The organism is Chryseobacterium sp. 22532 (assembly GCF_052044665.1).
GTDB lineage: Bacteria > Bacteroidota > Bacteroidia > Flavobacteriales > Weeksellaceae > Chryseobacterium > Chryseobacterium lathyri.
This window is the reverse complement of sequence record NZ_JBQENJ010000002.1, coordinates 115,343-173,013: the sequence shown is the minus strand read 5'-3', so window position 1 is coordinate 173,013 and position 57,671 is coordinate 115,343. Positions and strand designations below refer to the sequence as shown.

Genomic DNA, 57,671 nt, shown 5'->3' with positions numbered 1-57,671 from the left:
ATCCATAAATGTCCCACAGAATAGGTTCTGGCTTTACCTGCCACAACCACTCTTTCATTTTTGTTTTCACAATAGAGCTGGCCGCCTCTTTCCGATAGCTGGCGGGCGAAAAGCTTATCTTTTCCTAATCTTGATGACCAGAAAGGAATAAGCGAGCAGTGTGCAGAGCCGGTTACGGGGTCTTCAAGAATAGACGACTGCGGCGTAAAATATCTTGAAACAAAATCACTGTCAGTACCTGCTGCTGTTACAATAACGCCTCCCGGGTCCAGATTGATAAGGTCAAAAACAGATCTTTCAATTTTGATTTTTTTTATGTCTTCCTCAGATTCGTATACCAGAACATAGTCTCTTGATTTGAAGACTTCCTTAGGCTGGATATTGAGAGATTGGGTGATAATATCCGGAAGAGCAGATTCTTTAGGCATTCTTGACGGGAAATCCATATAATAAAATCCATCTTTTACTTCGACTGTTAATTCACCGCTTTTAGTTTGAAAAACCATTCTGTTACTCTGATGGTTTAAGATGGAAACTAAGCAATGAGCCGTGGCAAGAGTGGCATGCCCGCACAGGTCCATTTCTATTTCAGGGGTAAACCATCTCAGGTGAATGGTATTGCCGTTATCAATAAAGAAAGCTGTTTCTGCCACAGCATTTTCACTGGCTATTTTTAAAAGTATCTCATCAGGTAACCAGTTTTTTAATGGGACAACACAGGCAGGGTTCCCATGGAAGATCTCTTCTGTAAAAGCATCTATTTGATATAATTCTAACTTCATGATAGACAAAATTTAGGTCTATAACAAAGATAATTTATTTCATGAACCTGAACCCAATTGAGTTTATATAAAACATGAAGCTCAACATCGATGGTATTTAACCTTCTAAAAATTTCAATGCAAAATTTTGCTTTTTTGATTTGAATATTTTGAGGTGTCTTGCAAAAATTGTAAGTTATCGAACTCATTATTTGATCAACATCCTATGTTTAAAATTTATAATATTGAAGATTTTAAGTCTGAGAAATCTATAGATAATGAATTCATGTTTGAAAGATTTGAGGATCTTAATCGCCCTCCTGATCTACAATGGCCTCATAAGCATAGTTTTTATGAGATACTGTGGCTTACTTCAGGCAGTGCTGTCAATAGGGTTGATTATCACCAAACAGAAATTGGGCCCAATACTTTATTTTTTATTTCACCTGGCCAGCTTCATCAGATGTCAACGACAAAAAATGTGAAGGGTTACAGTATTACTTTTACCGAAGAGTTTTTGTTGCTGACCTCAAATAATAAGGATAAACTTCTTTCCCTCAGTTTTCTTCATAACAGTAGTATACAGCCATTCGTTAAATTAACAGATGATAGGGTGAATGAGATAAAACGCCTCATAGAAATGTTGGAATATGAAATAGGATTATCTGAAAAATCAGCAATGATTATCAGTCATTTACTTTTTGTTTTACTCAACAGGATTCAGCGTATTATTATCAATACCCACGATTATATTTATGACAATGTAAATAGTCTAAGGTTTCGAAAGTTCCGGGAATTGGTTGACTGCCATTATCTGAATGAAAAAAAAATTGAGTTTTATGCCCAGCAGCTCGGTTTAACCCCGCATCGTCTGAATGAAGTTACCAAGCATATAACTGGAAAGACCGCTGGTGATATTATTCGGGAACGTGTATTAATGGAGACCAAAAGATTGTTAGTTCATACTGACTGGAACATTTGCAAAATATCGGAACATCTTGGTTTTGCGGATTTATCATACTTTTCAAGGCAATTCAGAAAAAAAGAAAAATTAACTCCGCTTGACTATAGAAATAAAATGTCAGAAAAGTTCCAGAATATTTAGAACTTTTCCCTATTGCAATTAACTGCCTCCCAAATTTGGTTATAAAAGGGATGATGGATGATAGAGATCTTGTTTTATAGTAGTTGGGTAATGGCTAATACAAGACCAATAATGCTTAAAATGTATAAGAAGAAGCGAAAGCTAAATGATAAGCATCTGGCTCAGAATGATGATTAGTATTTTCCCAGGAATCCGCCTCCGGAGATTTTGATTTCAGAGCGGGATAAACAGCTGTAGCTATACAGCATGTTAATATGCATAAAGAAAAATATAAAAAACCACTTTTTGACATGATTAGAATTAACTTGTTGAAAGCAAATTAATTATATATCAAAATGACATGTTCCCCCATTTTGGTTTGCCCCCTATTTTTAATGAATATTTCCTCCTTTTGTTTAAAATAGTCTTTATAACTGCGATTCTCCAATGCCGTTTTTAATTTGTGAAATACCACTTCTTTAATTAAAATAAACTTGATATTACAGACCAATGTGATTGATTTAACATATTGTAAACCAGCAAAATACACAATGCAGTATAAATGCAGTATAGATTTTTTTAAATAATAGGTGTACTCTTGTAGTAGAAATTTCAAAGCATAATTCCCTCATATTTATAAAATTTATTAAACAATAAGTTAATAACAAAAACATTAAACAAATGAAAAAAACATTTTTTACACTTTTGACAACTGTAACATTGTCAACCATGTCATTTGCTCAAGTAGGCATCAATACAACAAACCCTGATCCTTCAGCTATATTGGATGTGGAATCTACTGCTAGTAAAAAGGGAGGAGTGCTGATTCCCAAAGCCTCCTTGGGAAGTGAGACAGACGGAACTACCATTGTCTCTCCTGCCACAGGGCTTATGGTGTACAGCAATGGAGGCACTATCACAACAGGCGATGGTTTCTATGTAAATTATGGTACTCCTGCTTCCCCATTATGGAGAACTTACCAGCAATGGTCACCTGCACAATATGTACTTCATAATACTTACAATACTGTGGCTACCGCTCCTGTAAGAAGGACCGGGCTTGGACCTACTACGACTATTAATAATGTGCCTTTGGGATTATCATTGACTGTTGACATCCCTCCGCACAGTGCTTGCCGGGTGATTGTTACTTATTCTGTTCCAGTAGGGACATATAATGTGGTGCCAACTAATGCCAGTGGTTTTGGGTATTATGGCGTACGGTTTTTGAGAAATGGAGCTGAAGATCCTGCAGGTTCTCGGAAATATACAATTCTTCCTGCTGGTGGCGGTGCTTCTTCAGGCATGGTAAGTTCAGGAGCTACCTATATCGCGATAGAAACAAATGCTACTAGTACCGTTAAAACGATTACTTATGATTTGAATGGTTATATAGAACTAGGAGGAGGAGGTAGCTTCACTTCTACAAATATTGTTTTCAATATGTGGGACAATATTGGTAATCCCAACTTTAACTGGGGTTATGGAACAATGACAGCCCAGGTATTTGCAAAGGCACAATAGGTAATATCATAAATAAACCATACTGCTTATCACTATTTTTCCTGACAAAAGTTCAAAATATTGGTATGCAATTTTTAAAGGGTCAGCCTACGAAACGGAAATTTTAGTACGACAAGTTTTTTAACTATCAAATAAATAGCTTGGCAGATTTTATCCTTAACCTGACTTTTTTTTACTTTTCGTGAGCTGATTCTAATATGACCCATTTCATTACAGATTGCTAAAAAACTTTACCTTTCTGGAGATATAGAATTTAACAAATGTATTATGGGATATTAATAAGTTTATTTTTTCAATTTAAAAATAAAAAATCAACAAATTGTAAATCAATGTATTGTTTATTGCAGTATAAATGCAGTATAAGCTTTTTACATTATTGCTGTAATTTTGCTATACAAATTTTAAGTCTGATTCCCTGGTATTTTAAAATTTATTAAAAACAAGTTAACAAAAACACTAACACAAATGATGGAAAAAAATGATTACTTCTAGCAATTCTTTTTTAGCAGATTATCTTTTAACATAAATAGGAATAAATACTATTTCATCAACATTAGCCCCGGATGTGAATGGAAATAGGCGATTTCGAAATGTTCCTGAAAATAATAATCACTCTTTTATAGATTGTTATGTATGAGGCTTTTTATCCTCAGGGAGGTAACATAAGGATTACTCTGTTATGCCCAATCCTAAGCCGATATTTATTGATTATCAACTCATACAAGCAGAAGAATGGCGATAGATCCCCACTTCACTACTTTCAGTGTAGTGGAACTACAGATAAACCAAGAGGTGAAAGCTGCGGTACTTTCTCAAATCAAAGAATAAAAAAAATTAAAGAGGGGTAATTTATGAATAAACTCCATACTGTTAGCTACAGATATAAAGAACAAAAGCAGGATATATTGAACAAAATATCCTTTATATAATAGGTAATCTAAGCAGAACTCAGGAAAATATAGATGCAATGCGGGAATGTATATCATATTTTCGTCTTAAGCTTACATTCAATCTATTTCAGTTTTGATGTTTCCCGCTGCAGTAATATACAGTACCCTTTAACAAAAAATATAAAAAATGAACACAAAAAATTTATTTTCAATCGCATTGTCGGTAGTAAGTGTGGCTTTTTTTGCACAAACAGGCAATGTAGGAATTAATACAACAACTCCAGGTACAACCCTTGATGTGAATGGAGCTATTACCAACCGTGAAACAGCTATAAGTGTTGCAGGTAATACGGCTAATATCCCGGCTAATACAAGCCAGGCACAGCTTACAGGAAGTGCTACCGCAACAGTTTCGATTTCCGTTCCGGCTGCTCCCAATGCCGGTCAAAGGCTGGTAATTTTTAATAACACTACTGGTGGGTTTGGTGCAGCACTAAACGGGGTTACCATACCGAATGGAAAAGCACTGGAATTTGTATACAGTAATGCAGGGTGGAGAGCTACCGACGGAGGAACTGTAGGCGCAGCTCCTGTCAATATTTATACCGCAAATGGTGCACTTAGCAGTAACAGAATTGTAACACAGGGAGCCAATACCCTGGCATTTACAGCCAATCAGCCTAATGCATTCTCTGTAGCCGGAAGTACTTTTTCGGTAGACGCAGCCAATAGTAGAGTTGGATTGGGCACTTCAGCACCAACTGAAAAGCTTGATGTAAGAGGAAATGGAAAATTTGAGTCTAATTTCGCTCAAATTATGGCCAATTCTACAGGTACTAATCCAGCAAGTATTGATTTGACTAGATATAATGGCAATACTAATATTCCTGTTGGGCAACTTGCAGGATATCTCAATTTCAATGGTTATGTTAATAATAGTAGTTGGACATTAGGAGCTATTGTGGTAGCAAAAGCAGATTCTCCAACGACTTTGGGCTCGCAAATGGATTTCTACACCAGCGGAAATGTGACCGGTCCTAAAATGTCATTAGACAACTTGGGAAAGCTTGGTATAGGAACCAATGCTCCAACCAATACATTGGATGTAAACGGCAATGCTCGGTTTCGCTCGTTACCGACACAAACTACGCTCGGAAGTTCTAATATATTGCTTTCTAATGGAACTGGGGTTGTTTCACAGATTACCAGTAACGACTTTATTAACACCTTAAAAACTCCCAATAATGTTTTCAATGCTGAGCAATTTGCCAGTAGTGCAACTTTGCCTGGAAATGGGGTTGCTAACAGAGTTATACTGGGAACAGTCAATATCAATTCTGCAGGGGCAGGTACCTGGAACTCTACTAATAGTAGCTATACAGTTGCTAAAACAGGAATATATCATATTGTAGCCGGAGTACAACTGGAAAATGCTCCCGGCGCTCCAAATTATGGACTTTATATTCATGCAGGTAATGGTGTTTGGACTTTCAGTGGGGCTCCCCAGGCAGGAAATATTTTTATATTATCCGGGACCTATGTAAAGTTGCTTAATGCAGGAGAGGTTATTTATTGTGAGACCAAAGCAGGTATTGGCACACCTAACTATAATCATAGCAATGCATTTATGCATATTATATATACTGCATTGTAAATGTTATCATGAAGATATATTATTACTGTTAAATTTATAAGCAATAGTGGGAAGTACATAGTCCTGACAAATTGAAAATGGCTATGTAATTGTATTGATGTATCGTGTTTTCTATCAGGCAGGCATGAAGTATACTTAACAGAAAAGGCGATTTTACAATCGCCTTTTAAAATAACCGTTCAACCTTAATTGCTTATTTTATTGATTTGATAATAAATAGGAATCAAAATGAATTTAATACTAATTAAAATGTCAGAAAAGTACCAAAATATGTAAGATTTTTCCTTTATCATATTTGAGAATTTTATCAAATTTGTGGCAGGTAAGATAGCAGGTCAAAGATTCATGCGGGTGGTGCATAGACTTTAATAATTCACAAATGGCATTCTGGCAAAACCACCAATACAAAATCCAAATCTGAACAATAATCTGTAATACATATCTATGGCTAATTTTTTTTACGACCACTTTGAAAATACAAGCTGAATTAAAAACGTTAAATCTCTATACACTATTTTAAATATTATCTTTTAAATTCAGGAAAGAACTAAGTTGGGATACAATGGCATCTAATTTTGCTGAAAGGGCTTCAGGGCTGCAACAAAGGACGTTATGATCACTCAGGCCCAAAATCAGCATTCATATGTCTGATATAAATTAGATTCTTTCCCAAGCCTTTCGCATATCGAGCTTCGGTTCCGATTCCAATAGTTTTTGTTAAAGAAGCCTGGATGGCCTCAATTTCTTTAGGAAGCTTTTTATAATTCGAAAAACCAACAGCGATATAAGCTTTCACTATTTTAAATTGTAGTGCTGTAAAAATAACAGTTTACGATGAAGTAACTGTGAATAAAATGACATTTTCCGAATCATTTGAATATTACCTTAATTTTTCTTCTAGTACCTATGACCCTTTTTAAAAATATTTTTATTGTTCTGCTACTTTTGCTGATCTGTAATTTCAAATCTCAAATTACTACTGCGAAAATTGATAGTTTGCAAACCACCGTATTTAGCAAACTTTTAAAGAATGGGGAGTTGTACAAGATCGTCTTGCTGGAAACGAAACTGCGAAAAGAATGTCAGCAGTTAAATTATGAAAACGGCGAGATACGGGGATGTCTTAATTTAGCGAATGTGCTGATTCTGATGAAGAAAGATAAGGAAAGCCTTCAAATGCTTGAGATGGCTGAGAAAGAGTTGAAAGGTAAGAAAGAATATGCTCTCGAAGCATATATGTACTTTGTGTATGGTAAAAACTACAATTCTCTGGGCTTGCATGAGCAGGCAATTAAATGCTTTGATACTGCTTTTGTACTCGCTCATAAGATTAAAGATCAAAAGGAAAAAGAAAAAAGGCTCTACAGTATTTATGATTGGAAAAGAAATAGTTTTGAATATTTAGGATTAATGGACTCTGTTTACAGCAATGAACGGAAATGTATGAAATCTCCAACGCCTATGCTATTCATTACCATAGCCGAGAGGCATTTTAAGCTAAATAATATAGACTCTGCTGAATTTTACATTAATAAAGCAAATGAGCTTCTCACTACCCGGCAAATTCCTATTGAGGGTAAGGCCAATGTACTCAGGGCTTTTGGAAAGCTGAATATTGAAAAGAAGAATTACAATAAAGCTTTAAACTATTTATTCAGTTCTTTAAATATTACTTCAAAAGCTCAACTAGGTAAAGGCACACTGGAATCTTACAAATTGATTGCTGAGGCGTACAACGGCCTGAATTTTCCCGAACAAGAGAGTGAATATCTCGCAAAATACTCTGCTCTAAATGATAGCTTACAGCGAGAGGAAAATGTCGGAATTAACATGGTCATTAAACGAATGCATAAGGAGCAGGCAGATAAGGAAAAAAGATACAGTTCTGTTTTATTGTATGTCATACTCAGTATTGTTTTCTTAGGCAGTATTATAGTATATTTTGTTTTTAAATTTTCCAGAAGCCGGGAAAGGATTAAAGATGCCATGATCAATGAGAAAGTAAAAGAATCAGAAAACCTTAAACGGAAATTAACTACTACATATGAAGAACTGATCATGCTCGCTAAACGATCAGACCCCTCCTTTATGATTAAGTTTAGAGATTCACATTCTGATTTTTATGATTGCCTTATTTCAAAATACCCGGATCTTAATCCAAATGATCTGAGATTATGTGCATTTCTTAAGCTGGACTTATCCAACAAACAGATTTCTGATTACGATCATATATCAATTAGAACTGCTGAATCGAAAAAATACAGACTCCGGAAGAAGCTAAAACTTTCCAGAGATATTGATCTGTATAAATGGATTCAGAATTTTTAATTTTTTATCAATTATACAGTCAGAAAATCAGTGTTTTATGGTATGCGGTATAAATGCAGTAAGGATTTTTTGGATCTAATCGAATAAATTTGTCTTCCAGAGTTTTAGGTGCAAATAAAATCGGAAAAGTTACAATTAAAAGATTCTAAAAACACAACCAACGCTTTGCTCTATTTAGATTTTTCAGTCATTTTCCCTCACAAAGTCCGGAGTTTCTGATAGAGCGAAGATTTGAGACAGATTCTCAAGTTTCCGGCATATAATTTCTCTAACATACAAAAATCTTTGTGTATGAAAAAGACATTTAACTACCTTAGTTTATTGCCTAGTTGATACTGTTTCCTCTATTCAAAAACTAGATGTAAGCGGCTATGGTAATTTAAGTCTGGAAGTGCACATATTGATAGAAGCACGATGTAATCCGGTTGGGAAGCAATACAAAACAGCACCGGATCTAGAATTTTTATTGCCTATATACCCTTATAATATGTTTATGAATTTTAAAAATATCCACATTGGGCAGATGATAGAACAAAAAATTAAAGAAAACGGAATAGAAATATCCCGGGTTTGTAATTTTTTGAATATTATGGATGCTGATTTACAGCAAATATATAAATCTGCAAATATTGATTGTGATATGTTACTAAGGTTTTCTAAGTTAACTGAATACGATTTTTTTCGTACCTACTCTCAGCATCTGATTTTGTATTCCCCTCCTAAGGGACTGAATATTAAACAGGGTAAGACCCATCTGCCGGTTTTTAGAAAAGCAATTTATTCGAAGGAATTGATTGACTTTATTCTGGAGCAAATTTCATCAGGCAGAAAGACAAAATCACAGATCATTGAGGAATATAGAATTCCTAAAACAACATTATATAAATGGATAAAAAAATTTCAAAAATGAAACAGTATCCCAATTATAATAAGATTTATGAGGATCTTATTGAACAAAAATATCCAGACAGAGAAGTAAGCTGTAAAGCTCTCTTAAAAAAGGATGTTTTATCTTCGTTAGATGTAATTAAATTAAACAATTTGCTTTTCAGCAACGGATTGCATCATTTTAATCAAAAGCTACGCTCTTATGATGAATCTGCCATTTTGGAAATTCTTCAATATCAGAAAATTAATAAGCTTAGTAATACCACTGTAGCATCCCATTTTAAATTAAGCAGGAATACTCTTACAAAATGGAAGAGACTATACAATAAATTGTAATCTAAAACAGACTTGCTGCTCTGCTTACCAATATATTCTTTATTAAAAACTTCGGCTCATGAGATCCGGTTATTATCGTTTTTATCCGGATATTTTGCTGGGTAATATATTGCTGCATGATTCTTTGTATAAAATCTTTTTTATATGTAATCCCTGTATACCAATAAACGACTAATTTATAGAATATCAGCTTATCTGGTTTTAACAGGGCCGTTTACATAGTATGTGAGATGTATGATTTTTAGCTTATATTTTTAAATGAGATGGTGAATTTTTATTTGTAGCGAACAGCAATTGTAGCAGGCCCAGGAATAATTTCTCCTGTAATCAAAATACAATTTAAGATACTCGCATTATAATACAAAACAAGTAAAAAATTTCGAATATTTCTATGACAAAACCAAAAGGATTTCAGTATTCTTCTTATTCTAAAAAATGGCGTTCATCAAGTTCTTTTCCATTTTTTAAACATATAATTTTGTTGTTACTATTAGTTACTTGTTTACATGCCAAGGGACAAAAAAATGACAAAAAAGCGATCGGTAAAATAGATTCTCTAATTGTTGTTGCTGATGATTTATACATGAATGGAAAGGATAGAGAACTTATTTTAATCGTAGAGAAAAAAATAATACCAGAATCAAAAAAAAATAATTATGAAAGAGGCTTATGCTATGGTCATTTTTATATTGCTTCCTGTTTATCATTTGCCGGAAAACACCTTAAAAGTAACATATATATTAAAAAATCACAATCCTATACTTCATATCTAAAAAGTGATTTCATGCAAAGTTCCCGTAATTATGGATTAATAGGAGATAATTTAACAGATCTCGGGCTTTATACTGCAGCAGCTCAAAACTACCATAAAGCTGTTAGCGAAATTGAAAAAATTAAGACCAAAAATTATAATGATCTTTTAACTCAAAGCACAACATATAATACCATGGCGAATTTGTATAATATACAGAATTTCCAGGATTCTGCATATTCCTATTTGCTAAAAGAAAGAAAGATATTAAGAAGAATTCCTCTGCATATTGCATATAGGGAAGTGGGAAGCTCTTATAGCTCACTGGGAAACTATTATTTTTTTAAAAAAAATTTAGATTCAGCAGAGTATTATCTTCAAAAGTCACTATCAATTCTAAACAATAAAGAACATCCGTACGAAATTGAAGCTTTAATTGGAATGGGAGATCTTTACGTGTATAGGAAAAGGAATGATAAAGCTATTCAATACTACCAGGAAGCATTGAGTAAAGCAAGTAATGATAATTTGCGTTCGCTTGGAATAATATATAAAAAACTGGGGGATTTCTATTTTAAATGCAATGACATCGAAAAAGCCAGGAAATATTCAATTTTAGGACTGCGGTTTGAGGATAGTATCAATGTAAATATGGATCGTGATCGCAATTTCATTGTCAATGAAATCTTGGAGGGAGAAAAAGAAATTTACGAAAATGAAAATAGGAAAGTTAATTATGAAATAGAGCTGCTGGTAGGTGTAATTATTTTATTATTGATAATTATTTATGCTTTTCAGAAATCAAAGAAGCAAAACGACTTGAAGCTGGACATCAAAGAACTTGAGATAGCTAAAAAGGCAGCTTATACTAATGAACTGGAGCAGAAATTAAAAATATCCTTACATGAAGTTATAGAAGCTGCAAAAAAAAACAGTCCTGTTTTTTTTGAAAAATTTCAATCTTTACATCCGGATTTCAGTATAAAGTTGTTAGAGATCAATGGTAGCCTTACCACCAATGAATTGATACTTTTGGCATATGTTTACCTTAATTTTTCATCTAAGGAAATAGCATCATATACTTTTAGATCATACCGAACAGTGCAAAGCAGAAAATATATGTTGCGGAAGAAGCTTAATCTGGAGACCAATCAAGATCTCTATTTATGGTTAAAAAGAAAGACATAAAGATATACTTATGTAGTACGTAAGCATTAAGTATTTCTGCTTTTTTCAAAATATAGCACATTTAATATCCTGATTATAAGCCATTTATACAATTAATCCTTTTTACGTATCTGTTTTTTTTTATGAGATTTCCAGTTTATTTTCCTTTGTAACAGAAATTCTTATAAAATGAAAAAAATATTATTACCTATGGCTGCGATATTTTTTGGCACCATAATGCATGGACAAGTTGGTATTAACACTTCAACTCCAAAAGCGACTTTTGACATTATGGCAAAAAATTCGAGCGGAACTTCCACTTTAGCAGACGGATTGCTAATACCGCGTGTAGACAGGCAAAGGGCGGTGAATATGACTTCAGTTGAGCCCTCTACTCTTATTTATGTAAATAGTATTGCCACTGGCAGCGCTACAGGACAGGGATCAAATATAGATAGTATAGGGTTCTACTATTTTGATGAGACAACAAGTAAATGGAGCAAACTTATTACGCCTGTCGGGGATCCTACTCCCGATGCGTTTGTGGATGATAGCGCCAATGCAATGGTTAAGCTTGGAGCAACCTCTTCGGGTTCAGCCAGAGCGGCAGGATCCGAATTTGTTATAAAGGATGCCGGAAATGTTGGCGTGGGTACTTCAACACCAGCCCAAAAGCTGGAAGTAAATGGAAATGTAAAATTCAATGCGGTACCTAATGCTTCATCTGTAGATAATACTGATAGAATAATGGTATTACAAAGTGACGGTACCGGTAAAAAAGTTCCTTTAACTAGCCTTCAACCGCCTAATACTTATACTCCAAGAGGAATATTTCGTTATCAGGCTCCTAATCCTGCTTTATATGCATTGAATACATCATACCCAACCACAACTATCATCAATAACATTGATATTGGTTATAATACCTTTACTGTATATATTCCCGCAAATACATCTTCATTGATCCTTTTTAATTACTCAATACCCAATGGATTAACTGATTCTACTGGAGATGGCCTTAGTGTAAATACAAGTGGTACTATTTACCAGGGTATAAGATTTTTAAAAGCAGGAGTGGAAGAACCCAGCGGATCAAGAAAATTTCGTCAAACCGGAGTTTCTTGTGTGGCCGGAATTTATTCGGAAACTATTGATAACCCTACTTCCAGTCAAATTGCTATAGTATTCTCGCTTCATGGTTATTTAGAGATAAGAGCAGACACTAATTTCCCAAGTGGTTCTTTTGCAAGATTTAATATGAATAAAGCAGTTGGGGAAAATTATAACTGGGGGAAAGGTATTCTAACATTACAGCAGTTTGATAAGCCTCTGTAGTAGTTTTGACGCACAAAGCATTTAAGATTGTGGCTTATCGGAATTGAAGAAGGAGATGTTTGTACTGGTACTGTGAAATTTAAAAAGTAATTCTGAAGAGGTTCTCGCTTTAATGTATAGACATATAAGTGGATAAGAATTAGTTGAAGATGATGGAAAGGTTTAAATATTTCAGATTGGACTTCTCTAAAATAGAAACCAGCATTGGTAGACAAAATAATAAGAAAGGGCATAGTTGTTAAGCACTAAACCTTTATAGAAAAAGTAACTTTCGGAGTATATTGTTAAAATCCATTTATCTTATAACTTAACAAAATACTGTATAATAATTAAATAACGAATTATGAAAATTAAACAATTATTTTATTGGGGGATATTTGTGATATCCATTTCCTCAGGGAAAGCCCAGGACTTTTTTACAGTAATCAGTGAAAGGTCCATCAAAGCAGATCCTAAAAACAGGACAGTACAGCCGGAAAAGTCATTGACCTACACATTGGATGTGGTAGGAATGAAAAATTATTTTAATTCTGTTCCGGAATTGAAAGACAGTGATCGTAAAGATAACGCTCCGATTATTGTTTTGCCAATGCCTGATGGTACGAAAGCAAAATTCAGAATCTGGAAATCTTCAGTAATGGCTCCGGGATTAGCCAGTCAGTTCCCTCAGATCATTACCTTTACAGGGCAGGGGATAGATGATAAGTTTGCCACTATAAAACTGGATTTTACAGAATTGGGTTTCCATGCGCAGATAAAATCTGTGGTAGCTGGTGATACATACATTGATCCTTATGCAAAACTGGATGTCAACAATTATATCATTTACAAAAAAAGTGATTTAATTGATAAAAAAACGAGGTCTTGTGGAGTAAAAGATGAAGACGATACTCCATTAGGAAAAAAAAACGCTCAAAAAACCACATCTCCAAGCGTAGGAACTCAAATTAGAGTTTTCAGGCTTGCTGTTGCGTGTACAGGAGAATATGCGGTAGCAGCAACGGGTACAACTACTCCTACTGTTGCGCAGACGCTTTCAGCAATTGTAACTTCTGTGAACAGGGTGAATGGAGTGTATGAGCAGGAAATAGCTTCAAGATTAGTATTAGTGGATAGTGAAGTAAATGTAGTCTTTACAAATGCTTCTACAGATCCATTTAACGGAAATAATGATGCCGATATATTAATTGATGAAAGTCAGACTCAGATTGATTTATTGATAGGAAATGCCAATTATGATGTAGGACATACTTTTAGTACTGGCGTTGGTGGACTAGCTGGTCTAGGAGTTATTTGCATGAATGGTCAAAAAGGAAGTGGAGTTACTGGCTCGGGTGACCCAGTCGGAGATCCTTATGATATAGACTATGTTGCCCATGAAGTGGGACATCAGTTTGGTGGTCCACATACTTTTAATGCTCTTACTGGTGACTGTGGGGGTAATCCACCCAATCGTGACTCTAACAATGCTGTAGAACCAGGAAGCGGAATTACCATCATGGCTTACGCTGGCATTTGTGAAGCCACAAATGACCTAGATTTTCATAGTATTCCTGTTTTTCACACCAAATCATTTCAAACGATAACCACAACGGTTCAGTCAACAACATGTCAGGTGACAACTCCAGTTGCTAATACCGCTCCCGTTGTAAATGCAGGAAATGATTATATTATTCCTAAAGGCACCCCATTTAAGTTAACCGGTTCTGCAACAGATGCACAAAATAATGCACTTACCTATTCATGGGAACAAAATGATGTAGGACCTGCAGGAAACTGGAATGCACCGACTGGAAATGCCCCTCTATTCAGGTCATTTGTACCGGTAACAGTTCCTTACAGATATTTTCCAAAGATCACAGATGTTATTAATAATACGACAACCACAGGCGAGATTTTGCCATCATACGGAAGAGCAATGGAGTTTAGATTGACGGTAAGAGATAACAATGCAGGCTGTGCAGGAGTTGCAAATGATGATGCAAAAATTACTGTGGATGCCAATTCTGGACCATTTACGGTAACAGCACCTACTACAGCAGTAAGTTGGACAAGCAATACTACTCAAACCATAACATGGAATGTAGCCAATACAAATGCTGCTCCTGTAAGCTGTGCCAATGTAAGTATTTTACTGTCAACAGATGGAGGTTTTACTTATCCTACCACTATTATCGCCTCTACTCCAAATGATGGTTCCGAGACTATTACGGTTCCTAACGTAAATACATCACAAGCAAGAATTATGGTTTCAGGGCAGGATAATGTATTTTTTAATATTAATCCTGTTAATTTTACCATTACCCAGACGTTAGGTGTTGGTGAAGTAACTGGAAGTAAAGATGTATTTATAGTATATCCTAATCCAAGTAAAGGACTTCTGAATATTAAATTTACTAATTTTAATGAAAATTATGATATCATGGTATATGATGTAAGCGGAAGATTGGCATTTAGTAAACTGAATAATATGTTAACGGTTGATAAAATCAGTACGTTCAATTTAGCTCACTTAATGACAGGAGATTACGTGATTAAGATTAAAACTAAGAATATGGAGAAATCCGTAAAATGGGTTAAAGAATAAGAATATCTAAATCCATAAATTGAAAAAAAGGTTGTTTTACAATGAAAACAACCTTTTGTATGTTTACTTTCCGATACAAAAAATTGACATAACCTATTTAAAGGCTATTATTTCTTTTGGAGGACAAGACGGTACCAATCTCTCACAAACTAATAACTTATAAAACTAAGGTACGATTTTGTTCAAAAATATCAATAAGAAAACATTCCGAACGAAATTAAAAACGTTGCGAATAGCCGATGCAATCCTTGGCAGAATGGTACACAATTCCTTGAGAATAGACCTTAAAGGGGAAATCTATGAGAAGAAAAAAGCTGATCAGAAAATCAGCTCAGAGTAAAGATTTATTTTATATTTTTAAATCATCTTTTAGACACCTTTTTGACTTCATTCTTAGTGGTCAATTTAATCAGGAATTAAGTGGCCAATATCACTGGAATTTGCAGTATGGCAAAAGAAGAGCCCACCAAATAATATTATTATCTAGTTATGAGTAAAAAAGGATTTCCATAATACTTTAATTTAATATTAGGAATTGCTTTTGGGAAATATTAGTTTTTTTATACAAATATTTAGAATTTAACATTCTAAGTATAATTAGAATAAAAACCATTATCTCCAATTGATAAAATCCAAACCTTAGACAGGCCATATCAAATAAACAGAGTCTGCGGATTTCTGGGGTTTGGATTATTCGATATATTTACAATTTCTTAAGCTCCTAAAATATGGTAAAACTATCAAATTGAGATTTCTATTTTTCTACAATGTCTCATTATCTCCATCTTCTAAAGTAACCAATATATTTTCATCATCTAATTGATCCTGAATTTTTTCCAGAAGCTTCGAATTTACTTTTGGAGATACAAAAATATGATGATGAGGAGAAATTGATCCAAAATTAAGCCTGACCTAATTATGTATTAAAAGATGAAAATTGAAAATTTATTAGTTTTAACATTACTTCTTTTTATAAATTTGTAATTCTTGACCTTGATAAATACTTTGGTGCTAATATACTTGAATGTATCATAGTTAGAACGGATTAAAATCAAGAATTATACTTAATAAATGTTACTTAGTATTTCGTAAATTAAAAGTTCATTTTGTTATAGTTGGTACACACAAATATATAGTTACCCAAACAGTTAGTTGGGCCCTAACGTTCAATGACAGCCTATGAAAATAAAAGTTTATTCCCCTTCCAATCCTTTACTTAAAAAATATATAGAGTGTATTTATATACTCACACATACCTCTGAAGAAAAACCCGCCAAATACATCACCTTCCCATCTATTTTCACCATTGTTTCAAGCAGTGAAAGATCAAAATCGATCAATAAAGAAAATCAATTGATCATCGGTCAATGCGATGACAATGAGGTGGCGACCAATTTGGTATCTGATTTCAATAAGCCAGTGTATGTCCAGTACGAAGGGAAAATAAACGAAATTACGATCTATTTTAAACCGTTGGCTATTAATTCATTTTTGGAGCACGAATTAAACCATTACAACAGTTCAAGCTTTTCTGAATTTTCACCTTTTAAAGATTATAGAAAAGCTATGATCGAAATTCTTTCTTTGCAAAATGATACCGAAAAAATTGAAACTGTTGAAAGGTATTGGTTATCAAAATTAGGTGGGTTTCAGCATCATTTCCTTGAAACTGTTTTGTCTGAAATGATGTGTGAAGAAAATGATGCTTTAACCATTACAGAACTATGCAAAAAAAATGCTATTTCGCGTACAACATTGAACAAACACTTTGACCGACATATCTGCAAAACACCATCTCAATTCAAAAAGATATTAAGATTTAGAAATGCGGTTAACAAATACTCATCAAATAAGGCAAGAAATAACTTAACGGATATTGCATATGGTGTTGATTACTTTGACCAGTCTCATATGATAAAAGAATTCAAATCAGTTACAGGGTTCTCTCCCAAAGTTTTTTTTAATAAAACGACTGCGCTGGAAAAAAAACAAATTCATTGGCTGTTTTTATAGATAGGTTTACAATTGTACAATTTTTCCTTTTCTGCTTAAAGTAGTTTTGTCGTTTAATCATAAATGAAACCCCTATGACCATCCGTCAAATCAATTTTATTCCAGTTGTCTTTTTGATAGCTCTTTTGCAACCTATTGTGGTCCAATCACAAAATTCGAAAAATATTGTTGCTCCGATAAGGTCTCACTTAAAAAATCTTGAAAAAGAAAATAACTTAAGCGGGGTAGTTCTCATTGCAAAAGACGGCACGCCAATCTATAGAGAAGCCTTTGGTTTTGCCAATTTGCAGGACCGTGTTAAAAATAAACCGAACACGAAGTTCAATTTAGCTTCTATCAACAAGATGTTCACCGCAATAGCTATTATGCAATTGGTGGAATCCGGGAAAATTTCGCTTCAAGATAAAGTGGGCCAACATCTTTTAGATTATCCTAATAAAACTGTTGCGGACTCTGTGACAATCTACCAACTATTAACGCACACTTCAGGAATGAACAGTTTTTGGGAGGAATACGATAAGCTTGCAAAAGAAAAATTCAAAACAGTTTCTGATTACCTTCCATTGTTTGTTGATAAAAAACTAGCCTTTGATCCGGGTAGTGACTTCTTGTACAGCAACTCCGGATATATGGTTTTAGGATTAATTATTGAAAAGGTGTCAGGTCAAAATTATTTTGATTTCGTAAAAGAACATCTATATCAACCTGCAAAAATGATTAATACTGATGCTTACGAATTGGATAATGTGATTCCAAATTTAGCGACTGGTTATACAATGTCGTTGGAAGAACCGGGACAATGGAAAAATAATATTTTATCGAATTTAGCAAAAGGAACTCCTGCTGGCGGAGGCTATTCCACAGCTGACGATTTGTTGAATTTCGCCAATGCTCTACAAAACAATATTTTACTTAGCAAAGAGAGTCTAACTCTTTGTACATCAGGCAAAGTTAAGTATAGAGAAGGAATGTACGGCTACGGGTTTGAAGAAAACACAATCAACGGACACCGCATCTTTGGACACACCGGTGGACACGATGGTATTGCTTGTGAAATAATGATTTATCCGGATTTGGGCTATACTGTTGTTATCCTAACCAATGGAGAAGTCGAAAATTATTGGGAAGTGAGTAATTTGATTAAAAAACAATTAGTGGGTTCAGCACCATCAATTGACAATTTCTTTTATACTAAAGATATAATTAAGACCGTATGCAATAAAGGTTACGAAGCTGGAATTAAGGAAATAGAACAAAATTCAAAGAAATATTCATTAAGAGAAAAGCTTATTGAAAGATATGGTTACAGGTTATTGTTCGAAAAAAAGACCAATCAGGCAATAGATTTATTTAAGTTAAATACTCACCTTTTCCCAAACTCAACCTATGGCTATTATCATATAAGTGAGGCATATAGGGTTTCAGGTCAAAAAAAACAAGCGATTGAATATCTAAAGTTATACCTTGAAAAAGAGCCAGAAGACAATGATGCTAAATTAAAATATAAACTGTTAATGAAATTTCTATAAGTGAATTTTTTTTCTTTATAATTTGTAAAGATAAACATTGCTTTATAATGTAGACATTGAATTTTTTACGAACTAACAAAATTAAAGTGTGAAATGTATTTTATTGTATATGAAACGATTTCTCCGACACTTTACATTTTAACACTACAATCCCACAATTCAACCGCCTATTTTCCCGTGTGACTTAGATTCTTCAACTACTAAGCATAGTTCATCTTTATTTTGCGAGGATTTTAAATTCTAGTAGTTATGAAAAAAATAATGATATGTATAGATTTTTCTCCCGAAGCAAAAAATGAAATGCATTATGGGGCTGCTTTAGCTAAAGAAAAAGGCTCAGATGTTTTGCTGTTCTCATTACAAAATACACGTACAAAATGCACAGTTGTCCGGCGAATATTTTTATGATCAGATACTCATCAAAAAAGACAACTGATTGTTGAAGCTACTGCATTGGCCGGAGAATATCAGATTAATGTAGAATATCATTTAGCTTCAGGAAGCTTTTTTGAAGAAGCTCAAAAATCTATCACAGATAACGAGATCGATTTAGTGGTAATGGGTATGGGCGTAAAAAGCTTTGACCAAAGTTTATTGGGTAATACCACTACAAAGGCAATTCATCGTTTTAAACCAATTCTAGTAATCTTCCCCTGATATAGAATATGTAATCATTAAAAAAACTCTTTTTGCATATGATGCTCATAACGATCTGAACTGGCCGGTTTTGAATACCTTATTAATCAGTCACACTCTTTATCAAAATTGATCCTTCATTATCAGCTTTAAAGTTTGTCCATCATTTACAAATATTCTCTTTCATTATAGCCCAACTTAGTGACCAAGGTTCCTAAGGTACGTTAAGCTGATTCACAATAAAAGGTACTAAACTTAAGGTTTATTGCTAAAAGAAAATATTATTGTTCTAAGAAAAAATTAAGTTTATACATCAATTTTTTACATAAAAAAACACAATAAACTTATTGTTTATTGTGTTTAAAGATGTGTGAAATAAGATAGAGAATCTCTTTCAAAACCATTATAGAATTAAGGTTTCCAGAAGGTCCAGAACTTTCCGTTATAAACAGCTAATTGTTTTTTAACCGTATCATACACCAGCATGCCAGCACTTGGCTCGATAATATTTAAGTGTGGACTTACTACTTTGGGTAAAACCATCGCCTTATTATCATCTGCAAGAACTAATATTCCTTTTGTTGTATTTGTAGCACCTGCTATTGTTGTACTGATAGAAACTTTAGCTCCCGGCTGCTCTGCCCTATCGCTTGCCTGAATGCTGAGATCTGCGGTTCCTGTTGTATCCACACTCAAATCAAACCATGTGTTTGTGTCTTTTAAATATTTCACTTTATTATCCGAAGTATCAAAAAGAACAGTTCCGTTTTCTGTAATTCCTGTTTTATCTGTGACATACGGCAGCAACAGACCTTTGTTTTCTGTGTCTCCAAACTGTAGAGATACTGATCCATTGCTTACGCTTTCCCGACTTATTCCTATTTGTGCGGACATTAGATTAGCCATCAAAAAGCCGCCTATTATTACTGTATTTTTAATCATTTCTATTAATGTTTTATGAATACTGAGAACATGAATGAATGAATGGATGATTCAATATTCATGTTCTCAAAAATTGTTATTACTCCGGACAGGTCTGTGTACTGATGCAGAACCATCCAAATGTACTTCCATTGTCCTGTGAAGTATACATTTTTAAACATTTATTTGTTGTATCATACACCAGCATTCCCTCAACAAAATCTGCAGGCGGAATGCTAACAGGGTTTCCTGAAGCATTAAAAGACATTCTGTTGACAACAAAACCTTTTGTTCTGGCTTCCAGTACCAGCCATGCTCCTTTACGTACTGCCGGCCAGTTATCAGCATTCTGAATTCCAGCTCTTGTTAATGAAGTGATTCCTACTTTACTGACTAATGCAGGATTTTCTGTTGTAGAAATTGCTCCCGGTTTGTAGCAAACCGTATTTTCAAGTGTGGCGAATGTGATGTAACGTTTTGAGTTTTCTGTGTTAAAATTATGATCAAAAACCCATTTACCTGATATTTTTGTGCCCTGAACCAATATTCTGTTAACTGTAAAATTAGCATCATCAGCTATAACCATATACGTTGAGTTAGGGTTATAAAACTGGCTTTCGTAGGTTGACAGATCAGCCTGGAAGTATACATCATCGGAGGTTCCGGTTCTTTGCAAAAGCCATTTTCTCTGAATAATTTTCGCATTGCCATTTCCAAAATTAATAGACTGCATTGGAACAGCTGAAATATTATTATCTCCCGCAATCATAAATTCCTGATCATCAGAAATAGTTGGTCTGGATACCGCAAGGTTTTCCGAAATAAAATCATTATTAGTGGCCATTGTAAGGATAGTTCCAGCATTTACACTATTGGATACTTTTTGATGCAAGGCCGAAATATCATCACGTCCGATCCCGAAAATATTGTTGTTAAATATTGTATTTAATGTACCATCCCAAACAATCGCTTCTGTTGATGATAAGTAAGGGTTGATAGCTACACGTCCTAAAGTAATACCATATTTAATGGCCATATATGAATCTACCCTTCTTCTTTCTGTTTCTGTAAGATTGCCACCTGTACCATAAATAATAGTTTCACCAATATTTCCTAAAAAACTGTCATTATCACTTCCATTCCCCGAAAATATTGTAGAACCAAAAGCATGCCCCCCATTTAAATACCCCATTGCATGATGCGTACCGATGGCACCATTCATATTACCATTAAGCCCCTTAGATACTGAAGTATCATTATATCTATGATACATAATACTTGGAATAGTGGTTGAAAAGCTAATACCTCCGGTGTTGTTAATATATCTTCCTGCGTAATTAACATCCACTCTTTCAATTTCATCATTTGTATTAGCAAATCTTTTATTAATACCAATTCCATCCCAATATCCTATATTTCCTGATTGATTGGCATTATTTACCAGTGAGCTGAAAATTCTACAGTTATTACCGTTTCCAGGAAGAAGTCCTTCTTTTGTGAAAGTAAAAATATCATAGTTTAATTCTGATACTGTACGGACGTTAACATTGCCTAGAGACTGTTTAGCATTTGTAAAATTAATTCCCGGATTAAAATTAAAATAATTAGCAGCTCCAACTACATATTTTGGAAGCGGATTTGTCCCTAACTGAGTAGAAACTACTCCTGAAGCATAATCTTTCCAAGAAGTAACATCTGTATTATTTCCCGTATTTACAGCGTCTATATCCGCTCTATACCAATAGTTTAGCCCCTTAACAACTCCACCTGGAGCATGACCAAAAGCGCCAAAAGTAAAAAATTGCCCATTTGATAAAGTAACATCTGCATAGTTATAAACAACACCATTAACAGTAATAGTGTTTGCACTCATATCTGTGGATGGATCGGTTGCATCAAAAGTTTCGTCATCACTCTGCAGTAGTTTTAAATTTTGCAGACCTTTTGGCCATGCAATTCGTACTGTTCCTGTAGAATTAGTATTCTGGACTTTCCAGATCGACTCAAAACGATAATTAATATTGGTTATTCCACTGATTGCAACTGAAAGATTTTGTCGTAATCCGTTGTCTCCCCAAATTAAATATTGGTCATTTGCAAGAGAGACTGAGTTCAACAAATTCGTATTTGCTAATCCAGTCGTTCCGATAATTAACTTTTGACCTAGATTAACACTGATGGATTGTTTTTGATCTAGAGCTGAAGCAATATCATGGGCAATCCCTGCAATATTATTATTGTAAGCACTATTAATAGTACCATTCCAAACAATATTACTTTTTGAAGCAAGATAATGTTCTGCAGCTGTACGCTCTAAAGTAATCCCGTATTTAATTGCTAGATAAGAATCTACTCTTCTTCGTTCTGCTGCTGTAATACTTCCTGATCCGTAAATAATTGTTTCCCCAATATTTCCAATAAATCCCCAATCATCACCATTAGGTGGATTGACACCACCGTTAGCTCCGAAAATATGTCCACCAGTTACTGATCCAATAGCACCATGAGTGGCAGTTAATGCATTGCTTGTTCCATTCATACCTTTGTTTAGAGAGGTATCTGTAAAGTTATAATACATAATGCTCGGAATATTAGGGTCAAACGCTAAAGCTCCTGGATTAGCCAAATAAGACAACCCACCTGCATTATTCCGTCTTGCAATACGACCATCATAGTATAATCCCGGTGAATCCCAGTTTGCTCCATCCAGAATAGTATTGTTTCGACCTATATTTAAATATCTGCTCGTTCCTTCGCCTGTCATTCCTTCTTTGGTAAGGGTGAAGATATCATAGTTAAGACTACTCAATGTTTGAACGGAAATATTCCCTATCATCTGCTGAATTGCTGTAAAGTTTACACCGGGATTAAAGTTGAAATAATTAGTAGCCCCAACTTTATATTTAGGCAAAGGGGCTGTAGATATTCTTGAAGATGAAATACCCGAAGTCTGATCCGTCCACGATGTAACATCCGTACCATCTCCTGAATTTATCGCTTCTTTATCTGCCCTGTACCAGTAACTTAAACCATTAACAACTCCACCAGGGGCTTGAGCATATCCTGCAAGTGTAAAATAGTCTCCACTACTGAAAGTAATCGTTGCTGTATTATAAACTACTCCGTTAATCGTCACCTCCGAAGTCATCGGAATAAAGTCATCAGATGTATCGAAAGTTTCATTTGTAGAACGAATCAAATGTAAATTAGCAATTCTTTTCGGCCAGGCAACAATTACAGTCCCTGGACTTCCAGTATTCTGGACTTTCCAGACAGAAGCAAATCTATAGTTAATTTCACCTCCTGGTGCAGAAGTGTAAGATAAAGAAACAGATAAAGACTGTTTTAGCCCGTTATCTCCTACAATAAGAAATTGTCCGTTATTTAAAGTATTTGTATTAGTTGAATTCATATTGGATAATGAATTCCCAGCTCCGATAATTAATTTCTGATTGTCATTAACACTTTTTGATTGTTTTTGATATAAGGAGCCTGCATCATCACGACCAATTCCAAAGACATTGTTGTGATATGTACTATTCGCCGTACCATTCCAGACATTGACACTTGTTGATGAGAGATAATCAAATGTACCGGAATCAACCCCGCCTGTACGAAGCGTAAGACCGTATTTAATTCCCAAATAACTGCTGATTCTTTGATTTTCGTTGCCTGATTTTGGGTTTGTATAAACAATAATCTCAGGAACCAGGCCTCTCCATGGCTGATTAACAGAGTTAACAAAATCATTACCTACAACAAAATTTCCTGCTGCAGAACTTTGATTTCCTCCTGTCCGGGCAGCAAATCCGTTAAGCTCAATACGGGCTGTACCTGCCGTTGCATGCTGCCAATGCCCTGACATCAGATAAGGTTTGGACATAGTGATGGCAGGATTATCAGCACTTCCGTATAAACTGGTATACATCATGAAAGTAGCATTTGGATAGGCTCCAAAATGCGGATTATCTCCGTTTGCCCCAATTCCTATCAAAGTATTGGCTCCCGAATTCGTTTCAAGAGAGGCCACTGAATACAGTGATAAGCTGTTATTGACTCCACGGTTTGCCACCTGGTTATTACCCATTGCTTTATTGTCGAAATTGACAGCCGGGTTAAAATTAAATTTATCCGTGGGATTTACTAAAACAGGCTGTAAGCCTACTGTACCTTGGGTAAGATGATAACCATTACCCGATTTATCTGACCATAATGAGGGCGTAAAGCCATCATCTGCCTTTACCCATAACCCTAAATCTGTACCTACTCCGCCCGGAGATTGTCCGTATGCTGAGAAAGAGCCAATAATTAAGACTATAAGAAATAGTTTAATTTTTTTCATTATTTAATTTAGATGTCTATTATTGATTTTACTGAATATTTTATGCCTGAAAATTTGAAGTTGTACAAAAGCTTACTGCAAAACTCCCCAACCCTCTGATATGATTCTTTATTTCTCTTCATAAGAGTGCTGGGACGAGTTTTCCAGCTTTTATATAGGACATTTATTATTTGCTTATCTAAACCTTTTGGAGTGATAAAATATTTATGTAACCTTCTGCGTTAAATGAATCTTACAAACTAAAAATATTTACTTCTTCGGTTTGGAAAATTTCTATTTCCCTATAACTACAGGTTCAATTTATCTAATGCGTATGCCATTATATTATGAAGATATTTTTCCTGGTCAGTATCTATATAGGTACTTGAAATGCTGGGATGTCTAAATACCCCTTCATCCCAGAAAAAGATTACTCTTCCGCCGCCTCCCGTAAGCCAGATACCGGCCTGGGTTGATGCTGTTCCCCCTTCTTTGGCCAAAATTTCAGAACCTGGAGCCAGTTGAGAATTTGACACTCTTCCTGCCGTTTGCGCCCCGGTAATAGGTGAATTTCCGGATACACTACCAAACACGCCATCGGAACCAGTAGTTCCTGCAACTGAATAAGAAACTCCGGTTCCGGATATCACATTTCCTGTTCCTCCAAAACCTTGGAGTGCCGTGGTATTTCTGTTAGCATCAAGCACAACAATAACTACTCCTCCGAGATCTGTAAAGTCTTTTATTTTTGCAATTGTAGATGCGCTTAAATCTACACCTACCTGGAGACCAATACAAAATACATCCACAATGCTTTTCAGCTGGGCTCCGGAGTAATTATCCAGCTGAGCTGTCTCAAACTGTAAAAAGTCGATCCCCTCTACTTTATTATAAATTCCGTGCGTTCCATAATTAAGCTTACTTTGAAGCTGAGAATTAAATGTTGGGAATCCTGTACCCCCAAGTGCATAGAGATTTCCATCCCATAATCCGGCCCAATATCCTATTGTAACTCTTTTGGATGTAGAAGGTGTTGTATTCGGAAGCCCATCCACGTATCCTAAAACGCCATTGGCATCTGCAACTACTATTCTGGAAGCATTGAAGGTCTGATCTTTATTATCCGATTTTGTACCGTCGGGTTTTGTAAAGATGGCATTAACAGCTCCATTTTTAGGAAGCTCTCTCACTCGTTCAGTGCCATTAACGTCAAGTACTTCAGTGGGAACGCTAGTTTTAATCCCAACTTGACCCGAAACGGTTATGGATAATAAAACCACAATTAAATTAATTTTTTTCATTTTTTATATTAAAGGTTAATGATTCAGGAGAGTTATGTATTTATAAATGTGTTTTAAAAACATCAAATTATAATTCAATTCTTTCCTCATAAGAGAGCTGGGAAAAATCCCAGCATTCCTATTATATAAAGACATTTGTGTAATAAGTATTTCTTAGAAACTCATCAATAGGGTACATTGAGTTTCTAATAGCTCTGCAATATTAAATACAAATCTTAAAGGGGGACTAAAAAAAAGCATTTCAGATATACTTTACCACCTACTTACATCTACTCAAAGCGTATATTGTACTATTAATCAACCTTTTATTTAAAATGAATTTATCATATATAAGTTTAAATCTGTTTCAGAAGGCAGATTAAATTTTCTGCGTATCCTGAATTTTTTATTCTCAACAGCCCGAACTGTAGTATTGGTTGCCGTGGCTATTTCCTTAGTACTGAGGTTTAATTTCAACAATGCACATATCTCCAATTCCGAAGAAACAAGGTTGGGGCAGGATTCTAAGATTTTATCAAAATAATCCGGAAATTGAGATTTAAAATAAGTTATAAATAATGAGTTTTTGCTCATTGCAAGTTCATATAATCCATCGGAGAAATTTATTTTATCTGTTTTGTTTATGAAATCATTCAATCTTTCTTTTTCTACGTAATATTTAATGATCATTTTTTCTTTTCTGTGGATAAAATACATCCCTACAAAAGTGCAGAAAGCTATTTCCATTACTTTATACACTCTTATATACCATTCCTTTACCGGTGAAAGATGCTGATGAAAAGAAGGCATCAGGGAATAATCTGTAATAATATTTATGAAGAAAAATGCTACATAAATGCTGACAAGTGTAAGAACAATGTATCTGTCTTTATCATAATCAAAAAAAAATGCTACAGCTACTGTTAATGATATATAGCTTAAATAGTTCATCACATTTTTTCCGCTTATTATGTCGCAATAGAAAATAACTGTTCCCAAAAACATAAAAAGCAGCATCAGTAAGTGTTTGTTGAACCGTATTCTGTCCGGCCATAAGATCGTGCAAAGCATAAACAGCCCCATCCCCAAAAAGACGACTGCATAAATAGGCTGTTCAAGGAAAACCATATTTAATAAAAAATTACAGCCTAAAATAAACACAAGAACAAGTGTATAAACGTCAAACAAAATGCTTTTTTCGTATTCTATTTCATCCTTTGCCAATTGCCTTTTTTCTGATATATAGGCAGAAATATATTTTATTATCATCAATATATTTTTTAATTGAGTTTGAATTTCATTTGATAAGAGACTATATTTAGATCAAAACTTGATTTTTCCGTTTCATTTACATCAATATTATAGACTACTTTATCTAAGATCAAGGTCTGCTGCTATTGACTGTTGTAAAGCTTATAGAAATACCAACTTGGGCATAAAATCAAAATAATAATAATAATAATAATAAAAGCTTTCCATTTTCAGTTTTTTAAAAGACTCATTGAAATAAATACTATTTGTTTTTCAAAAGCAGTACCCTCCGATTATTTAAACTTTACCTGTCTTTTATAAAACTTTAAGTATATAAAATAAAAGACTAAGCTCAATAATTTTATTGAACCATAGTAATATTAAGACTTTTTAAAAATTATTAAAAATAATGAAGGTTGTGAATTCGGAAATACTTACATATAAAAAAATAATATCTATATCATTATCAACTAATTACAAAAAAATTGAAGAAATCTATATGTTTGAATTTGAATTTTCAGAAAAATGATACACCAAATTAGGTTATAATTTCAGAATTACAGATCTCCAAGCAAGAAGTTCAATGCTAACGATTTAGAATATGAAATAACTTAGATGAAACGTTTTATTTTTGAAAAACAAAAAGCTTCAGCCGGCTTTTACGATGGCAAAGATTTTATGCTTAAGCATAATGCCGAAGCCGGAGTAGGTATAAATAAAACATATAACAATTCCAACAAACCTTATTACAGTTTAATATTCAATTCTGATATGAAATGTTATAATATTTATTTTAGAGGAGTTCAAACTTCACTTTAGATGCAATAAGGTACATTAAGATACATTAAGGTACAATAAGATACGTTAAGCGAAGTAATCTCTCCCTCGTTTTAAAAAATAAATTATTATCAGTTTGAGGGAAGAATGGGGGACAACAAATAAAAAAACAAACCAAAATAACAATAACCAATACAAAACTGAAAGTTTCGTAATTAGTTAATTATTAGATATTTGGTTTGTTTGAGTTTGTTTTACCTATCGTATCTATTTTCCTTTATCCAAACATACAAAATGTCAACTACTTATTTCATCTCAATAAACAAATCTCATTGTCGTCATTTCTTTTAAACCTTTGTGTACGAAACAATCGGTGAGTCTAGAATGATATATATGCTGCATCAAAACAAAAATAGAAATGTATCTCTAGTTACTGAATCATTCAAATTTAACAATGTAGTTCCAAGTTCAGTAGCGGGTTGGTAATTTTTTGCAAAAAGACTATTCCTCTTTTTATTCGGAAAAGTTTTTTCGCATTTTTTGTAGGAACCAACACTTTTGAATTTCCAAAAGCATTTCTAGTATTCAAAAAAGTTTTGGTTTTTAAGTCATTTAATACCTAATTAAATGATATAGGTTAGCTATTTACTTATAAATTAGACTATTTTTTTACTAAAGATCTCAAACAATTCATTCTTTATCTGCAATCGCACGTAATAATTTATGCCCTATACATCTAGACTTTGCACTATTTATCCTCATAAAAAAGCTTGGTCTTTAAAACCAAGCCAATATTTTAATCTGATTATTATGAGGCATTGTCAAATTCAAAATCTATTCTTTTCTCATTTCCAAAACTATCTTTTATCCAAATACTGAATTTATGAGATTCAGATGACTGAGAAGTATAATACAGCCTGAACTGTTTTTTGTGGCAATGTATATACATCATTAGGGAAATATGGTTTATCATCGGAATGCTGAAGTTTTCCACCTCCTCCAAATTGAAAATATCGTATACTATATTTTGTATCACTAAAGTTCGAAACCGTTTCTAAAGAAATTCTAATTTCCACAGTTTCATTCTTCTTTACCTTACCGGGAATAGGCATTACCTGTACCTCAAATGGGAAGTCTTGCTCTATTTCCAAATGGTTGTCCTGACAGGAATTAAATAAAACACTCATTAAAAACAGGATAAATGAATGTTTAACGAGGTTAGAAATCTTATACTTATTTACATTGTTCATCTTAAATATTTTAAAAATTAAACCGAATTCCGAAACCTAACAAAGCGTGCGAAACACCAATATGATTGTTTAGCAGAAAACGTAGCTGCCCATGAACTATAAAAACTAAATGCTCTGTTAAATAACTTTCAAGAGAAAGCCTACCTCCAATTCCATAAATAAAGTTGTTTGTTGAGTCAAGCATTGATCGAAAAGGATTTTCGAATCAGAATCTTTAGAGAATGTAGCAGCTTCAGGAAACTTTCAAACGAGTCCCATATATCTCTACACTTTTGAGAGAAATTAGCTTATCTCATGCTATGGCCGTTGTTCATTTAACAATTCAAGTGAAAAGCAATAGTTTGAATCAATCTGATAAAACATAAAAACTATAGTCCAGTAAATTTGAGGCAGGGATTACAGCAACCTTTTTTGTGCGAACCATGATATGAAATTTAAAACCTGCAGAATGATGAGAGTGAGGAACACAGGTATTAAGGGTAAGAATTGTTTCATTTAGTGTTTATAATGACCAAAAACAAAGAATCTTGTAATAAAGATTCCAATTTAGAAACTTATTAAGATATGTCAATACTAAAATACGATATTAACATCATCACTGAAGGAATTAAATTAACTGATTTGGTTATTTTCCAATTTGTCAAGATACATAGATAGAAGATCGTTAAATATTTCAGGCTCTTCCATCATTGGAACGTGGCCACAATTGTCTATAAACTTCAGATCTGCATTCTGAAGCAGTGAACTAAATTCTTTTGCCACAGCAGGAGGAGTTATTTTATCCTGAAGACCCCAAATTAATAAAACAGGAATTTGTATATCTTTAAGTTCTTCTGTTACGTAATTTCGCTGTGCAGTTTTAGCAGCTTTGATAATTTGGAAGCATTTTCTATTATCGTTTACAATCTCGAAAACATCTTTTACTAAAGATTCATTAGCTATCGCAGAATTGTAAAAAGTATATTCAACCCTTTCTTTAATGTAACTGTAATCGTGGCGTCGGGGAAACCTGTCAATCATACTGTTTTCATACAATCCAGAACTGCCGGTAAGCACTAATCCTTTTACAAAAGCAGAATATCTGTACGAATAAAGGACGGCGAGATGCCCACCTAAAGAATTACCGATCAATACACAATCAAAAATTTTGTTCTGCTGGATATACTGATGGATGAAATCAACTAAATAATCTAGCTTGTTCCCTTTATTTTCATCCAATACTGGTAATAAAGGAACATGGACTTCGTATTCATCTTGAAAGTCTTGTACAACATATTCCCAATTACTTAAACTTCCCATCAGCCCATGCAATAAAATCAGTGTAAGTTTCATTTTTTTTAGCAAAAGTAACCTGCAAGTTTAAAAATATGCGTGATTGTAATCACAATCGTACTACGACTTTGACAAAAGCAATCTTGCCCTGCTGATTGCTTCTCTGCTAACATACAGGTACTTCGCTATATTTTTGATTGAAATTCGGCGTATGATCTCTGGACGTTTCTCTAGTAAGAATTTGTAGCGTTTAACAGGACTTTTCAAAGACAGTAGATACTGGTGTTCAGAATTGTTTTCCGTAATTTCTTGATAGATTTTTAGATTGATGTTGGCAATACACATATGCAGATCATAGAGAGGTTGTAGCTTTTTGATGTTGATTATTCGTATTACGGAATCTTCAAGTGCGGTAATTTTCACTCCTGAAGATGCGTTGCGGTAATAACTTTCGCAATTTGCAAGAAAATCATCTGCAAATGCAAATCTGACAATGTTCTCGTCTCCATCTTCATTAAGAATATTGAAAGAAAATTGTCCTGAGATTATAAACGCACCTTTTTTAGCCAATCTGCCATAATCTAAAAAGTGCTCTCCCTTTTTAATCGTTTTCATGCTTGTCATTTTCTCTAATAATTGCCATTCCTCATCTGTAACGATGGGATACTTTTGTTTTAATGGCAAAACCCAATCGCTATTTTTTTTTGACTTTACTATCATTGTACTTCTTATTTTATTACTGATTCTTATCAACTTAGTTTTTGATAATCTATGCAAAAATAATTCATTTTTTTGGATGTTTTAAACTGTTGCCATTAAAGATGAGGCTATCTTCTATGGCTAAAAAAAACTCTCTTATTTTACAGCGAATCTATTGTTATAGCACATAAAAATTTTAGAATTTGTATTATTTTTTATAATTAGAAAACAATATAACATTGAAAAACAAAGAAATAATCCATGCGACAAACCATGAACGTAACCAGTTTAATATAATAATGTTATGATCTCCCCTATTTATCAAGGAAAGTATAAAAGTAATAATTCCTGTAACAATTAAATTCTTTAATAGTAATTTAAGCATAATATTTACACATTGAAAATAGAATTCCAATCTTCGAATTTTAAATCTAAGAGGCTATTTTTGTTCAGGCTGTCTAAAAATGCCTGATAAGCAATATCTAAGAAGGATTTTAATTTACAGCTGTGAGATGAAAACACACAGGGTTTTGCATTGCAGTTTATCACAGGTGATTCGTCCTGCTCTAATAAGTTTATAAGATCTCCAAGTCCCATTTGAGTAGCTTTTTCTGATATTAAAATACCCCCATTCTTACCTCTTTTTGTTAAAACCAATCCGTTATTAGATAAAAACTGAACCACCTTAACCAGATGATTCCGTGAAATACTGAAACGTTCTGCCAATTCATCCAATGAGCTTGAATCTGCATCATCTTTTTTATTTAAATACATCAGAACACGCATACTAAAATCAGTAAAATGGTTCAATTTCATTTTCTAGCTGTTATAGTTATTAATTAATTTGCAATAATTGGGGACCAAACTCTTCATAAAAAATATTTTGTTTATTGACTCCAAGTGTAATCAAAGAACTGTATTGTACTTTTATAAATGGTTCCGGCCCACAAATATAATACTTTGCATCTTCGATAAGAATTTTAGCTTGGAGTGCATACAGATCAATTCTTCCTTTTCTTATCCTTTCATTTTCTATTGCTGTTTCTTCATAAAAAATAAAAGAGGAAAGCCAATCATGATTTTGCTGCATAACTTCTACTTCAGATTTAAAAGCATGTGATTCTTCATTTCTGCAGCCATGTAACCATACAACATTGTTCCCTATACGGGAGGTGCCAAAGGCTTCCAAAATACTCATCATTGGGGTAACACCTACTCCACCGCTAATTAGCACTAAAGAATCATCAGGAGCAATATCCGCATAAAAAGTACCTGAAGGTGAACTTACCCAGATTTCATCACCAATTTTCTTTTCATGCAGATGATTGGACACTGCACCATCCGGAATTCTTTCATTCCCTGTTTCTTTTTTTACTGATATTCTATAGTGATTTGGGATAAATACCGAAGACAAACTGTACTGTCTGGGCTGCTCATATCCTAATATCGGAATAAACATTTTAACGGTAATATATTGTCCCGGAAAATACTCCGGTATATCTTTCTTATCTTTAGGTTCAAGATAGAATGATTTTACTTCTGTACTTTCATCCACTATGCTTGAGATAATAAATGCTCTCCAACCTTTCCATCCTCCCTTTTTTGTCAGGTTATTCTGGTATAATTTTTCTTCAATGGAAATCATAATGGCAGCAAGTTGATTATAGGCTTGTGTCCATGCTTCAATAATGTCATCTGTAGCCTTATCCGCCAATACCTCTTTTATTGATGCTAAAAGATGCAGTCCCACTATATCATACTGATTAGGCGTTATATTAAGGCTTACATGTTTGTTACCAATGGTCTCCAAAGTGTTAATTAATAAACTAGGGTTGTCAATATGCTCTGCATAAGCAAGTACAGCACCTGCTAATGCATTCTGCTGATTTCCATTGGCCTGATTTCCCATATTAAAAATATCCCTGAGCTCCGGATTATGAAAAAACATTCTTTTGTAAAAGTGTTTTGTAAGGTCAATACCATTTGTTTTTAGGACCGGAATAGTGTCCTTGATTAATTCTTTTTGTTCAGAAGTCATTTTATTGTGTTTAAATTCTGGGTAAAGGTATAAAAAATTTCTAATTGTTGTATTTAAAATACAACAATTAGAAATTCTACTTTCAAATGTGTTACAGCTAAAACCGTTTATTTTTTTTCAGCATTATGATTAGGTGTAACCCAAAATAATCTCCTCCATTTGGCTATAGTATTCCTGCTCAGTTTAAAATGTTGGGCAAGCTGTAGATTATTCAACCTGTTTTTTTCCTGATAATCCAAAATCTCAAGTATAGAAGATTTATTGTAAGATCGGTGGTTTTGGTTAAATACTTCTGTCGGTTGATCAGATTTACCGAAGATCTTACGGTTAAGCTCTATGATATCTAATACTGATAGTTTTTGTTTATTTAACAAAACTTTACATTCTTCTTTTCTGTCAGGATATTTCTTATTTATTATATCGTTATAGATGCGGTGATAATCCGGAGTTGATTTTTCCATAATGTTTTTTTTAGAATGAATGTTTTTTAGAATCGGGGCTTTCCCAATATGAATTCAATTATTTCCGTAGAACTTGCTATTTATATCTTATTTCTTAAAGCATATTTGCTTATCCATTTGTATAGAGTTGTTTTGGGAATTTTATATTCATCAATAATCTGCTGCCTCGTTTTTTCCTCACTTTCCACTAATTCCAAAATAAAATCTATTACTTCTTTGGTATATATATTTTTCCTGAACTGCGGAAGCTTAGATCCTTTTTCGTTTGACGAACTATTGTGATTAGTACTTCTTTGTGGAGCATATAATATCAGGTGCTGAGAATAGACCCTGAAAAAATCATATTCAAGCAATTTGCTCCATTTTAACAGAATGCCAGTGGTTAGTTCCTTTTGTAAAAACATTTCTTCTATTTCTTTATTGTTACATTTGAAAAAATTACAAATACGTGATGTTTCAACTTCAAGTTCCAGGACTCTTTGTCTGACTAATGAGCCTATGTGGATATTTTTAAAATGGCTACTCATTTTTCAACTTTTTATTCTCGTTTACCTACATTGATGCTTCCAAATACATTTTTGGTATATTTAGAACTTACTATATTGTTTTCAAATTCAAGAAACATAATGGTTTTCAGTCCCCACCATGTTTTATTCAGCTCATATTGCCAAATATCATCAGGATAGAAGTTAAAACTGTCTCCCAATTCTTTCAGCACTTCTTTTTTGGTCATCCCAAGAAAAGACTGGCCGTATGCAACTTTCTTTATCATATAAATAGCGGGTATTCTGTTTTAGACTAAAACTCCTTAATCAGAAGAACTAAATAAATCTTCAACCATAGTAAACTATTACAACTAGAACTTATGAAAAACTAGTAAACTGGTTACCTGGTTGAAGATATTATCATTTCAAATAGTAAAATCTATGGCTTCCAGAAAGACCATACAGTACCATTGTATACAGCCAGCTGACGTGCTGTAGTGTCATACACCATCATCCCTGCACTTGGACTAATGATATTGAGGTGCGGACTGGCAACTTTAGGCAGAATCATTGCTTTATCAGGATCTGTTAATACAAGAATACCTTGTGTAGTATCCGTAGCAGCGCTGGCTCCTATTGCGGTTTTGGCAGTAAGCTTCTCTGTCTTGTCAGCCCCCTGAATAGAAAGATCCGCGTTACCAGTAGTATCTACACTTAAATCAAACCAGCTTCCACTTTTAAGATATTTTACTTTATTATCTACCGTATCGAATATAATAGATCCATTTTGGGAAATCCCGCTTTTGTTTTCCACATAAGGCAGAACCAATCCTTTATTTTCGGTATCCGAAAATTCTAGAGAGACAGAAGTATTAGTGATATTCTCTTTTCCTATTGCCACTTGAGATTTTATGCCAATGACAGAAAAAATTATTATTGCTGTTATTATTTTTTTCATTGCTCTTTTATTTTCATTGTTATAAATAGAATAAACAAGAATTAATTTTGCAGTAAACGAATGGTGAGAATATTGGTTCCTGTACTCTTCTTTAGCTGCTCGTTATTCATAGTAGTTCCGATACTCAGCACATCACCTTTCTTTAGCTCTTTCTCGAATGAGAAAATACCAGTGGGTGACCCGGCTACTTCATAACCTCTGAGTGATTCAGTCCCATTTATATAAATGACATATTCTTCTTTTTGCTCAAATTGATCATTTTCATGAATATTACCGGAAATATTTACTTGATATAATCCATTTTTACCAATCGTAATCTCATTGTCCTTAAGGGAACTTTCATTGTGTGTACTTTTTGACAAGGAATTTGAAAAGTTCATTAACTTTTTTGTTCCCGCATTAAAACCATTTCCTTCAAAATTTAAAACAAGATCTTTAGAGGTCCCTATTCGAGAATTGGTCTGCCCAAATGTTTGGGATATAAAACCTGTTAAAAACATAGCTGCTAAAAGCACTGGATATTTGTATGTGTTTTTCATTTCTTATTTTTTGTTATTTAAAATCCATTCCTGAAGGCTGTTTAATGAAAAACAGCCTTGGAATGAATAATTATAGTTTAATCGGGACAAGTTTGTGTACTCATGCATTGCCAGCTAAAATTGATTCCGCCATCAATTGAAGTATAAACTTTCAGGCAATTATTTGTTGTGTCATATACCATCATTCCTTCTACAAAATCTGCCGGAGCAATTCCTACAGGATTTCCTGAACCGTCAAATGGTACTCTGTTTATTACAAACCCTTTAGTTTTAGATTCCAAAACCAACCATGCTCCTTTACGAACCATCGGCCAGTTGTCAGGATCATTTGCCCCAGCTCTGCTTAGAGATGTAATTCCCGCCTTGCTGTCCAGAGCTGCACCGGAAGTAATTCCAGGTTTATAACAATATGATGTACTACAGTCGTTAACAACAACGCTGACAGGAGGAGATGTTCTGCTTCCGTTGCTGTCTGTTACAATCACATAATAATAATTGGTTACCGGAACAGAAGATGCCGGCGGCGTATAACTTTCAGATGTGGCTCCAGCAATCATTGTCCCTCCAACATTACTGTTAGTTGCATTACTGTACCATTGGTAAGTAAGTGTACCTGTACCTGTTGCTGAAACTGCAATGTCTGCAGGTGCTGCATTTGTACATACCGTTTGGCTATCAGGAGTGAGATATTTAATAACAGGCGGCTGAGGAGTAATACTTGCCGTACACATCGCTATTAAGGTACCGTTATATCCACCCGCTCCATTTATAGTTAAGGTCGTAAAAGCGTTCGGTGCACTTATTTTAAAGATTCCTCCACCGCCTCCTGCTTCAACAGGAGCCGCAGACCCAGAGTTTATTGTATTACCCGTAATAGTAGAATAACAAGAGTTATCAGAAAAAACCGATACCGCTCCGCCATTGGAATTGAAAATAAAGTTTTCATTCCCCAGTCCACCTGTAGCAGATAATACCAAAATCAAATCATTAACAGGTTTATTAAAATTAAAGGTTACAGACCATGCCGAAGCTGCTGTAGCAGCACCATATGAGCCGCTACCAACCCATAAAGATCCGGCATTAACATTGATGGCTCCATAACAGCTGCTATAACTAGGGCCATAGGTTGTTACTGAACCAGAAGATACTGTAGTTACCTGCACTCCGTTTACAGTTATCACTCCATTAGGAGGTATATTGGCAGTACCTGAACATGTAATTGGAAAAGTAACATGAAGCCTGTAATCTTCAATCTCACCACGATATGCATTTACTGCATAGGCACCTGTAGTCAGGCCGTCTCCAACAGCTCTTTCATCATAAGCAGTGGTAACTGTATTGTCAGCAAGAATACCATCTGATAACCTCAGGCGTAAATATACATCTGAAGCTGCTATATTAGCAGTATTAGTTCCTGCCCATGTAAGGATAGCAGTTCCATTTACAGTATTAGTAGGAACTGAAACAGATGCAACTTCCTTGCTTTCAAACACACTATTATTATTGATATCGATCCAGCCATATAATACTTTTGCTGTTCCTATAACGTTCGTTACTTTTACTGGTAAAGAAAATGCTGTTCCTCTTATTACTTCATGTGCACTAGGATCTATTCCATCTTCGTCCAGTCCGTCACCGTTAGTTGTGTTGTTATCAGTATCTGCCGTTACACTTTGTGCAGAAGGTTCTATGTCCGGAGTTGTTCCTATCTGCAGTGCTATACTTGAAATTTGTCTTGCAGGGATCAAAACCGCACCCGGTTTTTCATAACTCACAGGAACATCCCCATAATCCAAATCGGTAGTTACCGAAATGGTATAGTCCTCAATCTCACCATTATATATCACAGGACTGGCTGCATATTCTCCTGTAATAAGGCCATCAGCAAGTGCTCTTTCATCTACCAATAGACCGGGAGCACCTGTAACAAAATCGGTAAGGGTTCCTTCTGATATACGTAAGCGCATATATAATTGGCTTGGATTTCCAACAATATTAGTAGCTGTTGTTACCCAGTTCAAAACTACACTTCCCTGATTGGTTCCAGCAGGAACAGATACTGTAGCAGCTTCTGAGGCTTCAAAGCTTCCATTGTTGTTAAAATCTATCCAGCCAAATAAAGTTTTTGCAGCGCTTGTACTGTTTGTTGCTGTAATATTTAAACTATAACCGCCACCAGATACTATAGGTCCCGGTACAGCTCCGTCTTCATCGTCCTGTCCATTGGTGTCATCTCCCAAAGCATTACCTGCCTGTATTTGTTTTACAGACTCATAATCTGCAGGATTATTACCAAGATACAGTCCCTGGCTGGAAGCCTGTCTTGCAGGAGCCACAACACTGGTTCGGCTTGTTTCATAAGAAACCGGAGCAGCATCTCCATAATCTAAATCAGTAATTACTGGTAAAAGATAATCTTCCACCTCACCACCATAGGCTATACCATAAAGGCCTGTACTTAAGCCATCTCCTATAGAACGTTCATCTACCAATGCACCTGGTACCCCTGTAATGAAATCACTCATAGAAAGATTTTCAGATACACGCAGACGCATATATACCTTAGTAACTCCCACAGGAATAGTATTGGTATTAGTTCCTGTCCATAAAAGTGTTGCTGTTTGTTGAGACGCAGAAGTTGGCATTGAAACTGAAGCTAACTCAGAAGATTCAAATCTTCCATTATTATTAATATCAATCCATCCATATAGCGTTTTGGCAGCACCTGTATTATTCAGTATACTCACTTTGGAATAGTAGTTAATTCCCTTATAAACAGGCATTACTGAAGCAATACCATCTTCATCCGTACCGTCACCGTTGGTTCCGTTATTATCAGCATAAGCAGCTACAGAGTTTGGAACAGATTCAATATCTACTGTATTACCCAATCTTAAGGTAGAAGACGAAGCCTGACGTGCGGGCTGGTATACAGGTACTGCATCCCTTGTATATTCGTACAAACTAGCAGGTACATCACCATAATCATATAAGTTACTCACCAGAAACTGATAATCTTCAATTTCTCCTTCATCAACACCCTGTCCAAAACTTCGTGTATCTATCAATACAGCATTAGCACTGTTACTATTTGTAAGAGCAGTACCCGAAAGACGTAATCTTACATAAGTTTTTCCTGCTGATACTACAGAAGCAGATGCATTAGTGGAATTCCAGGTCAGAGTAAAGTTACTTGTTGTACCCGCTGTTACAGATGCAGAAACTGTTGCTGCTTCATTTCCGTTAAATATACCGTCTCCGTTAATGTCAATCCATGCATATAGGTTCTTCGTACCAGTAACTGTGGTATTGATAGGTACGGTTAATGTAAAAGGAGCACCGCTTGTAATAGTTTGAGGGGTAACTATCCCATCTTCATCTGCACCGTCTCCATTAGTCCCGTTATTATCAGCTCCCGGAGCTACTGCATTATTAGTAAGCTCATAGTCAATTGTCGAACCAATAGTAAGCTCAGGTATTATGCTGTTGGTGTGAGATGCAGGAATTCCATTTTCATAACTTCCCGGTACATCACCATAATCTCTTGTTATTGTCAATTGATAATCTTCTGTTTCTCCTAAAGATGCAGAAGCATATACCCCTGTGCTCAATCCGTCTGCAATAGCTCTTTCATCCACTACAGCTGCATTAGTGCCTGTGGTAAGATCTGAAATCGTTACTTCTGCATTTGGTTGTATCAATCTCAATCTCATATACACTTTTCCAGTCGAAGCCGCAATGGTGTTAACTTGAGCCGCCGTAAAGCTTATATTCGCTGATACAGCATTATTGGCAACTGATGCTGTAGCAAACTCACTTCCTTCAAATCTCTCATTGTTATTGAAATCAATCCAGGCGTATAAAGTAGCTGCAGCACCTGTTGTATTATTTACTCCTACGGTGTATGTATTTACAGCATTTGTGCGGATACGCAACTGATCCTGAGAAAGGCCATCGTCAGAAGCTCCATCACCATTTGGGGCATTGTTATCTGTTCCAGAAGCTACAGAAGCTGGGCCTTGTTCCAGCGTGTAAAACATTCCTAAAAACAATGCATCTGTTGCAGAATTTCTTGCAGGTTTAAAATTAGCAGGATTTCCCAACCCATCTTTATCCATTTCATAGCTTTCCGGAGCGTCTCCAAAATCCAAATCTCTAATTACCGCAAAACGATAGTCTTCTACTTCTCCATTGGCTGGAGTAGTATAAATACCTGTATTAGCAGCGTCAGCAATTGAACGTTCATCTACAGCTGTTGTAGCAGTATTATCTGTACCTGCAGTCTGCGTCAGCCTGATCCTTACATACAGATTATTGATCCCGTTCGGAACTGTATTCGTCTGTGTTCCTCTAAACCAAAATGTTTTTATAGAAGTACCTACAGCGACAGACTGATAACCTGTAACCGTACCTGTTGCCAGTGTATAAGCAACTTCATTGGCTTCAAATTTTCCGTTGTTGTTAAAATCGATCCATGCAATAACAGACGAAGCAGTCTGAGCTGTAACCGGTACTGAAAAACTAAATGGAGCCGCCTTTGTAATGACAGGAAGGGCTCCGGAAAGGCCATCTTCATCAATGCCATCTCCATTGGTTCCATTATTATCATTACCAGCTGTAACACTCTGCGCAGTCTGCTCGTTATCTATAACAGAACCAATCGTATATTGAGAGGTAGTAATCTGTCTTGCAGGATATGCCACCCCCGCATTATTGATCTCATAAGAAGCCGGAGCATCTCCAAAATCATACAGATCTACCGGGAGTTGATAATCTTCAACCTCTCCAAATGCTATTAATGAGGAATTAGTAGATACAGTAGCTGATGTTGCTCCATTCCCAACACTTCTTTCATCAATCAATGCCCCTCCACTTGCAGCTGTAGTAAAATCTAATAAATTTAAATTAGAAAGCCTCAACCTTAAATAGATCTTCGTAGCTCCTGATGCAGCGGCTGCAGTTTGAGCAGCGCTCCATGTAAGGGTTACATTAGTTGCACTTACTGCTGTTATGCTTGTCGGAGTTGCAGATGCAATCTCATTTAACTGGAAATGTCCGTCTCCGTTAAGATCCAGCCAGCCATATAAATATTTAGTCCCTGTTAAGGTAGAAGGAATGCTTACGGGTACTGTAATACTGTATGCCACCCCACGGCTTACACTTGTTAAAGTTGTAATACCATCTTCATCTGTACCATCTCCATTTGTTCCGTTGTTGTCTGCTCCTGCAGCAATGCTGTTCGGAGCATTTTCTATATCCCAAATTGTTCCTATGCTAAATCCTGAAAGTGGAGCATGCATTGCTGGCAAAGGATTTCCGTCTTTGTCATTTTCATAAGTGGATGGCGCATCTCCGTAATCAAAAGTGTCAACTACTTCAATCTGATAATCTTCAACTTCGCCATTTGCTACGGTAGGATAATCAGCTGCATTCACTGTGCTTGCAGCCCCATTTCCGATACTTCTTTCATCAACGAGCGCTCCTCCAGAAGCTGCTGTAGTAAAATCAGCCAGCGAGCGGTCTGAAAGTCTCAGTCTCATATACAGCTTTGTTACGCCGGTTACCAAGGTTGCTGTTTTAGCAGCAGACCATGTAAGTGTTTGTGTCGTAGAGCCTGTAGCCGTGAATGTTATAAATGCATCAGATAATTCACCTGCCTGAAAAAGACCATCATTATTGAAATCGATCCAGCCATATAAATATTTTGTTCCGGACGGATTGGTTACCGGAACACTTAAAGTATATGGTACTCCCTTTCTGATTTGGTTTGCTGAAACAGTAATTGCATCTTCATCAGAACCGTCTCCATTGCTTCCGTTGTTATCGGCTCCCGAAGAAACACTGCTGGGAGCAAGTTCCAGATCAGGAACAATACTTCCCAGGGCTAAACCCGATAATAGTGTGTGTGTAGCAGGTACATATACCCCATCTTTTGTATTGTCATAACTTATCGGTACATCCCCATAGTCATAGATTGCTGAAGCAAGGCCCGACCAGCTTGTGGCAACCGTAATTCCATCAATATCTAAAGCAGGTGCATTGGCCGCAATACCCTGATAAAGCTGCACTGCTGAGAATGAAGCGGTATCTGCCAGGGTTCCGGTATGCAAAATATCTGCACTTCCCGGTTCTGAAGCTGTAGATGGGTTTACATACAGTTTAACAATATCGTTGGTAGTTCCTGTTACCTGTTCGTATTTCAGAACAATTCTGATATTGGTATTGAAAGGTCTTTCAGTAGATTCATATTCTACGGTCCCAGTTCCTGCGGAAGTAGTTCTCAATACTCCAAAGCTAAATCCGGCCCCGTTGCTACGGATATAAAGTCTTGCTATAGAAGTCGTAGTATTTCCGAGTGAAAGGAAAAAATCTCCTGTACTTTGTGCTGCCGTAACATTAACAACAGCACTGGTATAAATCGCAGGAGTAGTTGCATTTAATACCGCACTTGTAAATGTACGGTAAACATCTTGTCCTGTTGCTGTTAAAGATACCTTATTCCCAAAATTATTGGCAATGGTTCCCGGATAAGCCAAATTCCCGGCAGATACGGTAGCACTGGGTGAGCCAGCTGCCAATTGAATCCAGTTGGCCGTTGTAAGTATTGTCCCGGAAGTATAATTAAAACTCTCGGTCAGCAGATTTTGTGACTTTATGGTGGTAAAACCACCTAATGTCATCAAAACAAACCATGCCAACCTGAGATTATGCTTCTGGAAAAAATTGATTTTTGGTTTCATAAAAATTAGTATTAATAGATAATATTTTAAAGCTTAAATTGCTTTTAATGAAAGAGTTACGCTAATATTAACAACTCTTGACATTGTAAGTTGCCCAACTAGATTTCATTTTTCTTCATTCTTTAATGTGCTTTTAATTGTTAGTATTAATAATTTATTGTTTCACAGGGATCTTAAGCTTATGAAGTTCATTTTTTAATATTTAATCATCAGTACTCCCTTTCCCGAGATACGGTATAGGCCTCCTTCCGGTAATGTCTTGTCTGTCTGTGCCAGTAATTCACTGTCATACACAGGACAGCCTTCTATAATGGCAGGGGTAATATCAGCAGCCTTTTTAATTATATGAAGCTCTGCAAAAGCTGGTTTACCGGTGAACTCCGAGCGGTCTATGGTTTTCAATACACCATTGGCATCCGCAACCACAACCCTATCATTTGGATTGGTACTGATATAGTCCGGGCGCTGGGAAGCCTGCAGAGTTTGCCATGCTGCGAGTGGACCATACCCTAATGCATCTATACGGACCCCTCCTAATATCAGATCTAATCTTTGGGTGGGATTCCTGTAAAATGAATCTCCATTAGGATCTGCACCAAGAGCCCAGTTCCCTTTTTCATCCATAATAGCACGGTAAGCATTTCCTGCATTTGAGGCTGCACTGCCATCACTGTTGGCTCCTGAAGTTCCCAGCCATATCTCTCCTCCTACAGAGGTATACTTTCCTGTTCTTAGAACTATCCCGGCACGTTGTTGGGTAATTAAGCTTCCACCACCATAAGCACTGCTTGACGTTGAGGTATGTCCTTCAAAGGCAGTGATTGAAGTTCCGTTTGGTCTTGCCGTCCTGGCTCCGATACTCCCGCCAGAGATGATATTGCGGTGCACAATTGCCTGTGCATTGTTGGTCGTGGCTAAACTATAGTTAACATCCAGATCGGTGTTAGCCTGAAAAGTGATCTTATCATCAAGCTGATTCGCACCAATCACTATATCACTGGGAGAATATCCGATCCCGATTCTACCTTTTGGAGTGATAATGAGATCATCCAATACCTGAACTGCATTTGGAGCAGCTCCCACGGGATTATCTTTTACAGCATCAATGTGAAAGGTCCCGATGCCCTGATTGGTTCCTACGGCCACATTTCCTTTCTGGTAAATATCTTGGGTGTTGAGTGTGGCCTCGGTACTGCTTGCCCGAACCATCCAGGGTTCTGTTGTACTTCCACTACCTGCTCCTTTGACTTTCTGCCATAATGTACCATCGAAGTAATAATAACCCGGGGAGTCAATATAGGTTCTGGGAGTATTGGTATCTCCACCCGCAATATCAGTAATATAGATAAGAGCAGCTGTCTGGTCTGTTCCGTATACTGCTGTACTGGCTGTAAGTTCCGCTCTCGTAAGGCGTGGAGCCTGTAAACCTATTGATTGGGTATTGTCTGTGATATTCCCGGAGCTATCTCTCTTGGCACTTACATCCAGTGTTGTTTTCGGATTCTCAGTATGGATACCCACTTGCCCTGAGACCATACCAAAAGCCATATAAGCAATGGATAGGTATATTTTTTTCATTTTTTTATGTTTTTGTTATTTTGTTGAGTATTTATTTCTATAATCTTTTACTTAGTACCAGCAGCCATAGTGCTTGCTTGCTATTACTGTTGCAAGCCATTTCTAGCTAAAACCTTTTTACAGGTCTGAGCTTATTTCCGGTTCTATTTCAGAGAAATGACCGCTTTCAAGATTTTAAAAGACATAGAATTGTGTTATGCCAAATTCTCAGCTACAATTAAGAATAATGCACCTGATGTTCTTATTTGTTTTTTGAGAATCCTGTGAAAATGGTAAGGCAATCAAGACTTCTGCATGCCTGAAATATGGCTCGATGGAGGTGGCCGTATTACAGAAAAAGAATATAATATCCTGTTCTTGTATTGTTCCGATAGTTTTTCGGGTGATAATTTGCAGGAAAAAGTAAAATCTTTATCCTGTTGAACTCCTGTTTGGAAGTAAACCAACAAAGTAGGATTGTGAACAGGAACCGAAATAAGGCAACTCCCCTTTTTGAAAGATGTAAAATGCTGATCCGGCCCGGTAGAAAAATTACATGAAGGAACTTCGGCTATTTTATTTTTTTTAACTTCCGGTTCAGGAGAATGTTTTTTCTCTGTTTTAATATTTGAGCTAGTGGATTTGGGTGCAGGCACTTCAATTTGTGCTGCCAGATGTAATGTGTCATTTGCAGTGAGAACTTCTGAAAAATTCTCAGCTGTCCTGGCTTCTGCCTTTTGACAAATGAAAGTTCTGTTTTCTACAATGATTGTTGTTCCCTCTCCTATGTAGATCTGTCCAAAAATATTATTGCAACAAAAAAACCACAGTAAAACTGTAAACAATTTTCTCTCTATAAGGAGCTTTTGGTATTTACTCCATTTTATTTGTGTTGCTTTCATCATTTGGTTAGTGGAAAAAGGAGTCTTATCTAGACTACTTTTCTCATCAACTCATTTAAAATAGGACACCTTATAAAAAAGATCAATAAAATGAATATCTAAAAGATCATTTTCACATTTCAGGGTTTCGAGATCTTTTAATCAATTCTATTGATAAAGAATTTGAACATAAGTAAAATGAATTCAGCTTGATCAAATTTCAATTTAATGGTGTAATTAATTAGGAATTAATATCATTTAATTAATTAATAAACAATATTTTATGTAAATATTTATTGATCAAATTATTAGGAATAAAGGATTATTATTTCTGAATTCATTACAACTAATAATGCTTCCGCACCAAATACGTACGTAGATTTGCTGACATTAAAACATGCTTTATTAACACAAAATTCATGTTCAATAAGTAGTCTAGATAAGACTCCTTTTTATCGTAATTTCGTTGAACATTAACATTAAATTTATTTTCAACGATGGATTATTACTACTTTCTTTCTCCTTGTACAACATCTCAATTTTGTGGTATAGACCTTAGGCTCACAGATGAAACCCTGAAAATCAATTATCTCTTTCATCTTTCTTTACGAATTGGCAGTGAAGAATGGGATATAGAAAAGCAGCGCCCTAAAAATATCTATCTGAAAAAATATAAGTTATTGAATGCTAAGCTAGACAGGATAAAAATTCTTATAACTGAAAGCATTAAGGAAAGAATAAAGAAAAAGAAGATCCTTACCCAAAAGATCCTGGCATCACAGATCAAAAAGTACTGCTATCAAAAAGAAACAGAGCATCAGGAAAACAATTTATTGTTCTATGTGAAAGAATATATCGGGAAAAAGAACGGACTGATCTGCCATTCAACCATGAAGCGGTATAAGGTTTTTCTGCGTCTTCTGGAACGCTTTGAAGGCTACACCACTCAAAGAATCCTGATTGAGAATGTGAATTCTGAGTTTGTAAAAGATTTTCTACAATTCGGAAAAAAAGAAGAGTATTGCGAAAGTACACTTCACAGGACCGTATACTTTGTCAGAACGATTCTCAACTTCGCGGCAAGAAAAGGTATACGAACATATACCGAAGAATTAGTAGTGAAAAAATTTGCCCCACAGGGAACGATAATGACTCTTTCTGAACAGGAACTTAATAAAATAGAGGAAATGGAAGTACCAGAGGAACTCCAGGATGCCAAAGGATGGCTAATTATCAGCTGCTATACCGGACAAAGAATTTCAGATTTCATGAATTTTTCCAGGGAACAACTTCAGTTTATCGATGGAAAGCTATGCTTATCATTTTTTCAAAAAAAAACAAAAAAGCATATACTACTCCCACTTCATCCGAATATCAGAAAAGTGATGGAACAATATCAGGACAATTTTCCCAAATATTTGTCACCTCACCTTTATAATAGCCAGATAAAGGAAATTGCAAAACTTTCCGGTCTCAATGAGGTTCTGAGAACAAGAAAAAGACGGGGATTTAGAAGTCAGATTGAAAATGCAGAAAAATGGGAGGTTTTGACGAGCCATATTGGAAGAAGAAGCTTTGCGACCAATTTTTATGGAAAGATTCCAACTCCCTTATTAATGCGCGCAACAGGCCATGCAACAGAACAAATGTTTCTCAATTATATCAATTACCAACAACAGGTGATTTCGCTAAGTGAGCACTTTGAAAGGTTAGCAGGATAATCTGATCATACATTATGGAAATTTTTTAGGTGATGATATTGAAATTAATATGATTCGGATCCTTTTATAGATGTTATTACTTCTTATCATCTTAGATACTATTGATATTGTATGGTTTTATAGGCATCGATGATTTATATAAAAAGACCAATGCATGATGATAATGAAGCGATAGCAGGTCTGGCAAAGAACATGGGCATGGTCTTCTTCTTCCTTACGAGGTTTGGTGCGGGCGCCACGATGTATGCAAGGAGACAGGTGATCAACGTGGCCTATAAAGTTATGAACGATGCCAATTTTCATACCCTGCCAAGTGAGATAAGGACCGTTATCACCCATCTTACCAGCGAGGCGAAGATTGCCGTAGCAACCTTTAAATCCAAGTTAAGAGACCTTGATCTTGAGAAGAAGAATCTTTTCAACGGTTTTGTAACCTTGAATTCTGACCTGCAAAAGGCTTTCCACGCAGAATTTTCTAAGATGAGCACCGTCAATCTCACATTGCTTAACAATGCCGTAGCCCGTTGGAGCAGTATGTATAACAGATAGGAAGATCTTGGATATATTGATAAAGCAGGATAGAGTAGATTCAATTGTGAAATATTATACCGGAGCTACACTAATAAGCCGTGAGAAAAAATTCTGCACGGCATATTTTATGAATCTAACTAAGTTTTTTTTGGATAAATTGTCTATTTATTATTTCAAATATTTTTCTTTCAAAACTGTAATCTCTCTTGGTCCGATTCCCATTTCGACCTGAAAAAAATTTTCAACACTTCCGTATTTTTTGTTAATAGCTGCGAAAAAGTTTCTTATTAATTCAGGTCTCAGTTCCATTTGCTGTTTGATTTCTGTTTCTGTCATTCCCGACATTTTGGATAGTCCGGAATACATGGTTTTCATGGTCGGATTTTTGGCTAAATAAAAATTAGAAGCGACGTAATCGTTTTCAATTATATCTTGCGGAACACCCAGAATTTTCAAAAATAACGCTGAAGCCATTCCTGTTCTATCTCGACCGCCTGTACAATGAAAAAGCAATGCTTCATCTGGTTTTAATGTTAATAATTGAACAAATAAAGCTCTGTATCTTTCCCCGAAATATGGAATGCCGCCATCGCCATACATATCAAAAAGGAAGTTTTTATCTTTCAGGAATTTTGCCATATCCTGAGCAGTCGGAAGATTATTACTACCTGCCGGACAAAGAATATAACTTGTATTTTCAGGAAGCCTGTCCTGTGCTTTTTTAGCTTCTTCAACACCCCTGAAATCCACAACAGTAACTATTTTTTTAGCCTTAAAAGTTTTTAAATCTTTATCGGTAAGTTTGTCGATGGCATCACTTCTGAAAACTTTCCCCAAAACTACTTCTTTTCCATCGGTTGTTTTGTAACCTCCTGTATCTCTGAAATTATATGCTCTCTCCATCTTTACCACTCTGCGAAGACTGTCTTTAATTTGTGCGTTTGCTGTTGCTCCAAAAGTTGCAATCGCCAATGTTAATACTATTTTTTTCATAAATAAAATTTTTAAAATATTTGCCAGCGAACTCCCAATTGTCCTCTGCTTCCGTACCATTCGTTTGATGTTACTCTTTTTTTGTTGTCGCCCATGTAAAGCCTTAAGCTTTCGTTGCTCAGATTATTTAATTCAATGAATAACTTCACTTTTTTACTGATGTCATAACTCGCGGAAAAATCAATGGTAAAATTTTTATCAGACCAGATATAATAATTAGGACCTAAATTTTGATTGATCGTTTCAACGGATTTTCCTCTGTAATTTCCTGCAAGCCGGACCATTATTTTATTGCTTTCATAATAAAGAATTGCATTGAAAAGGTTTTTAGACTGATTCGGAAGCGTGGTTTTATCAAAATACTGAACTCCATTTGCCGTTCTCGGAACATCAACGCTTGAATCGATGAATGTATAATTAAATTCAACTCCAAAACCGCTCCAGAATCCCGGTAAAAAATCAAGACGTTTATTGATTCCCATCTCAAATCCTAACAAATTGGAATCCTGAAGATTTTTTGCCTGAGTGACCATATAATCAGTTCCGTTAAGATTCATAATAGAGGTGTCTGAAAATACAATATCTGAGATTTTTTTGTAAAAGACACCTCCTGAAAGAATACCTATATTGTTGAAATAATATTCACCCATCAAGTCAAAATTATGACTGAAAGTCGGCTGCAGATCTGGATTTCCTCTTGTAATTCTGTTCGGGTTTGAAGTATTGTCAATGCTCGATCCCGGAGACATATCTCCGAAATTCGGTCTGATAAATGATCTGGTGTAAGCAAACCTCAGACTTGCCTTTGGTGAAAAACTATAACGTAAATGAAGCATCGGAAGAAAAGCATTATAGTTACTTTCCACAATTGATTCACTGATTACTGTTGTGACAGGAGTACCTTCTTTAGTTGCCTTTGCTCCGTTTAGAGTTAATCTTGTGGCTTCATTTCTGAAACCTCCGATGATTTTGAACTTATCACTTGCTTTGATTTCAGCCATTGCGTACGCTGCAAAGACACTTTCTTCTCCTGTGTAAACACTTGTTGCATTGGCTTCTGCATTTGAAAAATCTTTAAAACCATTCTGCTGCAAAAATTCTGGAGAATACATCTGGAAAAGCTGATCTTTTGTCGGCGGATTCATGATGTACTGGCTGTAATCTCCGTTCATTCCGTTGAGAAAAGCGGTTCCTTTTGGAGCATCGGTCGTGGTAAGCTGAGAAAGAGTAAGAAGAGATGTCGTTGTCGGTACAAAGACAGCATTATATCCATAGCTACTATTTCTGTCCTTTTCACGATATTTTGCACCAATTTTTAATGAGATATTCGGATTTATATCATATTTTAAATTAACTCTGGCGATTTTATCTCTTTCATTATTATCCAGTTTTGAAATAACCAATTGAGAAAGCAATAATTTATCAGGGCGCATTACTTCATTCGGATTGGCTGTGTCAGAGCTGTAATCCAGATACTCCCCTCCTATTCCGTTGGGTGAATCGAAGCTCCAATACCGTTTTCCGTCGCTAGAAAGATTGGTAAATCCTCCCGTTATTTTTTGTCTGAAGGTCGCAATCGGAAGTCCTTTAATATCATTTGTCGGCGGAGTATCAAGAAAATATTTTGCCTGATAATCGCTTAGCATCCAGTCGATATTTAATTTTGAAGAAATGCTGTGCTCACCGCCCAACTCCATTCCGTATAATTCTGTCTGATAATGAGAATATCTGAAATTGTACTGATAACGGCTGTTGGTATAATCTACATAAGATTCGTAAACCGGACGAATATCATCAAACTTATTGAACATTCCACGGAAATAAATTTTATTATTGGCATTAAATTTATATTCCAGTCCACCATTCAGACCGATCGTTCTTCTCGTTCCCATGTATCGTTTCATCATAATCGTGCTGATGGATTTTTTTTGAACATCATTTGCTGAACCTGTATTGTAAGTCACATCAAATGAATCTGCTCCCCATTGTCTGTCCCAAATAGCACCCGACAAAATCACTCCCAATTTATTTTTGAAAAAACGGTCTCCGTAAACAATTGAGCCATTATACGTTGCGTTTTGAGAGAAAGTATTATACCCTCCCGCTCCGCTTACACTTAATGTTTTCTTTGCAGGAGCAGTTCTCGTAATAAAATTAATACTTCCGCCGATCGCATCACCGTCCATATCGGGTGTAACGGCTTTTGAAACCTGTACAAACTGAATCAGTTCGGAAGGAATAACATCCAGAACGAAAGATCTGTTTCCTAAAACATTCGCACTTGGAAGACGATTTCCGTTGAACAATGCAGAAGTCCACGCAAAAGGAGTCCCGCGAACGGTCGCCTGATCTGCTTCACCGTGATACCTTGCAACAGCCACTCCCTGAACTCTTTGTACAGCTTCCGCTGCATTTCTATCCGGAAGTTTTCCAATCGCATCGGCAGCAATAACTTCCATGATGGCATTGTTATTTTTCTTGATTTCATAAGCTTTTGCCTGGGTCAAAGCGTTTGGTCTTGAAATTACGACCTGCTCAATATCTTTTACTTCATCCTTGTTTTTCTTTTCTTCGGGAGCAATGGTAATATAACCGATATCGTTTGTTCCTTCTTTTATCGTAACCGGGAAGATTTTTGTTTCATAGCCGATATACTCAACTTTAATATTTATTTCTCCTAATTTGGGTGAAAGAAGATTAAAATCTCCGTCTAATGACGAAACAGCTTTAGCCTCGGCATCTACAATCGAAATGTTAGCTCCCGGAAGCGCTCCGTTTGTTTTGCCGACCACAGTACCTTTAATAGTCTGTGCATGAATGGTTCCCAAAGAAGCCATCAGGAAAAATGCAGAAATCTGTATGATCCGAGATTTTTGTTTTGAAAAACCAATAGAATTATTCATAGGAATTTTTTTGTGACAAAATTGGGCGAATCGAAACCCACATTCGTCCAGAAGAAAAAACCATATTCAGACAACGTGTCACTCGTTAGATCGGTACTATTAAACCATTAATTTTCAGCAACTTAAAATAATTAAATTATTTGTTATTTATTTATGAACCCAATATTAAATCGGAAATTCAATTTTTAATAGATAAATAATAGACTCCTGAATGATACAATGAAGATTTTGCATTTATTTTGTGGAAACATAAGGAAGGATGCAATATATAGTTATCATTGGGGCTTTTCAGGCGTTGGTGGCGCTTTGGCTTTTACAGTTCAGAGAGAGAAAATCACCTTCAAATTACTTGTTTATCTGCCTGCTTTCTGCGATTGCTGTTCATCTCATTATCAAGTTTGTTATTTTTAATTTTATTCCTGACAAAAGTATCAGACAGCAGATGAATACTTTTATTGGTGCGTCTTACGGCCCGTTGATCTATCTGTATGCTTTAAGTAAAACAAAAAAAGAATTTTCCGTTACGAGTAAATGGTATGCTTTTATTCCACTATTTATTTTGATGATCGGTTATTTGACGGTTTCCTGTGTATTTTTTGTCCTCAATCATGTTGATCAGAAACTGCTTGACCTTTACAATGATTTCAGTTTGATCGTTCTTTTTACGGTTAATTTATACTATCCTTTAAAAAGCATTATCATCATTAATAAAAATCAATTTAAAACCACTGGAAAGACTGAATACAATGTAATTACACGAATTTCTCACTGTATTCTTTTTATGGAATGCGGAGTGATAATTTCAAAAACATTGCTTTATCTTTATCCTGAAGAATCTCAGCTTATTAATATTTCGATAAGAACAGTAGCTTACTTTCTATTACTGGTGATCTGTCTTATAATTGTGAGAAAAAGCCTTACAACTGAAATCAGCCATTTTCAGGAAATCAGTTTTCAACATAATTTTAAAATCCCTGTTAATCAACATTCTGATGAAGAAAAGCCATCATTAAATACAGTTGATTATGAAATAAAATTCAGTGAACTTTGGCAGAAAATGGATCAGTCTGTGAGGCAAAAACAGTTGTACAGAGACTGTGACCTGAATCTGGATCAACTGGCGTTAAAAACCGAGATCAACAAGTACCAAATAAGCGAAATGCTGAATGGGTACAAGCACAAGCCTTTTTATCGCTACATCAACGAATACCGAATTGAATATTTTAAAAATATGATTGAAAAAGCCATCCAGGAAAATAAAAATATAAATTTTTTATCGTTTGCTTATGAAGCTGGATTTAAATCAAAATCTTCATTTAACCGTTATTTTAAGGACATAATCGGTAAAACCCCTTCTGAATATTATAAAAACTTAAGGTGATGGTATACTTGAATTTAAAAGGTAGTGATATACTTAAATGTACACTTTGTTTTATTGTAAACTTAGCAACGAAAAAGATGAAACAGATTTCTAAATTTAGCTAAATTCGAAAAAGAAATTCTTAATTTCTCACACCTTAAGTTTCATAAAACGATGTAAACTAAGCAATTTTGAGTTAATAAAATTTTCTTACTATGAAAAAAATTTACATGCTTTCAGCCTTCTTGTTTTTAAGCAGTCTGAATGCTCAAACTAATCTGAGGGTTCTCACCGGTTGGGGAACAAGGCTTTATGATATCAACAACAATGGAAACGCTGTGCATTCCGGAGGCTATTACAGCTACTCTACAGGTACAAGTACCCCTATAGAGCCTGTTGCCGATGCAACAAACCGGCTGAATAATACAGAAAACATAGCTGGGAGTATGCCTTTTACAGCTGCGGATGGTTCCGATTTGAGCCAGGCTGCTTACCGTAAAAACGGAAGCTGGACAGCTATTGGCTATTTCTCCGGAGACACACCGGGAAACAGCTGGTTTGGAGAAGCAAAAGGAATTTCAGCAAACAGCGTGTATGTAACCGGACAAATGACTTCAGGTAATGCGGGGAACAGTTATCCATTTATTTATAATACCGAAACTAATATACTTACCAAACTTACGGGTGACCTACTGTACACTAACGGCCGCGGGGCTGATGTCAATGATAACGGAGTCGTAGCCGGCTGGATAGACCGGGAAGACCTTTTCGGCGCCGGAACTTTTCGGGTGCCTGCTTATTTTGATCAGAATGGAGGTGCACATTATATAGATTTCAGCAATCCGGAATACGGAGAAGCCAATGATGTGAATAATGCCGGACAAGTAGTTGGTTACAAAGGGAGTAAAGCTTTTATTTATAATATTAACGACAATGTATATCAGGCCTTTGATGCTCCGGCAGGATATAACGACGCTGTATTTGTATCAGTATCAGAAAATGGTACTGCTATAGGGTATTGTGGAATGATCGGAGATAGGGAAGTAATTATTTATCACCCTTCTTTAGGTGCAAGTCCTATATTACTTACTGATTTTTTAACTTCTCAAAATGTTCCTATTACTACGTTCGATACAAAGCTTGGCACCGGAATGGGAATATCGCCGGACGGTAAGTACATTTGCGGATTTGATAATACTATCCCTCCTATATTTGCTGCAGGATGGATCGTTAAATTAGACAATTCGATACTTTCTGCAAGTGATATAAAGAATAATAGTCTCAAATTTAATATTTATCCAAATCCCGTACAGGATATTCTCAATATTTCAAGCGAAAAAATAATAAAAATAATATCCATATACGATGTAAACGGCAAAATGCTGATAAAAGACCAGGCAATTAATAAAATAAATGCTAAAATTGATGTATCTGTACTGAATACGGGTGTCTATCTTGGTAGTGCAACCTTGAATGATGGTACTATTAAAACTTTTAAGATTATAAAAAAATAAATATACAACTTCGGAAACAGTAAGCAAATGCTTTCCATTTAACTGTAGTAATTATTCTTTATTACAAAAAACAGCTTATCTCTTTATGGGATAAGCTGTTTTATTTATTATCAACTACTTTGTTGAGGATATAATCTCGCCCATTCTAAGGTTTCCAGAAGCTCCAGACAGTACCATTATAAACAGCTAATTGTTTTTTTATGGTATCATATACTATCATTCCTGCAGAAGGACTGATGATATTCAAATGCGGGCTGGCCACTTTAGGCAAAACCATAGCTTTATTACTATCAGCCAGAACCAATATTCCTTGTGTGGTATCTGTTCCTCCTAAGGTCGGACTGATACAAACCTTTGCTCCCGGTTGCTCTACTCTATCAATTGCTTGAATACTCAAATCTGCAATCCCTGTTGTATCAACGCTCAGATCAAACCATGTATTTACATCTTTTAAATATTTTACTTTATTATCTGAAGTGTCAAAAAGTATAGTCCCATTCTCAGTAATCCCTGTTTTATCTGTTACATAAGGGAGAAGAAGTCCCTTATTTTCGTTATCTCCGAACTGCAATGAAACAGAGCCATTGGTTACGCTTTCTCTACTTATTCCTATTTGTGCTTGTAAAAATGCACCAGTTAGAAACCCAACTATTATTATTATATTTTTAAACATTTTAATCTTAATTTTTAGTGAAAATTAAGAACCTGAAAATCAAAATATTGCTATTCAGGTTCTCAAAAAGTATTATTAATCAGGACATGCTTGTGTGCTGATACAGAACCATGCAAATGTACTTCCCCCATTTTGAGTAGTATATATCTTTAAACATTTGTTAGTCGTATCATAAACAATCATTCCTTCAACAAAATCAGCAACCGGAATTCCAACAGGATTTCCAGAGGAATTAAACGCCATTCTATTAACAACAAAACCTTTTGTTCTTGCCTCTAAAACTAACCAGGCGCCAGTACGAGCTGCCGGCCAATTGTCTGAATTTTGTGTTCCGGCTCTTAGTAATGAAGTCATTCCTACCTTACTGATCAGAGCAGGATTTCCAGCTGTAGCAATAGCTCCGGGTTTATAGCAGGCACCATTGCTACAAACAATAGGAGTGTAACCGTCACCAGGTATCGTTACTACTGATGTTCTTGTATCAATATAGGCAGAATATACCCTCAATGTCTGGTCTCCTAATGAAGCGACACTTCCAATAGAAATCTTCACTTCATCAAACGATAATGTTGTTTGGAAGCCCGGTGTATATATGTTTGGATTGGTACCAAACCATTGTGTGAAGAAAGAAAAATCTATCAAAGCTCCACCACTTCTCTGCTCTCTGAGTACACCATTTAAATATGTACTTACCATAACATTGGGTAAAAAACCACCGGAAAAAGGAAAGTTCTGTTTGTCCACCGTAAACCCTGCAAATGTGCCCGGCGGCAAAGTCACTTTAGGTATCGCTACAGAGATAGAGCCTGTAACACCAGCGGATGCAGGTAAATGTATCGTTGCATAATCCAATGGATCCTGGCTTACAGCATTCCAAACATTGTCAATACCATATCCTGCTGTTGCTAAACCTTCATATCCTGTATTAGCATATTCTATTACCGCAGGAATTGTTGGAGAAGTAATAGTCGTAGGTCCGTTGGTAAGCACATACGTGCCATCACATTGTAAAACCAACGGACACGTTGTGCTAGAAGTTGGACTGAAGTCTCTTGCTACTACATTGAAGATTCTGATCTCACCAGCGGAAGCACCGGCAAAACGGGTTATCACATAACGTACTTCATCAAATGGAACATGAGCTACTGTTCCTATTATCAAACGCTGAAAACCTCCTGAAACCGCAGCAGTACTTAATCCACCGGCAAGCTGGGTACCTGTACTGGTTTGTACCAGAATACCATCCTTGTACAATTCTATATTATTTGTTTCAAAAGCACTAGCCTGCGCTATATCTAATGTTGCAATGTCAAATCCAATATATGTATCTTTAGGGAAATCACCAAAACCATTAGCTACACTGAAACCTAATCCTGAGCCTGCACTCGCACCAAGTTGCATTGTTGCATAACTGTTTGGATCCGCATCTATGGCATTCTGAGAAAGACTGATAGAACTATTTCCATCCACAAAAGCAGTTACTCCTGTTCTTGCGCCGTTCACATACAACGGATACTTAGGAACGCTTATGTTTTCAATTTCATCACATTTGATGACAGGTGTAGTACAGAATCTCTGAATTACTGCCGAGTAAATTTCTAAAACACCTGCATTAGCACTTAAAGCTTTGTTTATGGTAAGTTTAACCCCGGTGAATGGTTGGCTGGAAGCAAAACCCAATATCTGACGATTACTGGTCCCATTAAGAATAGAAGTATGCAAACCAAAGAAACTGGAATTCATTACCGCAGAGTCCGCAACACTTCCATCTGCTTTTAATGTCATAATCGTAATCGTGCTTCCCGCCAATTCTGCTGCTGCAAGTGTAGGAAATGCTACATCAAAACCAGCAAAAGTGCCGGCAGGATACAGTTCATAAGTGGCATCTCCCGGAACTCCAATACCTTTACTACCGTCTTGTACAGCTACAGAAGCGTTGGTTACAGCTCCTGCCGCAGTATATAATTTAGCTGGCTGGCTAGTGTTGGCAACAATATTGTTTAAATCTTCAAAATAAGTATTTCCTGTTGCAAGACCTTCAACGCCAGTGTTTGCTGCATCTATAAATACAGGATAAGCTGGTCTTTTGAGATCTGTAGACACATTACAAACCTGGGCTGCTGAAGGACAAAACTTTTCTATCACCGCACGGTAGACTTTTGTGCTGGAGCCTGCCGAAGCACCTGCCAGTAATTCTACTGTAATTCTTATCTCATCAAAATCTTTAGTGGTTCTCATCCCAATAATGTACTTCCCATTATTGGGGGTGAATAGGCTTCCCGATGCTACATTAAGAGTATTGTAAGTATCCTGAATGACTCCTTCTTTATAAGTACTGATGATAAAATTTTTAGCTGCACTTGCTGTCGCAAAGCTATCGTCCTGAATCTCAAAACCAGCAAAAGTACCTTTAGGATAACCATATTTAATATGCCCAGGATCACTGGCATCCAACACCTGTCGCGAAATAACTGAGATACCATAATTGGAATATAACGACGCTCCTGTGGCAGCACCTATTTCTGCATAATTATTCAAATCAGTATCTAACACATTTTGTACGTTATTGATGCCTGGATTTCCGAGAGAAGCTGTAAGTATACTAGTACCAATTGCTTTTGCATAGACAGGGTGGTTTTGTGCACCCCCCGGGGTAAGCTCTCCTGAAATAAGGCTTACCGGCGCACCACAGGTAATGTTTGCATCACAAAAACGCTGCACTATTGGATAATAGATTTCGAGCAGGCCTAAAGCTGCAGATAAGTTCAAAGAGATTTCAAATTCAATGGAATCGAAAGGAAGCGAAGATACAGCACCCACAGTCAAGAGACTTCCGCTGGCCGAGGCACTTAGAAACTCTTGACTCACCACATCCGGCCCTTGTTGGGAACCATTCAAATAAAACCTGAGTGTTTTTGTTACATTCAACCCTCCGGATATGGCATTCAACTGGTAAACACCACCGCCAAAAGTACCTGCAGGATATACCACACCTTCATCTTTTAATCTACCGGAATACACAGCCAGACCTGCACTAATAAAAGGAATTGTACCATGTGTATT

The 57,671-nt window shown here is 35.7% G+C and carries 43 protein-coding genes (2 of these 43 running past the window's edge); 17 read left to right on the top strand and 26 right to left on the bottom strand.

All coding sequences use genetic code 11. The features are described from left to right. A protein-coding gene (locus ACTJIV_RS05020; RefSeq protein WP_440626006.1) for a PhzF family phenazine biosynthesis protein crosses the window boundary here: on the bottom strand, positions 1–782 show its 5' portion. The gene continues 7 nt to the left of window position 1, outside the view; 782 of the gene's 789 nt are visible here — the first part of the coding sequence; it begins with the start codon at positions 780–782; its stop codon lies off the left edge, out of view. Between the two features lie 205 nt (positions 783–987). On the opposite strand from ACTJIV_RS05020, the gene ACTJIV_RS05015 reads away from it, so the two are divergent. The 3 genes from ACTJIV_RS05015 (at position 988) to ACTJIV_RS05005 (ending at position 5,913) form a co-directional block, all read left to right on the top strand. Then, positions 988–1,866 (top strand): AraC family transcriptional regulator, encoded by an 879-nt coding sequence (locus ACTJIV_RS05015; protein ID WP_336378244.1) that lies wholly within the window; start codon positions 988–990, stop codon positions 1,864–1,866. 660 nt (positions 1,867–2,526) lie between these two features. After that, positions 2,527–3,369, top strand: a complete 843-nt coding sequence (locus ACTJIV_RS05010) for a hypothetical protein (RefSeq protein ID WP_336378243.1) — start codon at positions 2,527–2,529, stop codon at positions 3,367–3,369. 1,077 nt (positions 3,370–4,446) lie between these two features. Next, complete coding sequence (locus tag ACTJIV_RS05005; RefSeq protein ID WP_336378242.1) at positions 4,447–5,913, top strand: hypothetical protein; 1,467 nt, start codon at positions 4,447–4,449, stop codon at positions 5,911–5,913. A gap of 616 nt (positions 5,914–6,529) precedes the next feature. Here the strand turns inward: ACTJIV_RS05005 and ACTJIV_RS05000 are convergent. After that, the gene (locus ACTJIV_RS05000; protein WP_336378241.1) at positions 6,530–6,709 is read right to left on the bottom strand and encodes a hypothetical protein; all 180 of its coding nucleotides are present in this window, start codon (positions 6,707–6,709) and stop codon (positions 6,530–6,532) included. Between the two features lie 200 nt (positions 6,710–6,909). Between ACTJIV_RS05000 and ACTJIV_RS04995 the strand changes: the two genes are divergently transcribed. The 10 genes from ACTJIV_RS04995 (at position 6,910) to ACTJIV_RS04950 (ending at position 19,504) form a co-directional block, all read left to right on the top strand. Continuing rightward, positions 6,910–8,241, top strand: a complete 1,332-nt coding sequence (locus tag ACTJIV_RS04995; protein ID WP_440626002.1) for a hypothetical protein — start codon at positions 6,910–6,912, stop codon at positions 8,239–8,241. Between the two features lie 400 nt (positions 8,242–8,641). Next, complete coding sequence (locus ACTJIV_RS04990; RefSeq protein ID WP_440626000.1) at positions 8,642–9,151, top strand: transposase; 510 nt, start codon at positions 8,642–8,644, stop codon at positions 9,149–9,151. After that, positions 9,148–9,465: a helix-turn-helix domain-containing protein gene (locus ACTJIV_RS04985; protein WP_228452575.1), complete on the top strand. Its 318-nt coding sequence runs from the start codon at positions 9,148–9,150 to the stop codon at positions 9,463–9,465. The genes ACTJIV_RS04990 and ACTJIV_RS04985 overlap by 4 nt, the downstream gene beginning before the upstream one ends. 391 nt (positions 9,466–9,856) lie before the next feature. Further along, the gene (locus ACTJIV_RS04980; RefSeq protein WP_440625997.1) at positions 9,857–11,404 is read left to right on the top strand and encodes a tetratricopeptide repeat protein; all 1,548 of its coding nucleotides are present in this window, start codon (positions 9,857–9,859) and stop codon (positions 11,402–11,404) included. 270 nt (positions 11,405–11,674) lie between these two features. Further along, positions 11,675–12,718 carry a hypothetical protein gene (locus ACTJIV_RS04975; protein WP_440625995.1) on the top strand — a complete coding sequence of 348 codons (1,044 nt, stop codon included), beginning with the start codon at positions 11,675–11,677 and terminating at the stop codon, positions 12,716–12,718. Positions 12,719–13,061: 343 nt separating this feature from the next. Further along, the gene (locus ACTJIV_RS04970) at positions 13,062–15,305 is read left to right on the top strand and encodes a reprolysin-like metallopeptidase (protein WP_440625994.1); all 2,244 of its coding nucleotides are present in this window, start codon (positions 13,062–13,064) and stop codon (positions 15,303–15,305) included. A gap of 1,179 nt (positions 15,306–16,484) precedes the next feature. Beyond that, positions 16,485–17,318, top strand: a complete 834-nt coding sequence (locus ACTJIV_RS04965) for a helix-turn-helix domain-containing protein (protein ID WP_440625992.1) — start codon at positions 16,485–16,487, stop codon at positions 17,316–17,318. A gap of 74 nt (positions 17,319–17,392) precedes the next feature. After that, positions 17,393–18,847, top strand: coding sequence for a serine hydrolase (locus ACTJIV_RS04960; protein ID WP_440625990.1), 1,455 nt, complete (start codon positions 17,393–17,395; stop codon positions 18,845–18,847). A gap of 249 nt (positions 18,848–19,096) precedes the next feature. Further along, entirely contained in the window at positions 19,097–19,255 is a 159-nt protein-coding gene (locus ACTJIV_RS04955) for a hypothetical protein (protein ID WP_440625988.1), read from the top strand. A gap of 24 nt (positions 19,256–19,279) precedes the next feature. Continuing rightward, positions 19,280–19,504 carry a universal stress protein gene (locus tag ACTJIV_RS04950; protein WP_440626678.1) on the top strand — a complete coding sequence of 75 codons (225 nt, stop codon included), beginning with the start codon at positions 19,280–19,282 and terminating at the stop codon, positions 19,502–19,504. 390 nt (positions 19,505–19,894) lie between these two features. Here the strand turns inward: ACTJIV_RS04950 and ACTJIV_RS04945 are convergent, their stop codons facing one another. From ACTJIV_RS04945 to ACTJIV_RS04850, 20 genes are all read right to left on the bottom strand, one after another. Further along, on the bottom strand, positions 19,895–20,425 hold the full coding sequence (locus tag ACTJIV_RS04945; RefSeq protein WP_440625986.1) for a hypothetical protein: 531 nt from the start codon (positions 20,423–20,425) through the stop codon (positions 19,895–19,897). A gap of 79 nt (positions 20,426–20,504) precedes the next feature. Next, positions 20,505–24,746 (bottom strand): hypothetical protein, encoded by a 4,242-nt coding sequence (locus ACTJIV_RS04940; protein ID WP_440625984.1) that lies wholly within the window; start codon positions 24,744–24,746, stop codon positions 20,505–20,507. A 287-nt stretch (positions 24,747–25,033) separates the two neighbouring features. After that, a complete protein-coding gene (locus ACTJIV_RS04935) occupies positions 25,034–26,026 on the bottom strand; it encodes a hypothetical protein (RefSeq protein ID WP_440625982.1) in 993 nt (330 codons plus the stop codon). 309 nt (positions 26,027–26,335) lie between these two features. Continuing rightward, a complete protein-coding gene (locus tag ACTJIV_RS04930; RefSeq protein ID WP_440625980.1) occupies positions 26,336–27,274 on the bottom strand; it encodes a helix-turn-helix transcriptional regulator in 939 nt (312 codons plus the stop codon). 1,567 nt (positions 27,275–28,841) lie between these two features. Beyond that, entirely contained in the window at positions 28,842–28,982 is a 141-nt protein-coding gene (locus tag ACTJIV_RS04925) for a TraQ conjugal transfer family protein (RefSeq protein ID WP_440626676.1), read from the bottom strand. Further along, positions 28,924–29,283: a TraQ conjugal transfer family protein gene (locus ACTJIV_RS04920; protein ID WP_440625978.1), complete on the bottom strand. Its 360-nt coding sequence runs from the start codon at positions 29,281–29,283 to the stop codon at positions 28,924–28,926. Before ACTJIV_RS04920 ends, ACTJIV_RS04925 begins: the two co-directional genes overlap by 59 nt. A 10-nt stretch (positions 29,284–29,293) precedes the next feature. Next, positions 29,294–29,467, bottom strand: coding sequence for a conjugal transfer protein TraO (locus ACTJIV_RS04915; RefSeq protein WP_440625976.1), 174 nt, complete (start codon positions 29,465–29,467; stop codon positions 29,294–29,296). A gap of 428 nt (positions 29,468–29,895) precedes the next feature. Then, complete coding sequence (locus ACTJIV_RS04910; RefSeq protein ID WP_440625975.1) at positions 29,896–30,615, bottom strand: alpha/beta fold hydrolase; 720 nt, start codon at positions 30,613–30,615, stop codon at positions 29,896–29,898. Positions 30,616–30,675: 60 nt separating this feature from the next. Continuing rightward, positions 30,676–31,275: a Crp/Fnr family transcriptional regulator gene (locus ACTJIV_RS04905; RefSeq protein ID WP_440625973.1), complete on the bottom strand. Its 600-nt coding sequence runs from the start codon at positions 31,273–31,275 to the stop codon at positions 30,676–30,678. Between the two features lie 187 nt (positions 31,276–31,462). Next, the gene (locus ACTJIV_RS04900) at positions 31,463–31,639 is read right to left on the bottom strand and encodes a DUF2798 domain-containing protein (RefSeq protein WP_440625971.1); all 177 of its coding nucleotides are present in this window, start codon (positions 31,637–31,639) and stop codon (positions 31,463–31,465) included. A gap of 5 nt (positions 31,640–31,644) precedes the next feature. Then, a complete protein-coding gene (locus ACTJIV_RS04895; RefSeq protein ID WP_440625969.1) occupies positions 31,645–32,070 on the bottom strand; it encodes an Rrf2 family transcriptional regulator in 426 nt (141 codons plus the stop codon). Positions 32,071–32,089: 19 nt separating this feature from the next. Continuing rightward, positions 32,090–33,292, bottom strand: coding sequence for an NO-inducible flavohemoprotein (gene hmpA, locus ACTJIV_RS04890; protein ID WP_440625967.1), 1,203 nt, complete (start codon positions 33,290–33,292; stop codon positions 32,090–32,092). 107 nt (positions 33,293–33,399) lie between these two features. Continuing rightward, positions 33,400–33,753, bottom strand: coding sequence for a helix-turn-helix domain-containing protein (locus tag ACTJIV_RS04885; RefSeq protein ID WP_440625965.1), 354 nt, complete (start codon positions 33,751–33,753; stop codon positions 33,400–33,402). 80 nt (positions 33,754–33,833) lie between these two features. Then, positions 33,834–34,280, bottom strand: a complete 447-nt coding sequence (locus ACTJIV_RS04880) for a transposase (RefSeq protein WP_336379581.1) — start codon at positions 34,278–34,280, stop codon at positions 33,834–33,836. 11 nt (positions 34,281–34,291) lie between these two features. Then, on the bottom strand, positions 34,292–34,525 hold the full coding sequence (locus tag ACTJIV_RS04875; RefSeq protein WP_336379582.1) for a hypothetical protein: 234 nt from the start codon (positions 34,523–34,525) through the stop codon (positions 34,292–34,294). A gap of 152 nt (positions 34,526–34,677) precedes the next feature. Next, a complete protein-coding gene (locus ACTJIV_RS04870) occupies positions 34,678–35,196 on the bottom strand; it encodes a hypothetical protein (RefSeq protein ID WP_336379583.1) in 519 nt (172 codons plus the stop codon). Between the two features lie 41 nt (positions 35,197–35,237). Further along, the gene (locus ACTJIV_RS04865; RefSeq protein ID WP_440625962.1) at positions 35,238–35,735 is read right to left on the bottom strand and encodes a hypothetical protein; all 498 of its coding nucleotides are present in this window, start codon (positions 35,733–35,735) and stop codon (positions 35,238–35,240) included. A 77-nt stretch (positions 35,736–35,812) separates the two neighbouring features. Then, on the bottom strand, positions 35,813–42,475 hold the full coding sequence (locus ACTJIV_RS04860; protein ID WP_440625960.1) for a GEVED domain-containing protein: 6,663 nt from the start codon (positions 42,473–42,475) through the stop codon (positions 35,813–35,815). Positions 42,476–42,670: 195 nt separating this feature from the next. After that, on the bottom strand, positions 42,671–44,053 hold the full coding sequence (locus ACTJIV_RS04855; protein WP_440625958.1) for a hypothetical protein: 1,383 nt from the start codon (positions 44,051–44,053) through the stop codon (positions 42,671–42,673). Positions 44,054–44,334: 281 nt separating this feature from the next. Next, entirely contained in the window at positions 44,335–44,937 is a 603-nt protein-coding gene (locus ACTJIV_RS04850; RefSeq protein WP_440625956.1) for a hypothetical protein, read from the bottom strand. A gap of 473 nt (positions 44,938–45,410) precedes the next feature. Between ACTJIV_RS04850 and ACTJIV_RS04845 the strand changes: the two genes are divergently transcribed. After that, positions 45,411–46,634 carry a tyrosine-type recombinase/integrase gene (locus tag ACTJIV_RS04845; RefSeq protein WP_440625955.1) on the top strand — a complete coding sequence of 408 codons (1,224 nt, stop codon included), beginning with the start codon at positions 45,411–45,413 and terminating at the stop codon, positions 46,632–46,634. Positions 46,635–46,832: 198 nt separating this feature from the next. Continuing rightward, positions 46,833–47,183 (top strand): hypothetical protein, encoded by a 351-nt coding sequence (locus ACTJIV_RS04840; protein ID WP_440625953.1) that lies wholly within the window; start codon positions 46,833–46,835, stop codon positions 47,181–47,183. A gap of 150 nt (positions 47,184–47,333) precedes the next feature. Here ACTJIV_RS04840 and ACTJIV_RS04835 read toward each other — a convergent pair whose 3' ends face one another. Further along, the gene (locus tag ACTJIV_RS04835; protein WP_336379590.1) at positions 47,334–48,158 is read right to left on the bottom strand and encodes a tyrosine-protein phosphatase; all 825 of its coding nucleotides are present in this window, start codon (positions 48,156–48,158) and stop codon (positions 47,334–47,336) included. Between the two features lie 11 nt (positions 48,159–48,169). Then, a complete protein-coding gene (locus ACTJIV_RS04830) occupies positions 48,170–51,061 on the bottom strand; it encodes a TonB-dependent receptor (protein WP_440625952.1) in 2,892 nt (963 codons plus the stop codon). 259 nt (positions 51,062–51,320) lie between these two features. Here ACTJIV_RS04830 and ACTJIV_RS04825 point away from each other — a divergent pair, with 259 nt between their 5' ends. Beyond that, on the top strand, positions 51,321–52,442 hold the full coding sequence (locus ACTJIV_RS04825) for a helix-turn-helix domain-containing protein (protein WP_440625950.1): 1,122 nt from the start codon (positions 51,321–51,323) through the stop codon (positions 52,440–52,442). A 194-nt stretch (positions 52,443–52,636) separates the two neighbouring features. Continuing rightward, a complete protein-coding gene (locus tag ACTJIV_RS04820) occupies positions 52,637–53,935 on the top strand; it encodes a T9SS type A sorting domain-containing protein (RefSeq protein WP_440625948.1) in 1,299 nt (432 codons plus the stop codon). A gap of 145 nt (positions 53,936–54,080) precedes the next feature. Here ACTJIV_RS04820 and ACTJIV_RS04815 read toward each other — a convergent pair whose 3' ends face one another. Both ACTJIV_RS04815 and ACTJIV_RS04810 read right to left on the bottom strand, forming a co-directional pair. After that, a complete protein-coding gene (locus ACTJIV_RS04815) occupies positions 54,081–54,608 on the bottom strand; it encodes a hypothetical protein (RefSeq protein WP_440625946.1) in 528 nt (175 codons plus the stop codon). 75 nt (positions 54,609–54,683) lie between these two features. Continuing rightward, positions 54,684–57,671, bottom strand: the 3' portion of a protein-coding gene (locus tag ACTJIV_RS04810; RefSeq protein WP_440625944.1) for a hypothetical protein. It continues 837 nt past the right edge of the window; the window shows 2,988 of its 3,825 coding nt (coding positions 838–3,825); the start codon falls outside the window, past its right edge — the gene reads right to left on this strand; it ends in the stop codon at positions 54,684–54,686.

Coding starts and splice junctions, on each gene's coding strand:
- ACTJIV_RS05015 (WP_336378244.1), top strand. CDS start 988: ATGTTTAAAATTTATAATATTGAAGATTTTAAGTCTGAGAAATCTATA.
- ACTJIV_RS05010 (WP_336378243.1), top strand. CDS start 2,527: ATGAAAAAAACATTTTTTACACTTTTGACAACTGTAACATTGTCAACC.
- ACTJIV_RS05005 (WP_336378242.1), top strand. CDS start 4,447: ATGAACACAAAAAATTTATTTTCAATCGCATTGTCGGTAGTAAGTGTG.
- ACTJIV_RS04985 (WP_228452575.1), top strand. CDS start 9,148: ATGAAACAGTATCCCAATTATAATAAGATTTATGAGGATCTTATTGAA.
- ACTJIV_RS04980 (WP_440625997.1), top strand. CDS start 9,857: ATGACAAAACCAAAAGGATTTCAGTATTCTTCTTATTCTAAAAAATGG.
- ACTJIV_RS04975 (WP_440625995.1), top strand. CDS start 11,675: ATGGCAAAAAATTCGAGCGGAACTTCCACTTTAGCAGACGGATTGCTA.
- ACTJIV_RS04970 (WP_440625994.1), top strand. CDS start 13,062: ATGAAAATTAAACAATTATTTTATTGGGGGATATTTGTGATATCCATT.
- ACTJIV_RS04965 (WP_440625992.1), top strand. CDS start 16,485: ATGAAAATAAAAGTTTATTCCCCTTCCAATCCTTTACTTAAAAAATAT.
- ACTJIV_RS04960 (WP_440625990.1), top strand. CDS start 17,393: ATGACCATCCGTCAAATCAATTTTATTCCAGTTGTCTTTTTGATAGCT.
- ACTJIV_RS04955 (WP_440625988.1), top strand. CDS start 19,097: ATGAAAAAAATAATGATATGTATAGATTTTTCTCCCGAAGCAAAAAAT.
- ACTJIV_RS04945 (WP_440625986.1), bottom strand. CDS start 20,425: ATGATTAAAAATACAGTAATAATAGGCGGCTTTTTGATGGCTAATCTA.
- ACTJIV_RS04940 (WP_440625984.1), bottom strand. CDS start 24,746: ATGAAAAAAATTAAACTATTTCTTATAGTCTTAATTATTGGCTCTTTC.
- ACTJIV_RS04935 (WP_440625982.1), bottom strand. CDS start 26,026: ATGAAAAAAATTAATTTAATTGTGGTTTTATTATCCATAACCGTTTCG.
- ACTJIV_RS04930 (WP_440625980.1), bottom strand. CDS start 27,274: ATGATAATAAAATATATTTCTGCCTATATATCAGAAAAAAGGCAATTG.
- ACTJIV_RS04925 (WP_440626676.1), bottom strand. CDS start 28,982: ATGTATATACATTGCCACAAAAAACAGTTCAGGCTGTATTATACTTCT.
- ACTJIV_RS04920 (WP_440625978.1), bottom strand. CDS start 29,283: ATGAACAATGTAAATAAGTATAAGATTTCTAACCTCGTTAAACATTCA.
- ACTJIV_RS04915 (WP_440625976.1), bottom strand. CDS start 29,467: ATGCTTGACTCAACAAACAACTTTATTTATGGAATTGGAGGTAGGCTT.
- ACTJIV_RS04910 (WP_440625975.1), bottom strand. CDS start 30,615: ATGAAACTTACACTGATTTTATTGCATGGGCTGATGGGAAGTTTAAGT.
- ACTJIV_RS04905 (WP_440625973.1), bottom strand. CDS start 31,275: ATGATAGTAAAGTCAAAAAAAAATAGCGATTGGGTTTTGCCATTAAAA.
- ACTJIV_RS04900 (WP_440625971.1), bottom strand. CDS start 31,639: ATGCTTAAATTACTATTAAAGAATTTAATTGTTACAGGAATTATTACT.
- ACTJIV_RS04895 (WP_440625969.1), bottom strand. CDS start 32,070: ATGAAATTGAACCATTTTACTGATTTTAGTATGCGTGTTCTGATGTAT.
- hmpA (WP_440625967.1), bottom strand. CDS start 33,292: ATGACTTCTGAACAAAAAGAATTAATCAAGGACACTATTCCGGTCCTA.
- ACTJIV_RS04885 (WP_440625965.1), bottom strand. CDS start 33,753: ATGGAAAAATCAACTCCGGATTATCACCGCATCTATAACGATATAATA.
- ACTJIV_RS04880 (WP_336379581.1), bottom strand. CDS start 34,280: ATGAGTAGCCATTTTAAAAATATCCACATAGGCTCATTAGTCAGACAA.
- ACTJIV_RS04875 (WP_336379582.1), bottom strand. CDS start 34,525: ATGATAAAGAAAGTTGCATACGGCCAGTCTTTTCTTGGGATGACCAAA.
- ACTJIV_RS04870 (WP_336379583.1), bottom strand. CDS start 35,196: ATGAAAAAAATAATAACAGCAATAATAATTTTTTCTGTCATTGGCATA.
- ACTJIV_RS04865 (WP_440625962.1), bottom strand. CDS start 35,735: ATGAAAAACACATACAAATATCCAGTGCTTTTAGCAGCTATGTTTTTA.
- ACTJIV_RS04860 (WP_440625960.1), bottom strand. CDS start 42,475: ATGAAACCAAAAATCAATTTTTTCCAGAAGCATAATCTCAGGTTGGCA.
- ACTJIV_RS04855 (WP_440625958.1), bottom strand. CDS start 44,053: ATGAAAAAAATATACCTATCCATTGCTTATATGGCTTTTGGTATGGTC.
- ACTJIV_RS04850 (WP_440625956.1), bottom strand. CDS start 44,937: ATGATGAAAGCAACACAAATAAAATGGAGTAAATACCAAAAGCTCCTT.
- ACTJIV_RS04845 (WP_440625955.1), top strand. CDS start 45,411: ATGGATTATTACTACTTTCTTTCTCCTTGTACAACATCTCAATTTTGT.
- ACTJIV_RS04840 (WP_440625953.1), top strand. CDS start 46,833: ATGGTCTTCTTCTTCCTTACGAGGTTTGGTGCGGGCGCCACGATGTAT.
- ACTJIV_RS04835 (WP_336379590.1), bottom strand. CDS start 48,158: ATGAAAAAAATAGTATTAACATTGGCGATTGCAACTTTTGGAGCAACA.
- ACTJIV_RS04830 (WP_440625952.1), bottom strand. CDS start 51,061: ATGAATAATTCTATTGGTTTTTCAAAACAAAAATCTCGGATCATACAG.
- ACTJIV_RS04825 (WP_440625950.1), top strand. CDS start 51,321: ATGCAATATATAGTTATCATTGGGGCTTTTCAGGCGTTGGTGGCGCTT.
- ACTJIV_RS04820 (WP_440625948.1), top strand. CDS start 52,637: ATGAAAAAAATTTACATGCTTTCAGCCTTCTTGTTTTTAAGCAGTCTG.
- ACTJIV_RS04815 (WP_440625946.1), bottom strand. CDS start 54,608: ATGTTTAAAAATATAATAATAATAGTTGGGTTTCTAACTGGTGCATTT.